Consider the following 57,671-nt stretch of genomic DNA (forward strand, 5'->3'; position numbering starts at 1 on the left):
AATGTGCCGGCTATTGAATTCATTTCCTCTTTTTTCAATGAGCTGGATCAAGTGAAAACCGAATTGAGATTCTACCGGCATTGAAATCTCTCCAGGCTTTAACGATAGGGCTCCGGCTTCATACGCCGGATCGAAAGTTCCTCTTGAGGCAAAGCCCAAATTACCGCCATTGCCGGCCGATGGTCCCTGTGAGTAAGTAGTGGCTAAAATTTCAAAGGATTGACCACTCAACGCATCCTCACGAATCTTAATGAGTTGCTGCCTGATTTTTTCTTTTTCTTCATCGTTCACTTCGGGTTCCTTCATGATCAATCCGATCTCGTATTCCACGGAGTAAAGAGGCAAACTGTCTTCAGGAATCTGCTTGAAAAATTTTCTGACCTCATTCGGCGTAACGGTTAGATCAGACAGTACATTTTGTTCTTGCTCCTGGATGAGCAATTGTTCTTCCACCTGAGGCCGAAGTTCTTCCATGAATTGATCAACAGACTTACCGTAGGCTTCTTGAATTGCTTTTTCTGAGCCAAATCGTTGAATGATCCGCTGCATTCTGCCTTGTAGTTCATAATCAACTCGACTAGGGTCTAATTGCACGGAGTCAATATCACTCATGACCAGCATGACCTTATTCTCGATGAAGTTATTCAGAATTAGGCAGCGGGCATCTCCTTGATACTCTCGTGCTTGAGGGCTTTGTAGAAAGCTGACATAGGCAGCTTCCAATTCGCTTTTCAGCACAATTTTATCATCTACTTTGGCAATGATCTTATCAACGACTTGTCCGCTTTGTGCCAACGCACTATTGGCAAATGCCCAAATGATGCCGATCAAACAGCTAGCGATAAATCTGGTAGTCCTCATTCTGCTTTGCTTCTTCAAAAATTTCATTTTCCAACTCCTTTACCAAGGCTATTTTTCGCTTATTGATAATAATATTTTTTATATCCTCTCGCACAAAGGCTAGGGGACTGATCTCCTCAGAAATTTTGTATTCGTTGATTTTGAGGAGGTAAAGATAGAGAGAATCCTCTTCTTCAACATATCGGTTCCTCTTCAAGAATTGAATTTTATTTGTGAGTGTGGTGAAAGGAGAGTTTTTAGTCAGTTCGTCAAATTTCAACCACGTGGAATCTTCCAAGTAATAGTTGTCGGCGAACTGGAAGGCATATTCCTTTAAGCTCTCTACATCTCTCTCTCGATCAGATTTTATCCAGCGCTTTACTGAGTTTAATTTTTGAGCTTCCTTGTTCACTTTCATGAATCGACCACGTAATATGTTCTGCCTTAGTACAAAACTATTTTTGTTGGCATTGTAATACTGAACGATTTCCTCTTCGTTCACCAAGGTATCGAGTTGCTCCTGAACGATGTACTTTTGATATTCATAAGAGATCAGCGCATAGCGATAGTCCTCAACCTTTTGTTCTATACTAGAGAAGTCAATGTTATAATTCTCATTGGCTCTTTTTATGAGGAGCTCTTTTTTTATCCAATTGTCAATAAACTTCTCAACAACTGCAGCACTATCCTTTTTCGGCACATTCAATCCTTCGATATCCGCTCGGCTCAGAACGTTGGTACCTACTCTTGCGACGATGAGTTCATTGGCCGTTGTATTACCTGCAGCGTTTTGACTGTCCTGTATCAGGTCACAGGATTGGCCAAGGATAATCAACAAGATCACTATGTAACGCTTACTGCAGTTCATTAACTAGTTCTTTGAGCGCTTGCTTATCCTTTTCAATTCGATGTTGACTTCTTAAAGCCCGTATAAATTCTTGATCTAGCTTTTCCTGATAATCTGCAATGACTAAACCTCTCACCTCTTCAAACGGCAGGAATTCGTTGTCCATTGCATCAATAACAATGAAAAGCTTATTGGCGGAGGAGAATATTGCGCCTCTCTTTCTGCTAAATCCCTCAAAACTAGCAAATTCACTTTGCTGAATGTCTCTTTTTACAAGATTTAACGCTTTTGGCATGGATAACCCGTTATTGAGTTGATTGATCAATTCTTCCTTATCCAGCCGTTCTAAGCTGTCTGCCAATGCTGCTATTTCTTCTTGAGTGGATAATTGAATCTCAACTACTGATACTTCCGCTGGAGCTGGATATTTCGTTCGGGTGGCTTCGTAATGGTTGCGCTGTCCAAGACTATCTTCTAAGGCTTTGTTCCAGACAGAGCGCTGCATGATCTCGAATAGCAGCAACCCCTCTTCGTACTCCTGTCGAAGGTAGCGATACTCTGGATATTGGATAGGGGCAATAGAGTCAGCATAAGCCGTGATCATATTCTGCTCAAAAAGGGCGATTTCTTCCCATGTTGGTCTTTTAGTGCCGGTCAATTCAATGAACTCTTTGACCAAATAACTCCTGTTTGTAAGTGAGAACAGCACTTCATTTTTATTCCTTTCGATGGGCGACAAGTCTTCTGCAGCCAATAGTTTCGAGTAGATTTTGTCGTTTTTCTTAAACCCATACTCAGCCTTAAGTTTTGCCAATAAAGTGCGATTTGATAATTCATTTCTCCCTGTTCGAACGATCTGTGCTTCAATTTCTTTTCTGATCTTGTTCAATTCAGGGACCCCTTGTTTCGCATCCAAACGAATGATATGGTAACCAAAATCAGTTTCAATGGGAGGTATGAATTCATTCACAGCCAGATCAAAGGCAGCTTCTAGGTAGTCATCAGGTAATTGCTTGAGGCCGGCAAAGGGCAAGCCGCCACCTTTCAATTTGGTTTGACCATCTTCTGAGTATTTTCTGCACATTTCGTCCCAGTTGGCTCCTGATTTTAGCGAGTCATAGACTTGGCTTGCCATTCGTTTGGCCTGCTCTTTCGAGCGCGATTGCTTAGAAAAGAAAATATGCGAAGTTCTTAATTTGCCTGGATTAGGGATTTTATCTTGGACGAAAATCAGATGGTAGCCAAACTCAGTTCGTACGACCGAAGAAACTTGCCCAAGGCCTGTTTCATATACAGCTGTCTCGAATGGATACACCATCATAAAGACACTAAACCAGCCCAAATTACCTCCATTTTTGGCTGAACCATCTTCAGAATACCTCTTAGCCATTGTTTGAAACTCCGATTCAGTTTTTATGGTATTTTTCAGGGAATCTAAAAAGGCATAAGCTCGAACTGTATCTTCTGCAGGAGCTTTTTTATCCATTTTTAGAAGTAAATGAGAGGCTTTTATATTGAACTGCAATCGTTCGTAGGCTTGCTCAACGAGCTGGTCAGTCAGGTCCGTCCCCTGTGTGTAAGGTTTTTTTAGAGCACTGAGGTAACTGTTCAACTCATTTTTGAAACTTTGGGTGGTGTCAATGCCTTGATTTCGAGCTTCTATTACTTTTAATTTAAAATTGAGATAGCGATCGAGGTAAAGGTCCAAAGAGTCGAATGTGATCGCCAAGGAGTCGGGTCTGTTTTTCTGAAAAGCATACAGTACTTCTCCTCCTGGAACGGGTTCACCATCTATTGTCGCTAAGACGATGTCCTGCGCAATGCTGGCATTAGCCAATAACATAAAGAGCAGCCAAAGCTTCTTCATTTTTATTTCTTAAGACTCAAAAGAGATCTTCTTGTACAGTTTAAGTCTGTTGTGATTTGACTGAGTTGAGAAGTGAATGTCATCCATGATTTTTTTAACGAGCATAATCCCTATGCCACCCTTGTGTTGATTCTTGATGAGTTCCTCAAGAGCAGGTGCCTCGTAGCTGACGATGTCGAAGGCATGCCCATAGTCAATGATCTCGAATTCAATTCCTTTGTCATCAAAATCAATGCTTAAGCTCACTTTCAGCTCCCCATTTTGGCGGTGTCCATGGATAATAATATTTGCACAAACCTCATCAATGGCCAAAACGATCATGTTGGTCTCAATTTCAGAAACATGATGTTCTTGGAGTACGTCAGAAACGTACTTGCGCATAAGCCTCAGCTTATTTTTACTGCTTGGTATGTCGAATTTATACCCCATCGATCAACGCTATCGCTTCTTCTTTTGTGTTTTTAATGGTCAACAATTGGTCTAGTCCCAGGATGCCAAATACTTTCATTACTTTTTCTGAAAGGCCAAAGATGATGAAGTGGATTGATTTGCGAGAGATCTCTTCGATGTAGGACATGAATACGCCAAGCCCTGCGGACGAGATATATTCTAGCTTCGTACAATCGATTAAGATGTTTGGTCCATTTTCATCCATCGCTTCCCTAATGGCTTTGTCCAAGTGTATGGAGGAGCTGGCATCTGCCTCACCACTTACGGAGATCAGGAGGTAATGGTTTTCTTGGGTTTTTATTATTTCTATCATCTTCTCTTTGTTTCAACGTAATTTATATGAATTTGATCACCACCATGGTGTAATCATCATCCAACGGATTTTCCTGACAGAACTCATAAAGTTTGCTAATGAATACTTTTTGAATCATCACAGGGTCGTAGTGTGCGTTTTGTTCCAGTAGCTTATTCATTCGATCAAAGCCGAACTCTTCATTCGCATTGTTTTTAGCTTCCGAAATACCATCGGTGTATAGGACCAAAATGTCGTCTCGCTCATAACGGAATTGACTTTCCTCGATGAAATTCTGATAGGTGTCGTTTCGCATAATGCCCAGTCCAAGTCCTTTGTTCTCCAGAAACGTTGAAGACTTCTTACTTCGGCTGTAAAATAACGTAGGACAGTGTCCGGCTCTGGCGAAGTCAATCACTTGGTTTTTCGTGTCAATGATGTAATATGTTAAGGTGATGAAGGAGGTCCTTTCAAGGCATTTGCTCAAGGCAGAGTTGGCATGAACCAAAAATTCCTTAGGGCTAAGGTCCATTTGAACAAGGCTCTGGAAAATGCCTTTCATTTGCGACATGTGGAATGCCGCAGAGGTTCCCTTGCCAGATACGTCACCGATTACGATCGCGAATCGATTCTCATCCAATTGAAAGGTATCATAATAATCGCCTCCTACCTCAGCTGCAGCCTCCGTAAAGGCATGGATTTGGAAAGATGAGTTGTGGTCTAGCACTTTCGGCAGAAGTTGCCGCTGGACATTTTTAGCAATGTTTAGCTCTTCTTGATAACGCTCGTTCTCAATCGCCTTTCCAATGAGCCTAAAGTTTTCAATGGCCACACTGGCTTGGCTTGCAAAAGTGTTGATGATGTTGATCATCTCCTTATTAAAGCTCTCAGCCACTTCATTAAGCAAATACATAAAGCCGATCACTTCACTCTGCAGGGTGATTGGTACAACAAAAGCTGATTTGTAATGATAACGTTTGAGGTTAACAATGACCCGATCACTCGTCCCCTCACTCGTGAATGGATTTTTTAAAACGGTTCGTGATTTTGCGCTTAGAACCAATTCTTTCACATGATTGATCTCCTCTCTACTGATCTGTTTGGTGATGAATTGATTATCTCCTTCGTTGTGGTTGATCTCTACCCAGCCGGCGTCTGCATATACCGCACTCATGGACGACATCAGTAGCACTTCGAAGATCTCTTCTTCGTTTTCACCCTGACTGACGGATTGGCTAAGTCGCTGGAAATTCAGCGCTTCTTCCATTTTCTTCTCAAAAACCGAGGAGGTCGGTAAATTGAAGAGAATCACCAAAAGCGAGAACAAGCTGTAAAAGAGAATGAAGGTGAAGAGGACTAGGACAAATAGGCTGTCGAAGTTTTCGAAAAAGTACTCAGATTCAGTCGGTGCAATGTAGAGTGAATTGAAAAAGTAAAAGATGTAGATCGTGATCAATAAGATCAGCAGAATACCTTTCCACTTTTGTTTAAAATTCAAATAGGCCACCCATTTTAGATTTCCAGATAATAGTATCGCCATAATGGCCACGGCAGCAAAAATGAACTCAAATAAGAGACTGTTTTGCAGTGTCAGTTCAGTTAAGGTGAAGAAGGTCGATAGAATGACCGTCACTTCGAATAAATTCCAATAATATATCAGGCGTTTACTTTTCTGGTATAGGATCAGCCTCTTCCAAACGGTAAAGGTGCTGATAAGGAAAACACTGATCAATCCTCGGTTTAAGTCCTGAAAGAAGGTGGTAACAAATGGGTTTTCAGCCAAAGGAGACCCCTCGATAGAAGTATAGAAGAGCACAATGATCAAAGAGATGATGGTGGTGATCAAACCTGTCGCGAATACTCTCCATAAAAGGTCGATGAAATTGCTACTCTCTACCGACTTTATGCGGTAGCGGAAATAGGCCATGACCAAGATGAGGAAGGCCGCCTCGATCAATTTATTGAGAAAAGGATCGATTCCAAGATCGACTTCGCTCCGTACAGCCAGCAGCTGTAAGATGTCGATGAGTGTACCTATGAGCCAAAGTAATACAGCCAGCACAAGGCTGAGACGCATGTAAAACTTCGGTGTTAAGGTAAATTTCATTGAGTTTTTGTTCCTCCGAAGTTACAAGATAGTTTTTAGTCCGATTCCTAAAAAGAGGACTTTGCCATCTTATACTTCTTTCAGGCGAATTCCAAGTTCGTCAAGTTGCTTGTTATCAATCGTAGCAGGAGAGTCTATCATGACATCCCTTCCTGAAGTGTTTTTTGGGAAGGCAATGTAATCTCTGATACTATCTGATCCGCCAAACATGGCACAAAGGCGATCGAATCCAAAGGCGATACCACCATGTGGTGGTGCACCATATTCGAATGCGTCCATCAAGAAACCGAACTGCGCCTTCGCCTCGTCATCTGAAAAGCCCAGATGTTTGAACATGAGGGATTGCATACTTTTGTCATGAATTCGAATAGAGCCCCCACCGATCTCAACACCATTGATCACCAAATCGTAGGCGTTGGCGCGTACCTCTGCAGGCGACGCATCCAATTTTTCCAAATCCTCTACCAACGGCGATGTGAATGGATGATGCATCGCATGGAACCGCTGTGTTTCTTCATCCCATTCCAATAAAGGGAAGTTGACTACCCAAAGGGGTTTGAATTCGTTTTTGTTTCTCAGGCTTAATTCATTACCAAGGTGCAAACGTAATTCGTTCATCTGCTTCCTTGTTTGTGCTTTTGCTCCTGACAGCACGAGCAACAGGTCACCAGCTTCTGCACCAGCTTTTGTGGCCCAAGCCTTGAGGTCCTCTTGATCATAGAACTTATCGACGGACGATTTAAATGTTCCGTCTTCGTTGCATTTGACATGCACCAATCCTTTGGCTCCGACTTGAGGTCTTTTCACAAAATCTGTCAACTCGTCGAGCTGCTTACGTGTATAGTTGGCACAGCCTTTGGCACAAATTGCAACTACCAATTCAGCTGAATTGAACACGTTAAATTCTTTGTGTTGAGCGACATCGTTCAATTCAACGAACTCCATGCCAAAGCGTACGTCAGGTTTGTCAGACCCATATTTTTCCATGGCTTCCGCATATTCCATTATAGGAAAATTTGGAAGCTCAACCCCTTTGATTGTGCTGAATAGATGCTTGGTCATGCCTTCAAACATATTGAGCACATCGTCGCGCTCAACAAATGACATCTCACAATCGATTTGAGTGAATTCAGGTTGGCGATCTGCTCTTAGGTCTTCATCCCTGAAACACTTCACAATTTGGAAATAGCGATCGAAACCGGAGACCATCAGCAACTGCTTGAAGGTTTGTGGAGATTGAGGGAGTGCATAGAATTCTCCTGGATTCATGCGCGATGGCACAACAAAATCTCTTGCTCCTTCCGGAGTGGATTTGATCAATACCGGCGTCTCTACTTCAATAAAATCTTGTTGCGCAAGGTAATTTCGTACGCCGATGGCCATTTTAGACCTCAACTCGAGTTTTTCGCGTACCTCGTTTCTCCTTAGGTCGAGGTAGCGATATTTCATCCGCAGCTCCTCGCCACCATCGGTGTCGTTGTCGATCACAAAAGGAGGGACTTTCGAAGCGTTTTGAATGGTCAATTCAGAGACAAATATTTCAATCTCACCGGTCGGGATCTTGTCATTTTTAGAATAGCGGTCAACAACTTTTCCCTTGGCAGTGATGACGAATTCTCGGCCAATTTTTTTAGCGATTTTCATCGCGACAGCATCACTTTTTCCTTCTTCAAAGGTGAGCTGTGTCACACCGTAGCGGTCTCTTAGATCAACCCAGAGCAAGCCGCCTTTGTCACGCACTTTTTGTACCCAACCCGAAAGGATTACTTCTTTTCCAACATCTCCAACTCTTAGTTCACCACAAGTATGCGTTCTTAACATGATCTCTACCCTTAAAAATGAGTGGCAAATTTAATAATTGTTTTAGCAATTGAGGTTTATATTGCCAAAAATGGAGCTTTCAATACATAAGGACGAGTACTTCATGGGTGAAGCCCTGAAACAAGCGCAAATGGCTTTTGATGCCGGTGAGATACCGGTAGGGGCAGTGGTTGTGGCTGAAAAGAGAATCATTGCAAGGGCACATAACATGACAGAGCAACTGAATGATGTTACCGCGCATGCCGAAATGCTGGCCATTACAGCCGCTGCCAACGCTATGGGCGGGAAGTATTTGAATGAGTGCACTTTATTTGTGACACTAGAGCCTTGTGTGATGTGCGCCGGGGCGAGCTACTGGGGTCAGCTGGGTAGATTGGTCTATGGCGCGGATGACGAGAAACGAGGCTTTGTCCGTTTTGGGAGAAAAATGCTTCACCCGCGAACAGAAGTGAAAGCTGGTTTGTTAAGTAAGGACAGCGAAGCGTTATTGAAGCGTTTTTTTGAAAAGCTGAGAAAATAGATTTTTAACATAAAACGATAGTTATGTCATTTGAATTACCAAATCTTCCATATGCATATGATGCGTTGGAGCCACATATTGATGTAAGAACCATGGAGATCCATCATGGAAAACACCATGCCGGTTATACGAGCAAGTTGAATGGAGCCATTGAGGGTACCGACATGGCAGGCAAGAGCATTGAAGATCTTTTAGAGAATCATAGCGACAACGGTGCTGTGCGCAATAATGGAGGCGGTTACTACAACCATAATCTTTTCTGGACAGTAATGGGTCCGAACGGAGGAGGGACTCCAAGTGGAGAACTTGCCGATGCCATCAACGAAGCATACGGATCATTCGAAGGATTTAAAGATGCATTTTCTAACGCAGCAGCCACTCGATTTGGTTCGGGATGGGCTTGGTTATGCGTTCATTCAGGTGGTAGAGTAGAGGTTTGTTCTTCTCCTAATCAAGACAATCCATTGATGCCAAATGTTGGCTGTGGAGGTACTCCAATTCTTGGCTTGGATGTGTGGGAACATGCATACTACTTGAATTATCAAAACAGAAGACCTGATTATATCAATGCATTCTTCAACGTGATCAACTGGGAAGAAGTAAGTAAAAGATATGCTGAAGGGAAATAATCCCTGAATGTCGAATACAATTAAAAAGCCCTGAAGAATTATCTTCAGGGCTTTTTTTATGATTGCGTGATTGTAATTATGAAGCCTTTTTCAAGCTTCCTTGAATTTCTCCTTCGATATCGTCCGTCACAATACTTTCATTGTGCTGGCTGATGTCGAGACCAAGTTCTTCCGCCTGTTCCGTCACCCGCATTGGGATGATCATGTCTGTAACCTTAAAGAGGAGGTAAGACAATCCAAAGGTAAATCCACCGACAAGGAAGACAGCCGCTAGGTGTCTTAAGAATGTTGTCGGATCGCCATAGATCAGACCTACGTCTTTAGCAAATACCCCGGTTAAGATCATACCGACTATTCCACCAACACCGTGGCAAGGGAAAACGTCCAGGGTATCATCGATTCCTGTTTTATTCTTATAGTACACTACGATGTTTGAGACGATGGCCGCTGCTACACCAATAAATACCGACTGGCCTATGGTGACGAAGCCTGCGGCAGGTGTAATCGCTACCAATCCGACAACCGCACCAATCGAGGCGCCCATGCCGGAGATTTTTCTACCCATCAGGGCATCATAGAACACCCAGGCGAGCATGGCAGCAGCTGAAGCTACAGTCGTTGTCGCGAAGGCAAGCGCTGCATCTGAATTAGCGCCAAGGGCGGAGCCTGCATTAAAGCCGAACCAACCGAACCAAAGCAGGCCCGTCCCGAGCAATACATAAGGTACATTGGCTGGTTGGTGGGCCACAGTACCATGATTTTTTCTTTTACCAAGGATAATAGCAGCGGCAATGGCGGCAAAACCCGCTGACATATGCACTACTGTTCCTCCTGCAAAGTCTAATACGCCCCATTGCCTCAAAAAGCCATCCGGGTGCCAGGTCATGTGCGCCAACGGGCTGTAAATGACCACGCTGAAGAGGATGATGAAGAGTAGAAAGCTTGAAAATCGAACGCGTTCAGCAAAGCTACCCGTAATCAAAGCCGGAGTGATGATGGCAAATTTCATCTGAAAGAGAGCAAAAAGGACAAATGGGATGGTCGGTGCAAGATCGGCTTGCGTAGCACCACTCACGCCTTTGAAAAAAGCAAAGGTTCTCGGATCGCCAATGATACCGCCAATGGAATCTCCAAAAGCAAGGCTAAATCCGCAAAGTACCCAAACAAGGGTGATGACTCCCATACAGATGAAACTTTGAAGCATGGTAGAAATCACACTTCGCTTATTGACCATCCCGCCATAGAAGAAGGAAAGGCCCGGGGTCATTAATAAAACTAGACCGGTTGCTGCGAGCATCCAAGCCGTATCGGCACCGTTGAGGTTCGGGTCAACGGTAACTTCTCCAGCAGCTGATACATCGAGGAGGCTAACCAAAGCCACGATGATCAGGAGGGAGAATCCTGGTATCCATTTTTTTCTCATTTCTTGTAATTTGGTTCGACTTAGGGTAATTCGTAAACCCAAAAAATTAATAATTACATAAAAATGAAGAAAATTAGTTTTAGAGCAACCCTGTTATTTGGAAAAAATAGTAAATCGATTGAAATGATTGATCATTTAGAAGCCAAAAGCTCTTTTAATTCATTCAATTCATCCCTCAACCTTGCGGCCTCGATAAAATCTAGCTCTTTGGCAGCCTTTTCCATCGATTTTTGCGTTTTCTGGATCATTTTCTCTAATGCTGGTTTTTCCATGTAGGCCACCACTGGATCTGCTGCTACTGAGGTTTGATCACTTTCTACGTAGTAGTTTTTAGCTCCTTTTTTAGAATCAGCCACCCCTGTTTGTCCCATAATTGCCTCTTTAGATTTTAGGATGGTTTTTGGCGTGATGCCGTGTTCCTGATTGTAGGCGAGCTGAATGGCTCTTCTTCTGTTGGTTTCGTCAATTGAGCGCTGCATAGATTCCGTGGTAATGTCAGCATACATGATCACACGTCCATTCTCATTTCTCGCTGCGCGCCCTATGGTTTGAATCAGAGAGCGTTGATTTCGTAAGAATCCTTCCTTATCAGCATCAAGAATGGCAACCAAGGAAACTTCAGGAAGGTCAAGTCCTTCTCTCAATAAGTTGACCCCCACCAACACATCGAAAACGCCCAACCTCAATTCTCTCAAGATCTCTACTCGATCAAGGGTGTTGACTTCGGAGTGAATGTAGCGCACCTTCACACCAGCTCTTTCCAGGAATTTGGTCAACTCCTCTGCCATTCGTTTGGTCAGTGTCGTGACTAACACGCGTTCTTCTTTCTTGACTCTGTCGTCTATTTCTTCCAACAGATCGTCGATCTGATTGGTGGAAGGACGCACGTCAATTTCAGGATCTAACAGGCCGGTAGGGCGTATGATCTGTTCCACAATTTCACCTCCCGTTTGGGTCAATTCGTAATCTGCCGGTGTGGCCGAAACATAAACCACCTGGTTGATGAGCGATTCGAATTCATCGAATTTCAGGGGTCGGTTGTCAAGGGCAGAAGGCAATCGAAAGCCATACTCCACCAAATTTTCTTTCCTTGAGCGGTCCCCACCCCACATGGCACGAACCTGTGGTAAGGTGACATGGCTTTCATCAATGACCATCAGGTAGTCTTCCGGAAAGTAATCCAATAGACAGAAAGGACGTTGTCCTTTTTGACGCCTATCGAAATAACGCGAGTAGTTCTCAACACCCGAACAGTAGCCCAACTCACGCATCATTTCCATGTCGAACTCTGTCCGTTCTTTCAAGCGCTTCGCTTCCAAGAACCTTCTGTCATCTTCAAATTGACCAAGTCGTTCGACGAGGTCATCTTGAATTTCGTGAATGGCCTGATGGAGTAAGTCCTTGCCAGTCACAAAAAGATTGGCAGGAAAGATGGTGATGATCTTTTCATCGGAGATTTTTTTGCCCGTGGCCGGGTCTATTCGTTGAATGGCTTCAATTTCATCTCCCCAAAAATAAATGCGGTAGGCAAAATCGCCGTAGGCAATGAAAATGTCTACTGTATCTCCCTTTACGCGGAAGGTACCTCGTTTGAATTCAGCCTCTGTTCTAGAGTAGAGAATGTCGACAAAGGCAAAAAGCAATTGGTTCCGACTCACTACATCCCCGACTTGGAGTCGAACCACGTTCTTGCCAAATTCTTCTGGATTTCCTATGCCATAAATACAAGAAACGGAGGCGATGACGATCACGTCCCTTCTGCCCGTGAGCAAGGAAGAAGTAGCACTCAAACGGAGTTTTTCGATCTCTTCGTTGATGGAAAGGTCTTTTTCGATGTAGAGACCTGAGGTTGGAATGAAGGCTTCGGGCTGGTAGTAATCGTAGTAAGAAATAAAGTATTCGACGGCATTCTCAGGAAAGAACTGCTTGAATTCACCATACAATTGAGCAGCTAAGGTTTTGTTGTGACTTAAGATGAGGGTGGGCTTCTGTACTTTTTCGATAAGGTTAGCGATGGTAAAGGTCTTCCCTGTACCTGTCGCACCGAGAAGTACTTGCCCTGATTCGCCAGCATCGACACCTTCCGCTAGTTGCTCAATTGCCTTGGGCTGATCACCCATAGGCTCAAATTCAGATGTGAGTTTGAATTCCATAATCCAAAGCTAACATCAATTGTGAGTTTTGACTTTATCATTTTAGATTTTACAAGTCTACTCTCTCAAAGTACAGATTAAGTCTAAAATGAATATCTGAGCTTAGGGGTAAGTGTCATGGTTTCGAACCAGCCTATACTAGTAGTATGATAAATCCTAGATTGAATGCCTACTTGGAAATTACCAGACTTGTAAAAATAATATTCTGCACCAATAAAGAATCCAGCATCTATCAAATTTGAGTTAGATCCATTTCTTTCTTTAATCAATACGAGTAAAGCAGTGGTCTGTGTGCTATGAATAAATGTGTTAAAGTATTCAATTTCTTGCATTTGTGGGTTTAGTATGAATACACCTCCTGTGAATAGTAATTTTTCACTTTGCCTTCTTTTATAGAAGATGCTGTACATCTCGTTGATCTGACGGAGTTTGAAATCGATAATCTCTAGATAAGTGTTATTACTAATTAACTCTCTAAAGTTTTTTTCACCAAAGTGCGATTCGCGATCATAGCTGATACCAATTGATGCCTTTGAATCCTTTATGTTCCATTGAAATTCAATTCCACCAATGGACCCGAAAAAATTCTTATTGTAGAAGGATGTAAAACCACTTGGAACGGCGCTTGGTGGCTGCTCATACTCCAACTGAAAGTTTCCTGCAATACCATAATTTATATTTAGCTCAAATGTATGTTGCGCATGCGTTGTGTTTAGAACAAAAAATGCTAGAGAGGTGAGAATAACTAACTTTTTCATGTGTGAATATTTAGAATGAAAAGTATAAATAAAAATGTAAAAAAACCAATTGGAAGAATCTAACCTTGCCAAATCTCCCAAGCCTTTTCAGCTTGGCCATGCAGCATCTCAAGACCGTTCTTTACCCAGGACTTGGCATCAATGCCCTTTTGCATAAAAGCGGTGATCAATGGGTTGTACACCAGGTCGAAAAGGAAGTGGTTGGGGGTGAGTTGACCATAAGGGAGGTCTGGTAGTTGCTCAGTGTTGGGGTGGGTACCCAGGGGAGTGGTGTTCACCACTAAGTGGTGAGTTTTGAGTGTTGAATTTTGAGTTAGGCTTTCGTAATTCAATTGATCCTTGCTAGGTTTTCTTGAAACGAATTGATAGTCAATACCCAAATCGTTGAGGACATGCATAACGGCTTTGGAGGCACCCCCTGTTCCAAGAATTAATGCTTTTTCGGGCATCGGATTGGGCCCAATAAATTTGATAAGAGAATCCTTGAAGCCATCATAATCTGTGTTGTAGCCAATGAGCTTGCCATTGTGAATCTTGATGGTGTTGACCGCACCGATCTCTTTCGCCTTTGGGTCTAATTCGTCTAAGAAAGGGATGACTTGTTCTTTGTAAGGAATGGTCACGTTCAATCCCATAAGATGAGGGTTTTCTTTCAGCAATTGAGGGAGTTGCTCTATCGATGCTATGGGATGTGCGCGATAGACGGCTTCTTTTATGCCTTCTTTCTCAAATTTTTGAGCGAAGTATTTTTCTGAAAAAGAATGGGATAATGGATAACCGATCAGGCCAAATGCTCTCATTTTTCAGGACTTAGATAGGCTGCTAATCTATCTATTCCAAGGACTAAAAGAAAACCGAATGCCGCAAAGATGATGGCTTCTAAAAAGAAAGGTTCGGCGCCACTTTTTGCTAAGTACTCATTCGGTAGAATGTTGACCTGGAAGAGTGGTTTGATCTCTCCGTGGCGGTCCGTATAGGTTTCTAGGGTTTCCTTCCAAGGCCAAACTTTATTCAGAGACCCGATCATAAAGCCCGAAAGCAAGCCGACCGTGAGGTTATGGAATTTTTTGAACAACCAACTGACCAATCGAGCAAAGCTTAGAATACCAACGATGCATCCCAGGCCTAGAAAGATCAAATCTGCAATTCTGAACTCCTTGATGGCAGTGATGACATACTCATACTTCCCAAATAGCAAGAGGATAAATGAACCGGAAATTCCGGGCAAGATCATGGCACAGATAGCAACGGCTCCGGCAATAAACATGAACCATGGAGCTTCAGGCGTTTCGGCCGGAGTTATCGCCGTAATGAAATAAGCGATTCCGATCCCTGCAAACATGGCGATCACCACTCCAATATTCCATTGATTGATCTCACGCAGAATGATCAAGGCTGATATCACGATGAGTCCAAAAAAGAAGGACCAAACCTGGATGGGGTGATTGTTGAGTAAATACGTGATGAGGTTTGCTAATGACAGTATGCTCGTAGCGATACCTGCGAATAGAACAAGTAAAAAGTTGCCATTTACGTGCGCCCAAAGCCCTTTGAGATCAAATGCTTTCAAAAGCCGAAGAGCCTCTAAATCAATGCTTCGTATGGCGTTCAGCAAGGTCTCGTAAATGCCCGTGATGAAGGCGATGGTTCCACCGGAAACTCCAGGGACCACATCAGCACCTCCCATGGCTATTCCTTTGAGGTATAGCAGCACATATTGCAGAAGCTTGTTCATCAATTATTTAGTCGTCAAGAAATGGTCGAAGGTATCCCCTCTAAGTCCGAGGCGAATCGTTTCAAGCGGAATGACCTCTTCCGGTGCAATGTTACCTAAGTTTACATTAGCACCCATCAATTTGATGAAAAAGACCTGTTGCGCTTTTTGGGGAGCTTCCCAAATGATCTTTTCAAACGGGATTTTAGTAAGGATCTCTTGAACAAGCCCTGAACGCACTTCGCCTGTCGATCTAAAAAGACCAACATTTCCTGCTTCTCTGGCTTCTCCGATCACTTTCCATGCGCCGGCATCAAGCTCCTTTTGCATGAGTTCGATCCACTTGTAGGGTGGAATGATCTTCTCCGCATCTTTTGAGCCCACCTCTGATAACACGGTCACTTGTCCCTTGAGCTTTTGGATGTACTCGCATTTTAAGTCGTGGTCTAATTCAATAGAACCATCCGATACCTCTGCGAAAGGCATGTTGTATTTGTCGAGTACCTTACGGTACGCATCAAACTGATTTCTTACAATAAACGCTTCAAACAAGGTACCTCCAAAATAGAAGGGGATTCCGGCTTCCCGGTAGACATTCAGTTTTTCGTCGAGATTAGGCGTGACATAAGAAGTAGCCCAGCCCAATTTCACGATGTCCACGTAATCTCCACAAACGCTGATAAAATCTTCGGCTTGTCTAACGCTAAGGCCTTTGTCCATGGCCATGGTGTATCCTTTTTCGCGCGGCTTTTGTGTGCGCTCAGGAATGTCAGTCAAAAAATAGTGCATCTAGTCGTTATTTCTGAATTGTTCGATGATCTTAAATAGTGCTTTCTGTGTTTCTAGTTTAGGAAAGAACTCGAACAGCACTTTGTGATTATCAAAATCCAAAATTAGTGCATTTTCTAAGAAAGTGAAGGCTTCCTTGTAATGACCTGCACTGATCTGATAGGCCACCATGCGATACAACAAATCAGAATCTTCTGGTTTTTCTTCTAATCCATTCTCTATGAGTTCAATGGCTCGAGCATACTCTCCCTGCTCAAAATAGATCATTGACCAGTCTAACCATATCTCTTTTTGTTCAGGCTCCAGCAAAGCGGCTTCTTGATAGGCTTCTTTTGCTGAGACGATGTTGCCTGTTTGAAACTCTGCATTGGCAATGGCCAACCAATAGTTGGTGTTTTCCGGATCAAGCTTTAGGGCTTTGTTCAAAAAATGAATGGCCTCGTAGAATTTTTCTTGAGCGATCAAACAGCAGCCAATACCATACCATGCATCTTCGTAAAACTGATCTACTTTAGCCGCTTTTCGGTAATACTTGATGCCATAATCGTACTGCTCCATTTTTTCATAGGCAGCTCCGATGCAACAAAAGACCTCAGCGGAGGGTCCTTCATTGCTTTGTGTATTCTTGTAGGCTTCCAAGGCATCTTGGTAGCGCTGCATGTTCATGTAACTATTGCCCAAGTTGAACCAAGCCGAGGCAAAGGTGTCGTCGATGACTAAAGCGTAGTCATAGGCTTTAATGGCTTCTTCGAACCGCTCCAGCTTATTGAGTACGATTCCTAAATTGTACCAAGCAAATGCAGAGTATGGATCTTGATCGATGAATTGTTGGTAATAGGCCACTGAGTCCTCCAGTTGTCCTGTTACGTCTAAGCAATAGGCCAACTCGTAGAGTGCGTTTTCGTGGTTGATGTTGGTTTCAATAGCGCGTTTATAGTAAGTAATTGCCTGCTTGTATTTAGCATTGGTCTGGTAGGTTAGACCAATATTGTAATACACTTCATCCCGCTCTTCTACCATGTCCAATGTGCTTTTGAGCAGTTCTACGGCTTTCTCATACTCCCCAATGATGGAATAGATGTTTCCTTTAATGGTGATGAGGTCTGTATCTGAAGGATTTACCTGCTGGGCGTCATCGATGACCTTCAATGCCTTAGGATATTCCTCCTTACCGATGAAACACTGGGCGACTAAAATACTGATGTCGGTACTGAAAGGGTATTGGGTCAAGGCCAATTTACCGGCTTTTAAGCCCTTGGCATAATTGAAATGATCGATGTAATGCTGGATAATGGTTTCATATTCCGACACATCGAAAAAGTTGAAACTGTTATTCTTGAGTTGTTCTTCGAATCTCTTGACCAGACCGCGCTCTTCTTCCCTACTAGGATAATCTTCGTGCATTGGCAATAATAGGTTTATTCAAATTAATGAAATCCCATTTCAAAACCACTTCTGTGGAAATAAAATTTCTGTTATCCGTTTTCAGATGGGCGGCAAATGTAGGTATTCTATTGATAAACAGAAACTTAAAGTGAATAAGCTTTTTTAAGTTCGCTTGTTGTCCACTCAATGGACTCGTCTAAACTTCTAAAATCAACATCTAAGGCATCTTTGACCTTGTCATTACGATAGAAAAATTTACTTTTTGAAAGCTTGGCCGTTTCCTTGGTGATGAGTGCTTCTTTTCCTGTTAACCGCGACCTTATCCATTCCGCACAAACGCCAATCCTTAACATCCAGGATGCTGGGGTCTTGTGCGGTGGCTTTTTGCCAAAAGAGGTGGCGATCTTTTCAAAAAAAGTTTCGTAGGGAATGCTTCCTGCACTCAGGATAAACCGCTCGTTTTGTAGGTCAGCAGTTAATAATTTTGAAGCAATTAGCGCGACATCTCGAACATCGACATAATTGACATCGCCCTTCGGGAAGTAGCCCTTTTCGTCATAGGCATATTTGAACACTGCCGTGCTACCGGTGTCCGTCCCGAGGCCTGGTCCTAGCACTACCGAAGGATTGATGATCTTTACGTTTAAGCCTTCTTCCGCACCACGCCAAACCTCCAGTTCTTGCAGGTATTTGGCTCTGGCATAAATCGAATCGAAAGCGGTGTCTTCCCATCTGTCGTTTTCAGTGATCTCGAGTTGCCCCGGAACTCTTCCGATGGCAGCCACCGAGCTCACGTGAAGAAAGGTGTCAACTTTGGCTTTTAATGCTGCATTCACTAAGTCGGCAGTCCCTTTGACATTGGTTTTGTACATGGTTTTCTCCCAACGTTTGTCGAAAGAAACAATCGCGGCAGTATGCACAATGGCATCAATGTCCATCATATGAGTATCCCAAAAGATGGCTTCAGATAAGTCTGTTTCAATCCATTCGATTTGATCTGAGATATCGCTGACGAGACTCAGGTTGGAATTCTCCCTTTTCGTTGCTCTAATTGTATGACCATCGGCCATGAGTTGCCGTGTCAGGAAACTGCCCACAAGACCCGTCGCACCGGTGATCAGCACTTTCATATTATAATTTGTTGTTCATAAGGTCCAGTCGAAGCAATTTGTTCCAGTACTTGCTTTTTCGTACTTCTTTCAACAGGTCAATATGTCCCATGTTGTGACAATCCGTACCCACCAGTTGAACGGCTTTCATGTCTATGAGTTTTTCAGCTAATTTTTGAATCGGTTTGGAGTAACAGCCGGTCAACGAAATGGCATTCAATTGAAAAATGATATTTCGATCAAGCAACTCTTCAATGAGTCGTTCATTGTCGAACAAGTACATGTAGCGTTCTGAGTGAGCATATACCATTTTATAACCGTGCAGATTCAATTGAAATGACGCGTCTTTGAGTTCAGGTGGTTCATTGATAAAACCGGTTTCCACCAGCACATATTCTTTTCCAAAGGTCAGTAATTCGTCCTTTCGCTTAATCCTTTCCATGAAGTGCTCATCGAGATAATATTCTGTGGCGGCCTCTATTTCCAGCTGAATGTTTGCTTCTTTTGCTGCCTTCTTCATGACAGACAATCCTTCGAGAATATTTTCAGGTCTATTGTTATAGGTGCCCCACATCGTGTGCGGCGTGGTAATGATCTTTTCATAGCCCAGTGCTTCGAATTCCCTGAGAATAGTCAAACCCTCTTCCACAGATTGAATGCCATCATCAATTCCCGGAATTAGATGTGAGTGAATGTCAACACGCAGTTCTTGGACCGGTAGGTCTGCCGTTTTCTTTTTGAAAAAGGAGAATAAACTCAAAATTTAGGTGACATTTTGTACGCCTCAAAGGTAGGTAAAACCTTGTCCTTTTCAGAAACGATCGGATCTTCAATGCCCCATTCGATGCCTAGCTTAGGATCATTCCACAGAATTCCACCTTCACTGGCTTTATTGTAGTAATTGGAACATTTGTAAAAAAAGACCGAATCTTCAAGTGCAACAAAACCATGAGCAAATCCTGCCGGTACCAGAAAAAGGTTCTTTCTCTCCGAATCGAGCAGCACTTTATGGTGTTTTCCGTAGGTGGGGGAATCTTTTCTAAGGTCGAGGGCTACATCGAGTACTTTGCCTTTTACTACGCGGACAAGCTTAGTTTGGGCATGTGGGTTCTCCTGATAATGGAGTCCTCTGAGGGTACCCTTTACGGAAAAAGATTCATTGTCTTGAATGAAATCGTCAGTTATGCCGAGCTCTTGATAAACCTCTTTTCTAAATGACTCGAAAAAATAGCCTCTTTCATCGCCGAATACATTTGGCTCTAGTTCATAGAGTCCTTGAAAGCCTGTTTCTATGATCTTCATGGTATTTGTCTTATGTCAAATCTAAGCAAAGATCGAAATAGGCGGTCATTATATACAGTAAATTCGTCAACTGACAGGTTCGGTCGCTTGGTTATTGAATTGGCTCGATTAATCGTAAATTTGCTGGCTATATGGGAGGATACGAAACGAAGAGTTCGACGCAAGATAAAGCCGTGATGGTTGCGGTGATCAATCAAGGGCAACCTGAAGAAAAGGTGATGGAGTATTTGGAAGAATTGGCCTTCTTGGCGAAGACCCTTGATCTAGATGTTGTTAAGTCCTTCACGCAACGCTTAGAAAAGCCTGATATCCGCTCTTTTGTGGGAAAAGGAAAACTAGAGGAGATCAAGACCTATCTAGTGGCCGAAGAGGTACAGGTGATCATTTTTGATGATGATCTCACGCCTTCACAATTAAGAAATTTAGAAAAGGAGCTTGGCGTCAAGATCTATGACCGCAGTTTGTTGATCCTAGACATCTTTTTGGCCAGAGCACAAACCGCTCAAGCCAAAACTCAAGTAGAGCTTGCGCGGTCTGAGTATTTGTTGCCACGCCTAACCCGCATGTGGACTCACCTAGAACGCCAGCGAGGTGGAACAGGAACCCGAGGAGGTGCGGGTGAGAAGGAAATTGAAACGGATAGGCGAATGATTCGTAACCAGATCACCGTACTGAAGAAAAAGCTTGAGAAGATAGAAAAGCAGAACGAAGTACAGCGGAAGTCCAGAAAAGATGTGGTGCGTGTTGCCCTAGTCGGCTACACCAACGTAGGGAAATCTACGCTGATGCGATTGCTCACCAAGGCCGATGTGCTGGCAGAGGACAAGCTTTTTGCGACCGTAGATTCTACTGTGCGGAAGGTAGTGTTCGGTCGTGTTCCGTTTTTATTGTCGGATACTGTTGGTTTTATTCGAAAACTTCCCACCAATTTGATCGAATCCTTTAAGAGCACCTTGGCCGAATCAATGGAAGCCGATATCCTCTTGCATGTGATCGACGTCTCTCACCCTTATTTTCAGGATCAGATGGAGACGGTGAATCAAACCTTACAAGACATTGGCGCAAATGACAAGCCGACAATACTTGTCTTCAACAAGGTGGATCAATACAAGCATTTGGATGAAGAGCTATTAGAGGAAATGGACAATCCGCCACCTACTTTGGAAGAACTCAAAAGGACTTATTTCAGTAAAGGAGAACATGACGCAGTATTTATATCTGCTACAGAAAAAGAGAATATGGAGGAGTTTCGAGAAGTCCTGATGGAAAAGGTAAAAAAGCGTCATTACCAGATCTTCCCGAATTATTTGAATGAATCTTTTTATTAGGCTCAATTCATTTGAATTTTAGGTCCAATTCATTTTTATTTTATCTCTTAAATTAGAAAGGAAAAGTGCCTGATTTCGAATGAATAGAAAACTTTATGTCTTTCTTACAGTATTCCTATTACTCTTGTCATATCAATTAATAGTCGGGACAGATAAAGCTGACCAGCTCAGGTCTCGTCTTGAAGATCTAGGAGGCAAGAATGGGTTAAATTTTTTTATACTTCCAGATGGTAAAGATCTTGGGAATATTCCTTTTGATCCTAAGAATCCCTTGACGGCAGCCAAGGTCAGATTAGGAGAGCAATTGTTTTATGACCCTATTCTTGGTTCTATACCGGTTTTACCAAATCGCCTTAAGTATTCTTATTCTTGTGCTACTTGCCACGCTCCCACTGCTGGGTTTCAAAATGGAGCTCGTCAAGCAATTGGTGATGGTGGTACTGGCTTTGGTCGAAAAGGTGAAGGAAGAAGAAGACATCCCGCTTATCGAGAAAGAGAGTTGGACGTTCAATTGAGAAAAACCCCTTCAATTCTTAATGTAGCCTACCAAGAATTGATGTTTTGGGATGGTCAATTTGGTGCCAATGCGCTAAACAAGAAGTACACCAAAGAATGGTTGGAAAATACGCCCAGTGAAGTGAATTTTCTTGGCTTTGAAGGAGTGGAGTCTCAAGCAATTGCTGCTTTTGGTGTACATCGTTTAAGTATGCCAGATTCATTAGTACTCTTTAATAAAGAAATTAAATCATTGTTTGATGAAGCATTTCCAGAAATCCCTGAATCAAGTCGCTATTCAGATACCACGGCTGCTCTTGCAATTGCAGCATATGAAAGAACATTATTGACAAGTAATGCACCTTTCCAAAGATGGTTAAAAGGTGAAAAAGAGGTGCTATCAGAGACTGAATTGAAAGGGGCCCTTCTATTCTTTGGAAAAGCCAAATGTTTTAATTGTCATACTGGTCCAGCACTTAATAGCAATGATTTTTATGCCCTTGGTATGGGTGAAATGAAGGGAGCTGGTACTTATAAAACGAGCGGTTATTCAAGTGAGAGATTGGGTAGAGGTGGTTTTACTAAAAGGGAAGAAGATCTTTACAGGTTTAAAGTTCCTCAACTTTACAATTTAAAAGATGCAGAATATTTTGGGCACGGTGCCACATTCAAATCAATTAGTGAAGTAATAGCATATTTTAACCTGGCCGAGTCGCAGAGTAAAGAAGTTCATAAAGAACAATTAAGCGACCTTTTTGTGCCCTTGGGCTTAAATCAGGAGGAAATTTCTCAATTGCATGTTTTCATTTCTGAAAGTTTGCGAGATACTAAGAAGTATGAGGAGGTTCCTCGGATGCTTGTATCTGGTTCGAAACCAGCATCCCTCAATTTGACTGTACTGGATTCTTTATCAAATGATTAAGAATTGTTTTTCTCCTGAATGATTGTTAATTTTTAACGATGAGACCATTTTTTTTAGGCATTCTTTATTTTTCAGCCATCCTTTCCATAAATGCACAGACGAACTGGATAAAAACAGGAGGACCTATAGGGGGGTTGGGCTATAATATTCGTATCAACCCCCAGAATCCAAATGTCATGTTCGTTACGGACGTCTTTAGTGGTGTAAATCGCACCGCTGATGGTGGAAGAAACTGGAATACTTCGAATAATGGTATCACGGTGCTTAATGGTCCAACCCAAGATGCAATTCCGGTTTTTGCATTGACAATAGATCCCTTTAATCCCAATGAGATTTGGGTCGGAACAGAAAGTGAAAAAGGCATTTTTTATTCTTCAGATGGTGGAGAATCATTTGTCTCTAGAAGTAATGGAATTGTAGAAGACCAAGGGTTGACAATAAGGAACTTCAAAATCACTCAACATGGAGATAAAAAGACAATTTACGTTAGTTGTGAATTTGACGAAGGAATTCAAGGAGATGAATTTACAAAGGTAAAGGGGCTATTGTATAAATCAGAAGATTTAGGGTTGACGTGGACGAAATTGTGGGAAGGTGGAAGTTTGGCTAGATGGCTGGAAGTTTTTCCAACTCAATCAGATAATTCTGAGGTTGTACCACGTCTTGTTTTGGCAACAGGTATTTTTGATAGAGAGGCTTTTAATACGACGGGTGAAGGTATTTTGATCAGTGAGGATGGAGGTGCTAATTGGTCTAATTCAAATAATAATTTAACCAATCTATTTGTCGGTGGTATGGATAGTCCTGATGGTAATGATGAGCTTATCGTCGCAGGAACTGGCAACAATGTAACCTCACAGAATAGGGTATGGGGAGGAATATATAAATCGACCGATGGAGGTATAACTTGGGTAGAGAAATTAGGCTTGAACAAAGGTGATCAGGTTGAGGATCAATTTACGGCCATTCAATTTAGCTCGTCTAACCCAGATGTTGTTTATGCGGCTAACGGATCATCTATTTATAGAAGCAATGATGCTGGTGAAAACTGGACGAAACAAACGCCTGGAAATTCGTCATGGGGACCTCCAGGAATTATTGCAGGCGTTCCGATTGAAATGACAATTGATGGAGAAAATGAGGATATTGTTTTCATTAATAATTATGGTGGAGGTGTTTTCAAAAGCGAAGATGCTGGAGTTAACTGGGTTTCATTAAGTAATGGCTACACAGGGGCGCAAATGCATTCAGTTGCTGTTAGTAAACAAAGTCATAGTAAGGTAGTGTCAATCGCTAGAAGCGGGCCTTTTTTGACAAATAATCGAGGGGAGGAATGGACAGGAATCGCTTTTGGAGAGGCGGATTTTCCAGAATGGTATGATATTGCTTTAAACCCAGATAAGGATTCAGAAATATTGCTTTCTGATGAGCATCAAGGGTGGATTTTAAAATCAACAGATAATGGAAAAAACTGGAATAAAATGTACAAACATCCTGATATCAAGGATCCATCAGAACAAAAAGTGGAAGACCGGCATGGTTTAAAATCAATCGCTTATGCTCCTTCAAACACCAATATTATTTATGCAGGTTACGCCAATCAGGGGATTAACTTTGGGCCTTTCTCTGAAGAAAGCAGTTCATCTATTCCGAATTCCGGGTCTGGATATGACGGTTTTGTAGGTACTTTCGAAAATAGTTTTGGAATGGTCAGGTCCAAAGAAGGAGGCGCTACGGGGACTTGGGAAGAAATAAATAATGGATTAGGTGGGAAGCTTAATGTCACTGATATTGTGGTTCATCCTACCGACGAGAATCAATTGTATATAACCCTTAGAGCGGGAGGTGTTTATAAATCTACTGATGGAGGCGACAACTGGACGGATATTACTAATAATCTTCCTGAGAGGAATGTTTACTCAATGGACATTTCAGTAGATGATTTCGACGTTTTATACGTAGGAACAAGATTTTATGGTGTTTATAAAAGTACCGACGGAGGTAATAATTGGTCTCGTATACTGGCTCCAGTTAAAACTGTACAAGAACATGGTCTCAATAGTCTATTTGGTGCGTTAGCAGTCAATCCAAACAACACAAATATGATAGCAGTCGCAGATTGGTGGACCGGTGTTTTCATAAGTGATGATGGTGGAGCATCATGGAGTTTATCTAACCAAGGCTTAACCATGAGAGATGTAAAGGATTTAGAGTTCAGCAATGATGGTAAGTTTTTATATGGTGCCTCCTTTGGAAAGGGGGTTTTTAGAATGCAAGTGACAAATGAGCCTTTGTTAGATTTTCCTCAAAATTCATTGCAATTTGAGCAAATAGAAATTCAGAAAGACCAAGTATTGAATTTGTCATTGGCTAACTATGGCAATACTCCTGCAATACTTGAGGAATTCAATTTTAGTAATCCTGATTTTTCAACCGAGACTAGCGTAAATCAAATTGCCGCAAATTCAACAGTTTCAATCCCTATCACGTTTACACCTTCGGTCGATGGAGACATCAATGGTCAATTGATCATAAAAACGAGTGCAGGAGATTATGAATTCAGTCTTGTAGGTTCTGGTGTTTACATGGATTGTTCCAGCAATATTGAGATTACAGGAGTAAATTCTATATGTGAAGGATCCAGTGTAGTGTTAAGCGCTAGTGATGGTTTCGGAGCTTATCAGTGGTATAAGGGAGATGACTTGTTGACCAATGAAACCAATCAAACATTAGAAGTTTCAGATGCTGGACTATACAAGGTAAGAGGTATAAACTCAGGAGATTGTGCTCGTTTTTCTGACGAGTTTGATTTTGTTGTCAATGAGTTACCTAGTAAGACAATAACGGTTGATGGTTACCGATTGATGGCACCTGATGGCACTTCTTTTCAATGGTTCCTTAACGATGAGCCCATTGAAGGTGCTACATCAAGCTCATATGAGGCGATAACAAGAGGAGTCTATACGGTTTTGGTGACCAATGCGGAAGGTTGTACTTCACTATCTGACCCCATTACCGCGACATCAATAGATTCAGTGAAGGCAGAGGATTCAAAACTTGCTTTTGTTTTTCCAAATCCTTCAAAAGGTAAATTTACCTTTCAATATCCAAATCCCGGATTTAATCCACACGATATAAGCATTGTGGATTCTTCTGGAAAGATAATTTGGAAAAGACCTGATTTTGAAGAGAATTCTATAGATATCGATATTTCAGATCAAATAAGATCTGGAATCTATTTGATCCGAGTTTTGGACAAAAAGGGAAAAGTCTTTAAGATCAAGATCTTGATCAAAGATTAAGTTGTTCGAAAAGTTCCTCCATATTAGATTTTTAATCAATTAACTTAGTGTTGTTTATTTCAGACGAAATAAATAGATGAGAACATTAACCCATAGTGATGTGATTGATGGCCTCGTAGTTCAATGGATAGAATAGGAGTTTCCTAAACTTTAGATCTAGGTTCGATTCCTAGCGAGGCCACAAATCGGGAGCTTGGACCTAATCATTCCTATTAGTTATGTTCGAAAGTCAAGAGTATCCAGCGTCTTTACCGGAAAGTTCCTTTGAGCAATGGCTGGAAGAGGGCCGGAATAGCAAAATGTCTTATGAATACTTGCTGATCCTTTGGGATGAATTGGATGGAAAGTACCGTCCGGAATATGTGCAAAACCGGAGTCAGATCACGCAATACCCTTCATGGGCTAAGGCCTCCGGACACGCCTCACTCATCGCCGCTTATGATCTTTATTCTGAGGCCAGAATAGCGACCGGCTGATCGCCTCAAATACCCTTTAAAGATTAATGACAATAAATGTAGGGAATAACATATCTTTGCGTGTAAACAGTATAAAAAAAGATGTGAACAATAGCTGACGAGCTATTTTTATACAAAAATGCACATCAATTACTGAAATCACCGAATTCGTTGAGCTTTAACAAAAGGTTGGATTTTCTATTGAAGAAAGTCTCTCGATTAATGTACAACTTTTGCTCCATTGGAAGAAACATTCGTTTTTCATCCGTATGGAATAGTTTTGACCTTTTGTCTGCTCTTTTCTTGCCGGGACATTTCGATCGAAATGTGTAACAGCAAGCCAAAGCCATATCTTGAAAAACTTCGTACCTACAAAAAAGTTTAAAAGTGCCTTTTCTGCTTTTCTACTTTTTGGTTCTCTGTCGCTAAGTCTTCAGGCGCAACAGGCGGATATTTTTTATTATGTCTCCGATGGTACGGATCAACCGTACACCATCAATAGAAGCACAGGAGCCAATGTATTGATTGGTGCTACAGCGACCAACATTGAGGCCTTGGCCTACTTCCCTATACCGGGTCAGCAAACACTCTATGCGGCCAACGGCGGAACTTTAGGGACGATAAATACAAGTACAGGTGCCTTCACAGCAATTGGTGAGATTGATGGCGGAGGCACGGCAAACGGTTCTGCGGGTCCGCAAACATTGAATCATGTCGATGGCTTAATGTTCGACGGCCAATCCTTAGTTTGGGGGCACGATGGAGCGGACCTTTACGATAACCAAAAGAACATTGACTACGATCCGAACCAAGTGAACAGTAGATTGAATAGAGAATGGCGAGCGCAAGAAACCGGAACGGTGGGCACGGTGACCATTAGGTTTGACGTGAGCAATCTATTAGGTCCTACAGGTGTTGGAACCAATGATGAGAGCCAAATCGTCTTGCTCGTTGACGATGACGGTGATTTTACGTCAGGGGCGAGTGAAATTCTACAGTCATTTGTGGTCGCTGATGACGGATTTGTGTCCTTTAAGGTCAATTTGACGGATGGGCAATACTTTACACTAGGGTCCTCTGAATTTGGTGCCTTGCCGATAGAGTTGATGTCCTTTGATGCACAAGCCAAGCAGAATCATGTAGAAGTCAATTGGACCACGCTAACAGAAACCAACAACGGTTTCTTCAGGCTGGAGCGATCAAGAGGGGGCGAGGAATTTAGCCCAATTGCAACGATCAAGGGAGCAGGAACAACAAGTAATGTACAGAACTATACAGACTTAGATTTGAACCCTCATATGGGGGTGAATTATTATCGTTTAGTGGATGTCAGTACTGCTGGAGATGAAACACATTCTCAAATTGTGGCGGTTGAGTTCAGTCAAGCGCTTCAACTAGGTAAGCCATATCCAAACCCGGTGAAACTAGGGCAATCCGTAACACTCGACCTGCCTGTAGGAGCGACCATTCAAGAGCTGGTGGTCTTTGACTCGAGAGGTATTCAAGTTCCCGCCACCTGGCAAAGAAAAGAGGGTAAGTTGGAGATAAACTTGGTCACTTCTACTCCGGGCATTTATTTGCTTAACCTAACGGTATTTGGTAAAAAAGAGCGCTTTAAGTTGCTTGTGAAGCACTAAGACGCTTTGTCTAAGCCAGTCAGATGTATGGAGAGCGTCTTTCATTTGAGATGAGCCAACGATACAAAACACTTCCCTCCGTACAACATTCCTTCGATATGAAATAAATGCATACCTTTGTGATGCCTCAAGGGTTCCATACCAACGTCGGTATGGATTAAAAGGGAATCAGGTGTGAATCCTGGACAGTCCCAGCTGCTGTAATCCCATTTTTTCATTCGCTGACAAATGCCACTGTCTAATTCGTGACGGGAAGGCTCAGTGAATCGGGAAAGTCAGAAGACCTGCCGTTGAACATGTGCACTAACATGCTTTCTGAGGAAAAGCCATTAGTTATGAAAGAACTGAACCCCAAATTCAGTCAGGGTAGGTGGATCATCCTATGCTGGCTATCTGTCTTTTGGCTGCTCGCTTGCCAGCCTCAAAATAAAACTGATGATACCCATCAGTCAAATCAGTCCTACTCCTCCAAAACTATTATCACCCATGCCATTGGTTTTGATATTATCGATTATCAAGACTGGAGAGAACTGTTGCTTTTTAGACATTACAATGATTTTGTCGATACGGTTCGTTTTGCATTGGTCACCGAAAAGGCACAGGCACCAACGACCTTCCAAGAGAATCAGGTCATTCAATTACCCGTCAAACGAATCGGAGCCCTTTCTACTACGCACTTGCCCATGTTCAATTTATTGGAGGCTACTGAAAATTTGGTGGCAGTTGAAACAAGGAGGTATATCTATAATGAAGAAATTAGAGCCCTAGTTGACAATGGATCGATCACAGAATTAGCTCCATCTGGGAAACTCAACCTCGAAACGACCTTAGCTTCCAATTTAGACTTACTCATGGGTGTGGGTTATCCCAATTCACAAAATGATGATTATCAAACCCTTCAGCGAACAGGGCTTTCGGTTGTAATGAATGCTGATTGGCAGGAAAAAACACTTTTGGGTAGAGCAGAGTGGATCAAACTACTGGGCGTGCTCTTGGGCAAAGAAGAGCAAGCTAATGTAGTGTTCGCCGAAATCGAAATGGCCTTTAATGAAACCTTAGCCCTAGTAGAGGAAAAGGTAAGTTCCGGGCCCTCGGTGGTGACAGGCTTAGCCGACGGAGATTCTTGGTATGTAGCAGGGGGGAACAGCTTTGCTAATCACATCTTACAGGTAGCTAAGACAAGCTACCCATGGGCTACTACCGAATCTACGGGAAGTGTTCGATTAGACTTTGAGATAGTGTACCAACAAGGGCTTACGGCAGATTATTGGTTGGTCCCGAGTACAGCGAAAACCATGGAGGAAATCATTCAAGCGGATGAACGCTATCAAGATTTTCGCTCTTTCAAGACCGGCCAGATCTATAACATCTATGGCCGCTATCGACCGAATGGAGGGAATGATTATTACGAATCTGCGGTCATGGCACCTCATGTGGTGTTGAAGGATGTGGTCAAGATCTTTCACCCGGAACTTTTGCCCGATCACGAATTGGTCTATTATAATCAATTGCGTTAGTGAGCGACGTTTTACATCACATAAGGCCTCAATTATCTGCTCGGCTGATCTTTTTGATTGCGCTCGTGTGCTTTCTTTTTGTCTTGGACCTCGCGCTCGGCTCTGTGCGTGTTCCTCTATCCGATGTGTTGAGCATCTTAGTTGGAGAGGGGTCGGACAGTACAGCTTGGGAGAATATTATCTTAAAGATTCGTCTGCCACGTTCGGTCACCGCCATTCTTGCCGGAGGTGCTTTGGCTTTAGCGGGCCTTCAAATGCAGACCTTGTTTCGAAATCCACTCGCCGGACCTTCCATTTTGGGAATCACTGCAGGGGCGAGTTTTGGGGTAGCCGCAGTGATGTTGGCCTCAGGTAGTGCGGCCACGGCTTTTGCCATAAAAGCCTTGGGCATAGGTGGCAGCTGGTTGATCATCTTAGCTTCGACATTAGGTGCATTGTTGGTGCTATTGGTGATTTTAGCCATTTCCTATAAGATCAGAGACAATATCATCATGCTCATCGTGGGGATCATGGTGGCCAATATTACGGTTGCCATCATCAGTATTTGGCAGTACTTCTCGAATCCAGAACAGATTCAAGAATACCTGCTCTGGACGTTTGGTAGCTTGGGCGGTGTGACGAATCACCAACTAGGGATTTTAGCCGTGGTGGTGCTGGCAGGCACAGCCGGAACGTTCTTCTTGTCCAAAACCCTCAATGTGCTGTTACTAGGAGAAGACTACGCCCAAAGCATGGGCTTGAATATTCGCAGGGCCAGGTTGCTGATCATTTTGATCACGAGCCTCTTGGCTGGAGCGATCACTGGGTTTTGTGGACCTATTGGCTTTATTGGAATTGCTGTCCCACACCTCACCAGGAGTTTATTGAATACATCAGACCACAAAATATTGGTGCCAAGCGCCCTACTTATGGGGGCAGCTTTGCTTCTTCTTTGTGATATCATCGCCCAGGTGCCAGGTAGCTCAACGGTTCTTCCCGTGAACGCCATTACCGCCTTGGTTGGCTCGCCCATCGTCATCTGGATCATTGTCAAACGCAGAAACCTCAAGGCTAGTTTTTGATGCAACAAACCGCGTTACATATTGATAATCTCTGCGTTGGTTACGGCAAGAAGCGCATTTTGAATAACCTGAACCTCAACCTTCTCGCAGGTGAATTAACATGCCTACTTGGACCAAATGGCTCAGGAAAGTCTACTCTCATCCGCTCGATATCAGGTGTACAGCAGGTTTTGGAAGGGCAGGTTTTACTAAAGCAGAAAGTACTCTCCTCCTTCAGCAAGAAGGATATCGCAAGAGAAATAGGCTTGGTGCTGACGGATAATCAAGCACCCGGGAATCTAACTGTTTTTGCCCTGGTCGCTTTGGGGCGATTTCCTTATACCTCATGGCTAGGCAATCTTAGTAATCAAGACAAGGAGGTGATCGAGCGCTCATTGGAGGCTGCCGGGGTGCTGGCCATGGCCGATCGTCATGTTGGCGAACTCAGTGACGGAGAAAAACAAAAGGTGATGATCGCTCGGGCCTTAGCACAAGAAACCGATGTGTTGATCCTGGATGAACCCACAGCACATCTTGATTCTCCGAATCGCATCGAGATCTTTCATCTGCTAAAGGACTTGGCTGTTCGTTCGAATAGAGCCATCCTCATTTCTACGCATGACATTGAAACAGCCTTAACCTATGCCGATATCCTTTGGTTGGTCAACCAAGGGAGTATAACCACTGGCATACCGGAGGACCTGGTGTTAAAAGGACACTTGGAAGAGGCATTCAAAACGGTCAACGTGCACTTCAGCTATGAAAGGGGAGGTTTTGTCAGATCAATTGCAGAGAAAAAGCGGCCTATTCGGCTCGAAGGGGATATGCCTATTGTTCATTGGGTGGAGAGAGCACTGCTTCGATCTGGGTATTTTGTCTCTCCTGAAGAAGGTCAAAAAATTACTGTTAGCGGTACAATGTCTACTCCCGAAATGAGGATTGAGGGGAGTGAAGACATATTCAAGAACATAGAACAACTACTTAGCAAACTAAAGAATGAAGAAAACTAGCATAGCAGGAGGACTTTCCGCCCTCTTGCTGATTTGTTCCTCTTTAAAGGCACAAGAAGAACAGGTACAAGATCTCGGTCGAGTGGTCGTAACGGGGAATCGATTGGAAACACCCATCGAGAAGTCGGGTAAGGTCATTTATAAAATCACCAAAAAAGAGATTGAACAGACGGCAGGAAGAACGGTCGCCGATCTGCTCAATACCCTTCCTGGAATAAGCATAGATGGTGTCTACGGCACACCGGGTACTAACTTGAGCTACACCATTCGGGGAGGTAGAAATAGACACACGCTGATCTTGATCGATGGCCTACCCGTAAATGACCCGTCCAGCATTGCCAACGACTACGACCTTAGGCTGATCAATGCTCATGAGATCGAGTACATTGAAGTGTTAAAAGGAGGCGCTAGCACACTGTATGGCACAAATGCGGCCGCTGGGGTCATCAACATTAAATTGAAAGAGCCAACGCAAGAATCAACATCGACAACCTTTGCTCAAGAGGTTGGCTCATTTCAATCCATGCAAACCAATGCTGAGGTCCAAGGGAAAACTGGAAAAGTCAATTACTTAGCCGGGGCTTCGTTTTCGATCAGTGAAGGCATATCGGCAGCAACAAGTTTAGATCCCACACAAGAATTTGAGAACGATGGTTTTCATCGTTATACGGGTCGTACAAAACTTGTCTACCGGCCGTCAGCAAGTGTGCATCTAGAAGGAAACCTTCGGTATGAGCACTTGGTCTCGGATTATGATGGTGGTGCTTTTCTTGATCAAAACAATCAATTCGATATTCGTCAGTTGAGTGTTGGCTTTAGTCCCAAATGGTCGTATACGAAAGGAGAGCTTCAGCTCAAGGCGAACTACAATCAGATCGAACGAACTTTTATTTCTTCATTTCCTGCAAATGAAAACGGTTATAATCTGCAATCTGATGTGAGCAATACCTATGTGATTTCTTCAAGGCTAAAAACAATCATGGGGGTACAGTTTCAGGAGTTTAGCTATGACCAAGAGGATGAACAACCGAAACAGCGCAATGTTGACCCCTATTTGCATCTTTCTTGGGATGTTGTGGCCGGACTTACGTTGAATGGAGGCCTTCGGGCCAATCACAATTCCGTTTATGGCACACAATTGGTTTATTCCATTAACCCTTCTTACTTGATCGAACTTGGAAATGATCAGCAGTTGAAGTTATTCTCCAGTTATTCCACTGCTTTTGTGACGCCGAGCTTGTTCCAGCTTTTTTCAAGCCTATATGGAAGTGATGACTTAGCACCGGAAGAAACAGCGTCAGTGGAAGGAGGCTTCTCTCTTTATTTATCGGAAGCGTTCACGTTGAATGTGGAATACTTTGAGAGGAAAGAGCAAAATGCCATTGATTTTGTTTCTCTTTTTGATGACCAAGGGAATTTTGTAGGAGGGGTATACCAGAACATTGAAGGAGAACGAGAGATTCAAGGATTAGAGGCTGACTTCTCGTACCAACTAAAGGATGGTTTGCGCTTTTCAGCCAATTATGCCAACTATCAATTCGGTGATCCTTCTCAATTTTTTCGAATTCCTGCTCAGAAGTACGGCGCGAGTCTTCAGTATCAATTGATGAAAAACACAAATGTTGGGCTCGTTTACACCCATTTTGGAGAAAGGCAGAGTCCCATTTTTACAGATCCTTTCTTGGTAACGCTGGAGCGCTTCAATGTCCTTGACCTGACTTTTTCTCACAGCTTGTCTAGTGGTGATCTGACCTTCAATGGGGCTGTTTATAACCTACTAAATGAAGACTTCATAGGCGTGTATGGTTTCAGCACGCGATCAGTGAATTTCAGTTTAGGACTCACCGCAAGGTTTTAATGAGGTCAACGATGATCCAAAAGACGGAGTTAATACGTAATCCTGCAACTCAAATGAATGAACCCGTGTTCACTATGCTATGCAACGATCAGTTCTTTTCTTCGCTTCTCTTTTAATTCTGTTCTCCTGTACCAAAGGGGCAAAGACTTTTGCTCAAGGATCTGCTGTACCGGATCATGAGGGCTGGACAGCACTTCTTGAACAATATGTCGCTGATGACGGGCTGGTAAATTACCAAGGTTTATTGGACGATAAAGATCGATTGAACGCTTACACGCAATTGCTCGCAGATAACCCACCAGCAGAGAATTGGACGAAGGAGGAACAACTCGCTTATTGGATCAACGCCTACAATGCGTTTACTGTGAAGTTGATCGTAGAAAACTATCCGCTGGAGAGCATTAAAGACCTTAATCCTACCATTGCCATACCCCTAGTCAGCACCATTTGGAATAAAGAATGGTTTGAGATCGGAGGAGAAGGGTTTAGTTTGGATAGAATTGAACATAAGATCTTGCGTAAAGACTTCAATGAACCGCGCATTCATTTCGCAGTGAATTGTGCTTCCATGTCTTGCCCCGTTCTGAGGGCTGAGGCCTTTGAACCTGACCGAATCGATGAGCAATTAGAGGAGCAGGCATCGTTGTTTTTAAATGATCCTAGTCGAAATGTGCTTGACCCCCTTGAGCCCAAGTTGTCAAAGATCTTCTCATGGTTTACAGGAGACTTTACTGAGGACCAATCACTTATCGAATTCGTGAACCGCTACGCAAAGGAAAAAATTGCACCAAAAGCCAAGATAAGGTACCTCGATTATGATTGGGCCTTGAACGATCAAAAACCTAAAAATTAACCGCTGATCCGTTTTAGCCGGTTGGATTAGAAGATCAGTACCTATTTTTTACTATACTTGTGGCTTCTAAATAAGGTCATTTCTATATGCGATTACGCGCTCTTGCGTTTTCTTTTCTGGCAATCCTGATCTTGGTCAATTCACTTGATGCAAACCACCGTTTTTTCCCCACAGACTCCACGGATAAGAAACCACATGTCGTTGCCCAATTAGCGCCTATTGACTCCATGATGAATCGGGTCATGACCAGCTTGCGTTTGGTTGGTGCTTCCGTTGCCATAGTTAAAGACGAAAAGCTGGTGTATGCCAAGGGATTTGGCTACGCCGATCTAGAAGAGAAAGAAAAGGTCACCAATGAAAGTAAATTTCGAATTGGTTCGGTTTCCAAACTCATCACGGCCATTGCGATCATGAAACTAGTGGAAGACGGTGAACTTGGACTCGACGATTTTGTATTTGGAGAGCAAGGAATTCTCAAGGGAGGTGTCTATGACAAGGTCAGCAATAAGAATGTCTATAAGATCAAGGTAAAGCACCTGCTCAATCACACAGCAGGTTGGAGCTTGCTCACTTATGGCGATCCCATGTTCATCCCACACAAAATTCACAAAATGGATAAAGCAAGCTATCCCATCGATTTTGATGACGTGATAGAGTTCGTCTTAGAGCGCCACCTTCCTTACAGACCAGGTACGCGCTTTAATTATTCCAATTTTGGTTACTGCCTTTTGGGTAGGGTGATTGAAGAAGTAACAGGAGACGATTACGAAGACTGGGTACAAGAGGAGATTCTTGAGCCTTTCGGAATTGAAAGCATGAGTATCGCCGGTAATTTTTTGGAAGACCGAAAAAAGAATGAGGTAAAATACTACGACCGAAGTGCTGATAATCAACAGTTAAGCTTTGATGGGTCAGGGAAAATGGCTTACAAACCCTATGGTGCGGATGACATTGAGATGCTTGGTCCGGCAGGCGGTTGGTTAGCAACCGCGACAGATCTGATGAGACTTGCGGTAATGGTTGATGGCTATGCGGCTCGGTACCCCGACATGCTAAGCAGCACCAGCATTGATCAAATGGTCAATGGTGTTGGAGGAGTCAATAGGCCACTGGGTTGGCGAACGACCAATGGAGAGCATTGGTGGAGAACCGGCACATTGTCTGGGACGTCAGCCCTCCTAACGCGAGATACAAATGGCTATTCGTGGGTGATCATTTCGAACACAACACCACGACGCGGAAGCTTTCCAAGCACGAGTCGTTGGGCGATTAGGGAAGGAATCAAACTGGTGAAGCAATGGCCCTCTACAGACCTCTTTGATACCCTTTATGAATAAAGAAAGCCGATCGAATCGACCGGCTTTTTGACCATATTAACCCTAATTAAAGACCAGCTAGACTGGCTTATTTCGTAAGTGCATAGTACTGCTGTCCACCAAGTTTGCTCATGAATTCAGCTTGATTGACCAACTTTCGAAGCTTTTCATTTTGACTTGGATTGCCTTCCATCAATAGATCACCATCTTGACTGAAGACCTTGTAATGGTCAGATTCCTCGAGGGCCTCTTCTAGCAAGCGTTCTTCACTAGTCATTTCCTCAATTGCAAACCAATCGTCTACTTCAGAAATGAGTGCTGTTTCCAGACTTGACAAGTTGCGCTCGGCCTTTTCAGATTTTGCCGTTCCGGCTTGGAAAAGAGTGATAACCGCCAGACCAATGGCGAGTAACGCACTTAAATTCTTAACCTTTGTTCTGTGTACTTGAGTTTTATTCTTTGGGCTTTTCATGACCGTGTTGTTTGAATTAATTGTTGTTTGACCTGCGTAATATATGTCAACACCTGTGCCATTACTTGTAAGTAATTGAAAAACAGAATATTAAATGAATAATTGAAAAAACCGAAGATAAAAGTGTACTGTTTGCGTACACCTTTTGGACGGTTTTTGAACACTTTTTACTCGTATCGTAGTGATTTGATAGGGTTCATCGTAACGGCTTTAAACGCTCGGTAACCAATAGATGCCATGGCAATAAGCGTCGTGACCACGAAGGCAATCAGAAAAACAGAAAACCCTATAGAGGTTCGATAAGCAAAGCTTTCCAACCACAAGTTGGCACCTAAATAACCTAAGGGCGCAGCCAAAAGTGTCGCCAATAGAATGAATAACACATACTTACCGGAAAGTAAGCGAACTAAGCTTAACGAATTCGCTCCAATGACCTTGCGAATCCCCAATTCCTTGGTCTTTTGCTGTACCACAAAAGAAACTAAACTATAGAGCCCCAAGCTTCCAATGAGTAATGCCAGAATAGCGGTAAAATTGATGAATCGAGAGATCACCTGGTCAATTTCGTATTCCTTGGCCAATTCATCCGTATACGATTGATAGTATGGGGTATAGTCGGGGTTGTAATCAACTGAGATTTTTTCGAAATGTGAGGTGGCTTCAGAATAGAATCCATCTTTTATCTTCATAAAGCCTTGATTATAACCTTCAAAGTCACCTTCAAAGACAGAAGGCTTAATTCCGGCTTTTAGATTTGTGGTATGAAAATCGGCAAGTACCCCAACGATTTGTGACTTGGCATCATTGACGACTATATAGGCGCCAACCGCGTTTTCGCCAGATTCAAAGCCAAGCTTATTGCTTAGCAAGTCCGTGATCACCACCTTCTGTATGGTATCTTTATACTGCGCTTGGCTAAACCATTGACCAGCAATGAGCTCGAGGTCAAACATGTTCAAGTAATCAATGTCTACATGTTTGTAATCACAATCTATGTCCTGTTGAGCACTCTCACCTAGGTTGCGCACAGTGGTATTCCATGAAAAATCAGTATTCGGACCACCCGTTCCGTAGGTCACTTCTTCAATGTAGGGACTTTCTTTAAGCATGCCCTTTACCGCGTTCAATTCAGTTGCATCCACCATATACCTTGATCTCATAAAATCTCTGAATTTGATGATGTTGTCAACCTGGAAGCCAAGGTCTTTTTGCTCGATGTAGTTGAATTGTGCATTGAAGACCACCACAATGATGATCAAAATTTGAGCAAATACGAATTGAGTAATGAGCAAGGAGTTACGCAAGGTGGCTTTGCTTCCTTTTTGCTGTGTGAATGTACTTCGGATAACCTCCATTGGCCGAAACTTCATTAATAAACTCACTGGATATAATCCGGCTAATAGCACGACCATCACGACAAGACCTAGTGCAAAGACAACAGAACTCATTTCTACTTTCAGGTCAATGCTTATGACAGATAACAATTGATTGATCTGGCTAAGCAGGATTTCTGCAAACCAAAGGGAGAAGAAGGCCGCCACTACCGAGAGCAGAGTGAGTTCAATAAAGAATTGTTTGGCCAATTGCATTTGAGTACTTCCCAGTATCTTTTTGATCCCCACTTCCTGATTTCTTTTCAAGGCTTGTGCAGTGGAAAGATTGACAAAATTGATCACACACGTCGCCAGTACAATGAAGGCAATGACAGAAAGACCGTAAATGGTTTCATTCGGAATGCTATAATTGACTCCATTCCCAAAACGATCGTCGGTATGAATGTTTTTGAGTGGACCGAGATCTAGTGTAATGGTTTCGGCAGCCTCCTGCCCTAAGTTGTTACCAATTATTTCTTGTAACTGACTTGTCAGTGTTTCAGGTTTAACGTTTTCAGGCAGTAGTACCCATGTGGTACCAATGCTCATGGCATACCAGTTGTCACGAACATAGAATTCTTGCACTTGTTTCACCATATCGACATGGGCGATGATCTGATAGGGTAGGTTGGTATTCAGCCGGGGATCTTTAACAATTCCTTTGACCACACCAAGGTCTCTTCTTTGAAAATCAATGGTACGGCCCATTGGGTCTTCTAGACCAAAGAGTTTTTCGGCTGTACTTTCAGTAAGTATCACCGCCTTTGGATCCTTAAAGGCTTCATTCTTGTCGCCACGAACCCATTCCTGGTCGAAGAGTTTAAAGAAATGTTCATCCGCGAAAAGGATTCCTCCTTGGTCAAATTTATTCTCTTCAATAAAAAGAGAAACCTCCATGGGTCCGATGGTCCGCGAGACGGCCTCGATTTGAGGGAAATCATTGCGCAAAACCTTGTGCAAAGGCTCTGGGGTTTGACTTCCATACTCACGACCCCAAGCTACCTCTTGAATGAAATTCACTCGATAAACACGGTCTGCCTTGGTATGAAAATGATCGAAGGAGTACTGATAGTCGATGATCGTGTAAATGACAATACTAATGGTTATGCCAATGATCAGACTGAGTAAGTTGATTATCGTACTCGTTCGGTTACGATCGATATTTCGGAGTGTCGTTTTTAAGTAGATCTTAAACATGAACGTAATAATTTAAAGGTTTCATTTGAATAAAGTATGGAAAAGGTGCTCTTTCATGTCGTCCGGATTAGCGACTTTGGGTCAAAGGTTTTTAGCATACTCCACTACGTGCCAATCATATGCCAGTTTTGTAAAGTATTGACTGTCAGAGTTGTAAAAGTATTCTGCAAAAAATTACTTAGATTAGTGTTCCACTCTGAAACACAATGATGTTTCGAACAGGAACATTTTTTAAACTCGCTTCATGAAGGTTAAGCAACCTGGACATGTGGTTATCATTGATGATGACGAAGATATTCGGCTGACGGGAGAGGTTGTACTCAAGCAACGCTTCACCAAGATCAGTACACTGGAGCACCCAAGTAATGCTGAAGGCTTTTTGACAGCTAACCCGGCAGATGTGGTGCTCCTAGACATGAATTATTCAAAAGGAACAAATGATGGAAAGGAGGGCATCGTTTGGCTGAAAAAACTCAGGGATGCGTTTCCACAAATTAAATTCATCATCATAACGGCATATGGAGAGTTGTCTTTAGCCGTTGAGGCCATGAAGTTGGGAGCAACGGATTTTGTGACAAAGCCTTGGGAATATGAGAAAATCCAAATTACAGTCGCTAATGCGTTAAAACTTGCCAGAGCAGAACAAGAAGTGGATGCTCTTAAACATCAAACGGCAGGCTTGAAGCAGCATCTTATTCCTTCCCATGGAGATATAATTGCCGAATCGCAAGAAATGCGAAGAACGTTGAGCGTAGCCGATAAGGTAAGTGGTACCGATGCCAATGTTCTCTTGATGGGGGAAAATGGTACCGGTAAAGGCCTTCTGGCAAAGTATATCCATCAATCCTCTCCTCGTGCCAAGGAGGTATTTATTCAGGTAGATCTTGGAGCTATATCCGAAAGCTTGTTTGAATCTGAACTTTTCGGACATAAGAAGGGAGCATTTACTGATGCGAAGGAGGATCGAATGGGGCGCTTTGAGGCGGCGGAGAAAGGAACACTGTTTTTGGACGAAATTGGCAATCTCTCGCTAGGGATGCAGGCCAAACTCTTAACAGTTATTCAAAGCCGCTCATTCAATCGGGTAGGTGAACACCGTGCGCGATCACTCGATGTCCGTATCATTGCAGCCACTAATGCGAACCTCGAGGAAAATATTCAACAAGGAACATTTCGAGAAGACCTCTATTACCGACTCAATACCATCGAGTTGAATTTGCCTCCACTGCGTGAGCGAAAAGCTGATATAAAACCCATGGTTGAGCTTTTTTTAGCACGTTTTTGTAAGCGTTACCATCAACCAATTCCCGTTGTTGTCTCTGCGGCTTACGACAAATTGGAGCAGTATTCATGGCCGGGTAATATTCGTGAACTAGAGCATTCCGTTGAACGTGCTGTCATCCTATCAACTACGAATGAACTAAGACCCGAAGACTTTTCATTGAAGAAAAATGATCAGTTCCTCGCCGATGCTCCTACTAATTTAGAGGCACTGGAGAAAATAACGGTCCAGCGTGTGATTCAAAAACATGAAGGAAACATGAGTAAAGTAGCGAAGGAATTGGGGATAGGCCGTACTACGCTTTACCGTAAACTGGAGAAGTATGGGCTCCAGTAGGTTCAACCTCCATATCGGTATGCGAATTTTAGTGATTTCGTTTAGCATGTATGGCGGGTTCTGGTCTTACTTTGAAACCAATTTTGTGATTTCCCCCATTGGCTTTGGTCTGATCAGTTTGCTGCAATTGCTCGAGCTTTTTCGCTTTGTATCACGAAGCCGTCGCGAAATGTTGAAGTTCTTTCGAGGTATTGATTTTCGAGATTTTACACAGAATTATCGCTACGAGGTTGGTATAGAAAAGGATGAGCTCAAAGTAGAGTTTAACAGAGTTATCCAAACATTCCGCACACTAACCCTTGAAAAAGAAGAGCAATATCAGTACCTGCAGATGGTAAACCAAGAGGCACCCGTTGGGATGATGAGTTTTGATGATTCAGGAAGACTTGATTTGTATAACCCGAGAATGTGCGCATTATTCAAAACACCAAAATTGGGCCAGCTCGATCAGTTAGCGAAGTATGAACCTGATTTTGTTGCCGACCTGAAACGCGAAAGCACAAGTCATTGGATCTTTGTTGCTCGGCAGGGAGAAAAAAGAATGCTTGTAAAGAAGAAGACATTTGAATTAATGGGAAGAGCCTTGGTTTTAGTGATGGTTCAGGACATTAGTTCGGAATTGGAGGATCAGGAAATAGACGCTTACCAAAAGTTGATTCGTGTCTTAACACATGAGATCATGAATTCTGTAACGCCGGTGGTGTCGTTAACTACGGCAATAAGAAAAATGGTTGAGCAGGACGATAGTTTAAGAACTGACGGACTGACAACCGAAGAACTTCAAGATTTATACAAGAGTATTCTGTCAATAGAGAAGAGAGGTGTTGGTCTTATGGCTTTTGTTAAGGCGTATAGAAGTTATATGCAGCCCATTATATTGGAAAAAAGCATTGTTGAAAGTAAGGTGTTGTTAGATCATGTCATTCAACTCTGCCAACCGGAACTTCAAGGCATTCACATAACAACTAGACTTGAGGCGAGTAGTCCATTGTTCATTGACGAGAAGCTCGTAGTGCAGGTGCTCATTAACATAATTAAAAATGCCAATGAGGCACTTGTCAGAACACAAAATCCAAGACTTGAACTAACGACGTCATTAGATCCTGAGCATTTCATCATAGCACTTTCTGATAATGGCCCTGGGATACCTAATGATATCCGCAAAGACATTTTTATTCCATTTTTTACGACAAAAAGTAATGGTACGGGAATTGGACTGAGTTTATCAAAACAAATCATCCAAGCGCACAAAGGAGCGATTGATTTTAGCTCTGATGAGGATGGGACTCGATTTGAACTTCGTCTACCTATTCATTCATAAGTTCAACTTGATAAACAAAGTACTTGGTATCGCCCCGCCAAGGTAGTTTGATGTACTTTTCTTTGTAATAAAGCTTGGCTCTAACGCCTTTTTCCATGGCACTTTCAATGCGCTTGAACGCATTTTCATTTGAGCTGGGCACAGTAAAATCCCATTGGGTAGGCATCACTCCCTGTTCTCCTGAGGTCAGTCCGCCAATATTCAATTGTCCTTCAAAGGTTTTGACCAGTACTCCTTTCTTACTGAGCTTCACCGGGACACCTACACGAAAACCACTACTAAAGTTGGCATAGTAGGCAAACAGAAAGAAGAGCAAGACAAGTACCCCCAGGGCAAGTAACAATTTTTTCAATCCGGCATTCATAGTTACAATAATTCGTTCGCTAGGTTTGCCAATTCTGATCTTTCCCCTTTTTCCAATGTGATATGCGCGTAGAGCGGATGATCCTTGACCCGATCGATGAGATACGAAAGCCCGTTAGATTGAGAGTCAAGATAAGGTGTATCGATTTGATGCACATCTCCTGTAAAGACGATCTTTGTATTCTCTCCGGCACGCGTAATGATGGTTTTGATCTCGTGTGGAGTTAAGTTCTGTGCTTCATCCACAATAAAGAAAATGTTCGACAGACTTCGGCCTCTGATGTAAGCCAGCGGTGTGATCAGCAACTTCTCCTTATTCACCATTTCGGTAATGGATTTGAATTCTTTGTCCGTTTCCTTGTACTGATTTTGAATGAATTTCAAATTATCCCACAAAGGTTCCATGTAGGGGTTCAGTTTCGATTTGATATCACCCGGTAGGTAACCGATGTCTTTATTACTTAGCGGCACGATGGGCCTCGCTAAATAGATCTGCTTGAATTCCCTGCGTTGTTCTAAGGCTCCGGCTAGAGTAAGTAAGGTTTTTCCTGTTCCTGCTACACCTTGGATGGTCACAAGTTTTACCTCCGGATTCATCACGGCATGGATAGCGAATGTCTGTTCGGCATTTCTGGGTTTAACACCTGAAACTGGTCGTTTGTCTACTTTTTCAATGGTATCATCTTGCGCATTGTAATAGGCAAGAATGGAGTTTTTGTCGCTCTTTAAGATGAAGTATTGATTCGGTTGTGCTTTCTTCCTTTTCAGCACTTCTTTGGGCTCAAGCGTGCCGTCTTCATAGAGGTGATTGATGATGTCAGAATCTACCTTCTCAATTTCAATTTTCCCTTTCCGGAGTGATTCGACATTCTTGATCTTGCCGGTTTCGTAGTCTTCGGCAGGTAAGCCCATGGACTTCGCTTTCATGCGAAGGTTAATGTCCTTCGAAACCAGGATGACATTGCGCTGAGGATTCTCATCTTTGAGCCGGAGCGCTGCATTGAGGATTCGATGGTCATTCTTGCGTTCACCAAATACTTTGTTGGCATCATGTTCATGATCACCTGAGCCCGCTTCCATTACTACTTTGAAGTTTCCTCTGGTCTTTCCATTCAGCGGTATCCAATCTTGTAGTGATTTGTCCTGAGCCAACTTATCAAGAAGCCGAGTGAATTCTCTGGCTTCAAAATTCTTGGTATCATTTCCTTTTTTGAATTGATCTAACTCTTCGAGCACTGTGATGGGTAGCCCAACATCATGTTCCTCAAAATTCATGATGGCGTTGTGTTCATAAAGAATTACAGAGGTATCAAGTACAAAAATTTTCCGGTCGGTCTTCTTCGCTCTCGGCATAGGATTGATCAATAAGTAACTAGAACTTGAATTAAGTTAAGAATTATTTGAGCGAAACAAGCGCTATGGATAGGCTTAATCATGAAAAAAATAAACAGTCTTCAGAGGGGATTGAATCACAGGGATTTATGACTTTCTCATGCAAGTAGTCAGCCATTTTTTTGGTTCACTTGACCCAAGGCGCGATTCAAAAACTCAATTTTTTCCAAAGATTTATCAAGGCAACCGTACAAGTAAGTGCAACGGCTAAAAAGATAAAGCCCTGGATGAGTTCACCATAGATGAATTGACCAATGGCGAAGAGAAGACCATACACAATGAAGATTCCTGCGAACATGGCCGTTAAGTCATAAGAAAAACGACCAACTGCTTTTTCAAGCACCAAATTCTCTTTTGTTGCGATCTTCTTGAAGCCGTTCCATCCGATTCCATAGGGCTTAACATTGTTAAAAAAGCCTTGAAGTGTCTTGTAGTCGGTCGGTCGAGTGAGCAATGTCACAAGTACCCAACTGAAAGTGGTGATACCCACACTGAGCAACAACTGATAATCTGATGGAATACTGGTCAGAAAAGTTGGTCCCCATTTGAAAAGTAGTGCCAGTACAAATGAAACGATCATCCCCGTGATTTCGGAATAGGCATTGATTCTCCACCAAAACCAGCGGAGGATAAAGATGGAACCCGTACCAGCACCAATCGATAGCAAGATCTGGAAGGCATCGAGTGCATTGGTCAAGGCCAGCGCAAAAAGTCCGGCAAGGATCATCAAGACCACTGTGCTAATGCGGCCAACATTCACCATTTGTTTCTCTGTTGCTTCATTATTGACAAATCGTTTGTAAAAGTCGTAGGCCACATAGGAAGAACCCCAATTCAGGTGTGTTGAAATAGTGGACATGTAGGCCGCGATCAATGAGGCCACAACGATGCCTAGAAGTCCTTTAGGAAGAGTAAGAAGCATGGCCGAATAACCCAAGTCGTTACCCAACTTACTTTCCGATATGCCTGGGAAAGCCGCTTGAATTGAAGCTAGGTCAGGATATACAACCAAGGATGCCAATGCAATAAGGATCCATGGCCAGGGTCTCAAGGCGTAGTGCGTAATGTTAAAAAGCAAGGTGGCAGAAACAGCATGTTTTTCGTTTTTAGCAGAGAGCATCCGCTGGGCAATGTAGCCGCCTCCTCCAGGCTCTGCCCCAGGATACCATACCGACCACCACTGAACGGCCAAAGGAATCACAAGTAAGGTGATGAGCATTTCTCTATTGGAGAGATCGGGTACAATGGCGAGTTTGGTCGATACCACCGGATGGTTCATCAATTCGGTCAATCCACCGACTTCGGGCAAGTTAACGACATAAATCGCTGCAGCCACAGATCCCACCATGGCCACAATGAACTGTAGGAAATCGGTCAACACCACGCCCCTTAAGCCTCCCAGGGAGCTGTAGGCTACGGTGATGACAGAGGCATAGATCACGGTTTTCCATGGCTCGAGCCCAAACATGATCTCCGCAATTTTGATAGCGGCCAATGAAACGGAAGCCATGATCATGACATTGAAGAATACACCAAGATAAATGGCCCTGAACCCTCTTAGGAATGCGGCCTCCTTTCCACTGTAGCGAGCTTCATAGAATTCAAGATCCGTCAAAACACCGGACTTTCTCCAGAGTTTCGCGTAGACGAAAACGGTCAGCATGCCGGTGATCAGAAATGCCCACCAGACCCAGTTCCCGGCAACACCGTTTTGACGTACTATGTCAGTGACCAGATTTGGGGTGTCCGCACTGAAGGTGGTGGCCACCATCGAAACGCCGATGAGCCACCATGGCATGTTTCTTCCGGAAAGGAAAAACTCGTTGGCACTAGAGCCAGCTTTTTTTGAAACTCTGATTCCTATGACCAGAAAAACCACAAAAAATAGGGCGATGATACCCCAGTCTAACGAAGATAGTTGCATACTCAGCGAAAAGTTAGAAGGACTTGTTAGAAGTTTTTTAACTTCGAATTGAAAAGATAGAAAAACTTTTTAAGAGTGAATTATGGATTTAACCTTAGTGATATTAGCAGCCGGAATGGGAAGCCGTTACGGCGGTAACAAACAGTTGGATGGTATTGGACCTAACGGTGAGATCATCATGGATTATTCTATTCATGATGCCATCAATGCTGGGTTTAACAAAGTGGTCTTTATCATCAGAACGGATTTAAAAGAAGCCTTTGATGCTCATTATGCAGAGCGGTTCAAAGGAAAAATAGAAATGGAGTATGCGTTCCAAGACCAATACACCGAGCATACCAAAGCCTATGAGGCCAACCGAAAGAAACCCTGGGGCACGACACATGCCATTCTTGCTGCAAAGCATTTGATCCATGAGCCTTTTTTGGTGATCAATGCGGATGATTATTATGGGCAGGAGTCCTTTGGTGAAGCCGTTGAAGCCATTAAGAAGCTTAAAGAGAATGAGTATTTGATCATGGGCTATGAATTGGTCAACACCCTTTCTGATCATGGTACTGTAAACAGAGGAGTTTGTCAAGTGGACGAGTCAATGAACTTGACCGGGATCAAGGAAACACTAGCCATTGGAAAAAATGGAAACGAGATTTTTTATGAAGAAAATGGAGAAAAGCAGACGCTCGCTCCAGACACCTATGTGTCGATGAATTTTTGGGGTTTCCCTCCATCGGTCTTATCTCTTTTTGAAGATAAATTCTTGACCTTTGTTGCGAATAACCACGAAGACCCTAAAGCCGAGTGTTTTATTCCCGTAGAAGTCGATAACCTGATGGACGAGGGAAAGGCTTCGGTAAAGGTAGTGCCGACAAGTGCATCTTGGTTGGGTGTGACCTATAAAGAAGACAAGCCTTTTGTAGTGGAAGGGATTAATGAAATGATCGCAGCGGGCAAGTACCCTCAAAAGATCGGCTAATGAAGCCAGAAGCGGCGATAGCGTTTTTCAACATAGAAGGAGCAGTCGAAGAGATTGCTCCTTTTGGTTTAGGCCACATCAATGATACGTTTTTGGTGAAGGCGGGTGGACGACAATACCTTCTACAACGAGTCAATCAAAAGGTCTTCAAGTATGCCGATATTCTTGAGCATAATGTGCAATTCGTCCTTCAGGCGAAGCCAGAGCTTTTCCCTTTCCATTTTATTTCGAAAGAGGGGAAAGTGCATGTGCTCTATAATGGGCAATGCTGGAGGCTACAGGAATTTCTTGAAGATGCATATTCCCCTGATCAGGTAGAATCCCCTTCCATCGTTCGTCATATTGGCGCTGGCTTTGCCACTTTTGCCAGTGCTTTTGCGCATATCTCTGCTGAGCAATTCAAAGAGACCATTCCGAACTTCCACGATTTAGGTTCACGACTTTTTCAACTTGAAACGGCAATCCAATTGAATCCTGTGAACAGAATGGAGATGGTGTCAGCATTGATTCTGGAAGCATTCTCTTTTCGGTGGATAGCCAAAAGATTTCAGCACTACGTTTTAGCGGGTTTACCCAAAAGGCTCTGTCATAACGATGCAAAGGCGGCCAATATCTTACTGCGGAGGCAAGATGACACCTTTGCTAAAATCATTGATTTGGATACGATAGGCCCAGGGTACCTTCTCTATGATTATGGTGACTTGATGCGTTCATTGTTCACCCCAGCTGCTGAAAATGAGTTGGACCCAACCAATTTGATCGTGAGGCCTGAATTATTTCAAACACTTAGAGAGGCATACCTCGGCCACTTAAGTTTTCCTTTGGATGATGTTGAAGTGGCATCGCTTGAATTTGGAGGCTTGTACATGACCTATCTTATGGGGGTCCGTTTCTTAACTGATTTTATTCAAGGCGATGTTTATTACAAGATCAAATTTGAAAATGAGAACTTCATTCGTGCAAGAAATCAATTCAGGTTACTTGCCTTGATGGAAGAAGCACTTGCACATAATTATCGGCTGGATGAGTAAAAACTTCTCAAGAAACGACTGAAGTACTGCCTTATTGAAGTCAAGAAGTAGAACTACTCAGTGAATTCTTACTATATTCATTCATTAGATAGACGATATGAAAAAACTTCTAAAGTACGCATTGAGTTTGCTGATGCTGGTTTCAATCCTTGAAGTCAGTGGACAAACTTGGAAAATAGATCCATCGCATTCGAGTGTTTTATTCAGTGCCAAGCACAATGGAATTTCGTTTGTTCATGGACGATTCGATCAATTCGAGGCAACAGTAGAAGGAGGGAGTGTTACTGATTTTAGTGGGGCAAAAGTTAGTTTCACTGCGCAAGTAGAAAGCATCAATACCAATGTGGCCCCAAGAGACAAACACTTGAGATCAGCCGATTTTTTCGACGTTGAAAATCATCCGACAGTCTCTTTTGAAAGCACATCTTTCAAGAAAACCGGAGACAAACAATACGAAGTGGTTGGCAACTTAACCATGAGAGGAAATACTAAGCAAGTGACATTACTGGCAACTCATATTGGTTCTACCAAAAATAGAGCGGACAAGGACTTGGTGGGCTTTCAATTGACAGGAGAAGTAGACCGAAATGTATTTGGGGTCACAGGAGCAAGTGGATCAGTTGCCCCAATTATAGGCATTGAATGCAATATTGAGATGTCTGTGCAATAAGCATCTGTTGTAGTTTAAGATTTAAAAAAGGCTGCTAATCTAATTAATCAGCCTTTTTTGATACTTGTACCCTTATGAAAAAGAACGCACAGTATTGGATTAATAAACTCAATCTTCAGGAGCATCCGGAGGGAGGATATTTCGTAGAAACCTACAGGTCTAACGAGCGCATACACGAGTCTAAACTTCCCGACAGATATAAAACGTCCAGGGTTTTCGGCACCTCCATTTATTTCTTACTGACCAGAGAATCGGTTTCTAATTTTCATCGTTTGAGTTCGGATGAGATATGGCATTTCCACACCGGTGGTAAAGCACGAATTCATATGATTAGTGAAACAGGAGACTATCAGCAAGCGCTCATTGGTGAGCCTTCCGATGCGGAGGTTAGTTTTCAAGCCATCATCTCCCAAAACACCTGGTTTGCCGCTGAGGTGATCGAAGGAGACTACATTTTAGTGGGCTGCACCGTAGCTCCGGGTTTCGAGTTTGAAGACTTCATATTAGCCGACCGCCAAAGCCTATTGTCCGCTTATCCAATGCACAAAAACCTTATTGAACGTTTTACGAAAAAGTAAGTATGCCATAAGGCTAAACTCAAAACGATTTAATTATATGCTATTAACAACTACGAATACCGTTGAAGGATTCACAATTACAGAATATAAAGGAGTGATCACAGGCGAAGCCATTATAGGAGCCAATTTATTCAAGGACATTTTTGCAAGCATTACCGATTTAGTAGGTGGCCGTTCGGGCTCTTATGAACGGGTACTCCGCGAAGCAAAAGAAGAGGCCATGCAAGAGCTTCAATTAAATGCACAACGATTGGGTGCCAATGCCGTTGTGGGCATCGATTTGGATTATGAGACGATCGGACAGAGCAGTAGCATGCTGATGGTAACAGCCAGTGGTACTGCCGTTATCTACAAATAGTTTGTCTACAGTAAGGTCAGCTTATTTGTGAATTTTAATGCCATTCTTCTTCAGAGGAATGGCTGTTTTTTAAATAGAATCGGTCTTCCTCTTCCATAGGCTCAACTTCCAGCACATTAGCCAAGACGAGTCGAATCAATGTTCTAGCAGCAATGTATTTTGAAATATTGGCGTCTTCTTTGAGGCGTTTGATGGTGGTAAAATCGTGCTTCTCACAAAGTCCAATAGCCTTTTGTACTTTTTCATCGTAGACGAATTGAATGTCTTTTTTCTTGTGTCTACGTTCTAAGATTTCGCATACCTCTTTGCTGGCTTGAATGCTCTTGTCTCTTCTACGGATATAGGCTTTTCCTTTCTTGCTTTCGTCTGTCGATCGGACGCGAAATACTTTTCCCTTGCTGGCTTGAACTTCAATAACAGCCAACCCTTTTTTTTCATTGACCTTAATGATCTCGCTGGTATAAAGGAGTTTTGGGCGAATAAGTTTTCGAATGCTTTCTTCTAAAAAGAAGAGTTCACCCTCAATGGAACGAACACCAGAGGCGGTTCCATCGTCATCGACACCGAGCAATAAGGTACCACCATCGGCATTCGCGAAAGCCACCAATTCTTTCACAATTTTTTCTGGATGATTGGCTTTTTTCTTGAATTCAAGTTGTTGACCTTCTCCTTTGCGGGTCAAACTCTTTATTGCATTCAATTCCATAAAAAATGACAACAGTGGCTAAAGACTTAATTCAAGTCGTCTTCATCAAGATCTCCCATATCTGGCATGCTGAACATACTGCTCAGGAGGTCTTTGAAGCGCGTTCCTGTATCTAGCGCGGTTTTGCTCAATTTACTATATTCTGCCAGTCCGTGTAATGCAAATTCCATCAAAAATAGCTTCGCATGCGCTTTGGCTTTGGGTTGATGCTTTTTCACCAAGGCTTCCAATCCGGGAATGATATGAAGTGCCTCCTCGTAGTCCTTGTTGGACAAATCGTTGTGCAGATCGATCGTATATCCTTCACCAAACCACTGGATGATCTCGGCATAAGGGTTTTCCTGATTGCCTTTGTTCTTGTCTTTATCATCCGGTTTCGGGAAATAATCCGTGAACATTGTTCGAATAGCTTTTCCCACTAATGAATGGGCAACAATACCGGCACCTTCCTGCTCACCTTCATATACCAGCTCCACTTTTCCGGTGATTGCCGGGATGGCGCCAACAAAGTCAGAAACCCGAATGTAGGTTTGTTTTTCACCGTTAAGCAGGCTTCTGCGCTCTGCAGCACTGATGATGTTTTCAAAGGCAGCAATGGTCAAGCGAGCGGATACGCCACTTTTTTCATCCACATATTCGCTCTCTCGTGCTTCAATGGCAATCTGCTCAACCAAGTCTTGGGAAATGGCATCCACCACAACGGCTTGTTTCTGTGCTTCTTTGATGTTCGCTTCTTGGGCAGTGATCTGTTTTCCGATCTCTCTCGTTTTCGGGTAATGCGTGATGATCTGGCTATCGATCCTGTCTTTCAATGGAGTCACAATGCTGCCTCGGTTGGTATAATCTTCCGGATTGGCTGTAAACACGAATTGAATATCTAAAGGCAAACGGAGCTTAAAACCTCTGATCTGAATATCTCCTTCTTGCAGAATATTGAACAGCGCTACCTGGATCCTCGCTTGGAGGTCGGGCAATTCGTTGATCACAAAAATGCCTCGATGGGCGTGTGGTACTAGTCCGTAATGAATGACGCGTTCGTCGGAGTAAGGGAGCTTTAATGAGGCCGCTTTGATGGGGTCAACATCTCCAATAAGGTCGGCGATGGAAACATCAGGGGTGGCTAACTTTTCTGAATATCGCTCATCTCTATGCAGCCATGCGATAGGGGTATGGTCGCCATGTTCGGTTACCTGCTCTTTCCCATAGCGAGAAATAGGATGTAAGGGATCATCATTCAATTCAGAGCCGGCAATAATTGGCACATATTCGTCCAATAAGGTAATCATTTGACGGGCAATACGCGTTTTTGCTTGTCCTCGTAAACCCAGCAGGTTGATGTTATGCATAGAAAGAATCGCTCGTTCCATATCGGGAATTACGGTGTCCTCATAGCCATAGATACCTTCAAAGGTGGGTAGCTTTTGTTGGTATTTTTGGATGAGGTTGTCGCGTAGCTCCTGCTTTACCGATTTGCTCTCGTAACCCGATGCTTTCAACTCACCTAATGTGTGTATTTTGATCAGTTGATCAGCCTTCAATTCGTTATAATTCATTGTCTAGAATCTTTTTCTTCTGTTTTTCTTATAGTCCTCAAAAATGAGGTGTCCCAGTCCTTTTAAGCTGCTGTAGTAAGCATTTCCATTATTGGCTCGGGTAAATTCTTCCACGAACTGCTTCAAGTAAGGGTCTGAAGCGATCATGAATGTAGTGACTGGAATCTGTAATCTTCTGCACTGTGTCGCAAGATTGAGCGTTTTGTTTAAGATCTTCGGGTCAAGGCCAAATGCATTTTTGTAGTATTTAATGCCCACTTTCATACAGGTTGGCTTTCCATCGGTGATCATGAAGATCTGTTTATTGGCGTTCTTTCTTCTTCTCAGAATGTCCATGGCCAACTCGAGTCCGGCAATGGTATTGGTATGGTAGGGGCCCACTTGTAAAAAGGGCAGGTCTTTGATCTCAATTTGCCAGGCGTCATTTCCAAACACGATCACATCAAGTGTGTCTTTTGGATACTTTGTCGTTACTAACTCGGCTAAAGCCATTGCAACTTTTTTGGCAGGGGTGATGCGGTCTTCTCCATAGAGGATCATCGAATGCGAAATATCGATCATCAGTACGGTCGAGGTCTGTGTTTTGTATTCCGTTTCCACCACTTCAAGGTCGTCCTCTGTCATTTTGAAGTCGCCAAAGCCGTGATTGATCTGGGCATTCCGAATGGAATCCGTCATGGCGATCTGCTGTAGCGAATCGCCAAACTCAAAAGGTCGTCTATCTGTTCCAGTTTCATCACCGGTTCCTGTATGGCTGGTGCGATGTTGTCCCTTGCCTAATTTTTTCAGCTTGCCGAAGATTTCTTCCAAGGCCGAACGTCGGATTTCCTGACCGGTTTTACCCGTTACTTCAAACTTACCTTTCTGATTGTCCTCAGATAAGTAGCCTTGTTCCTTCAGCTCATCGATGAAATCACCAATTCCATATCCATCGGTTGTGATGTTATATTGTTGATCCAAGTTGGTTAGCCATGCCAAGGCTTCGGCAACATCTCCGCCCGTTATACTGACCAATTGTAGAAACAAATCAAGCAGGTTCTCAAAGCTTGAATCTCCCTTGTTTGGCTGTGGAATGTATTTAGAAAAACGGTATCCTTTCATGCGTCCTATCTCAACGGTTTTGCCTTGGAATTGGTTTAATAAAACAAGTCTTCTTTTGCGTTCAGATCAATTGTATTGATTTGGAAGGCAGCAATGGTTAATTTGTCCAACTCAATGGTGAAATACTCTATAAAAGATCTAGAAAGATATTCGGGTATCAAAGCACATACCATTCGAATATGGGAGCAGCGCTATGAATTACTGACGCCTCACCGCACGGACACCAATATCCGTTTTTACGATGAGGAGCAATTGAAGTATTTGCTGAATGTGACCTTGCTGCTTGACAATGGCTATAAGATATCTCAGGTCTACAAATTCAATGAGCAGGAGTTTATGGAGCAATTGCGTGAAGTCATTGATGCCAGCATAAGCTCAAAGAAGGATCAGCAATTGAGTTCTGCCGTCAATGAACTGGTCATTTCCATGCTAGACCTCGACGAACGTCGATTTGAAAAGATCTTGTCTGCCAGCTTATTGAGCAAAACCTTTGAAGAGGTCTTAAAAGACGTGATTTATCCATTTTTGAAACGAATTGGAGTGATGTGGAGAACAGGTGAGGTGTCTACAGCACAGGAGCATTTTATTTACCAATTGATACGGCAAAAGATCATCGTAGCCATTGACGGCTTAATGATGCCACAACGGAACGCCGAGAAGTATCTCCTGTTTCTGCCACAATCGGAATTCCATGATTTGTTGATCCTTTTGTTCACGTACATTCTGAAAAACCGAGGTAAGCAATGCATTTATTTGGGTGTTGATATTCCCTTCAAGGACCTAAAGCAGGTTACGTCCATCACGCAACCTGATACCTTGTTTACCTTCATCAAAGCTCCAGCATCGAAGCTCGACACGCAAGCCTATGTGTACGAACTGTCGGAAACTTTTGCCACAAAAAGTATTCTGATCACAGGTAACCCTTACTTCATGGAAGAGCTCGAATACCCGGATAACGTGCTCTTAATTCCAGAGATTGAAGACCTGATGCCCATTTTGGAAGAATAAATCTGTTAGAAATCACTATATTCTGTTGGGAATTGCGCTGACTCTTCATCGATTTTTCGTCAGCCAATCAATTTTTTTGATCAACTAAATCAGTTTTTATGGATTTTTCTTCTATCAATTGGTTAGCTGTGGTGGTAGCTGCTGTGGCTTTCTTTGTTCTAGGAGCCCTGTGGTATGGACCTTTTTTTGGTAAAATCTGGCAAAGAGGGGTTGGCCTTTCAGATGATGAGATGAAATCGGCCAACATGGGTAAACTCTTCGGATCGGCTTTCATTATGGCCATCCTCATTTCTGTGGGAATGGCCATTTTCTTCTTTGGTTTTGTTGCCGAGCCCGGTTGCGAAATGGAAATGACGGTTTCAGCAGGTGCCATGTACGGTCTAATGACGGGTATCTTCTTTTTGTTGCCTTCCATAAGCATGAATTATCTTTTTGCTCGAAAGGGAGTTGCCCTGATGCTGATCGATTCAGGATACCATGTGGTGGCTTACACGCTGGTTGGACTTATACTTGCTGCCTGGCAATAAGTTAGGGGTCTACATCGTCGCCTTTTGCTGGCCTAAGGAACTTCGAGCAGATTCTTCTGTCTTATCGCATGGAGGAACCAATTGGTTCATTTCTCGGTTTAGAGAATTATTCATTTAAACATATGATAAGAGTAAAAGGTCATGTCAGGTCATTGGACCCTACAGCCTACAAACTTGGCTGGGAAATTGCGCAAAAGGAATTTGAGGATTTCTTAAGGGATCAAAATAAGTCAAAAGCAAAACAAGCTCTTCAGCAATTGAAGAAAGGTCAACCGCTGGATCAAATCATTGACGCAGCTTAATAGGTCAACGGATCGATCAGTTGTCCAAGGTCATGGATACTGTTCACGATCTTGGTCGACTGGTGGTGAGGTTCCTCCCAAAGAGGGGCATCGAAGGCGTATTTCTTTGCCATGACAGTCATGATTTCTTCACGCGTGTAATGTGCCGGGTGAACAAGATTTTTGATGTTAGGCCAGGCCTTCGTTTGTAGAAGGCCTTTGATTTCACGAATCACATCGTCTCGATGAATGTAATTGGTTGGATTGAGTTTCCCGTTCGTTGCTTTTCCTGCAAAGTATCGACCGGGGATTCTGTCATCTCCCATCAAACCTCCGCAACGCAAAATGACCAGATCCTGTTGAATCTCACTAATTTCTTGTTCGGCCCATACTACGGCCTGATTCGAACCCTTTTCGATGTCGAAAGGAGTGTTTTCGTCAACAGAGTGGTCAACATTGGGGTAAAAAGAAGTCGAACTGATGAAGATCACTCGTTTTACTTCCTGATTTCCTTGGAGTAAGTATTTGAGGTACTTGATCTGCTCGCGATAGTATGCTGAAGGATTTTTGCGACTTGCTGGTGGAATATTGATGATGAGTGTTGCACTGCTAAAGAGTACTTGGAATGAATTCCCAGTCGGCATGGGCTCTAAACGAAAGAGAAAAGGGGTTATTCCCGCTTTCGCCAATGCTTCTGTTTTGCCTTCCGTGGTGGTACTCCCCAACACATCATATCCTTCTTTTAGAAGTGCCTGAGCTAAGTTAAAACCTAGCCATCCACATCCAATGATCGAGACTTTTTCCAACACAAGTACCTTTTAGTTTTTGGCCAAGATGGACTCAGAGACTTCGGTGTAAAAGGCCTCGTACAAGGGCAAAATCTTTTCGATGTCAAATTCTTTGGCTCTTTCGAGTGCACCTTTTTTGAATTTACTGAGGTTGTCTTCGCTCAAGATATGGAGTGCATTTTTTGTCATTTCTTCCACGTCCCCAATGGGCGAAGTAAAACCAGTTACTCCATCAATGTTTAGCTCAGGAATTCCTCCAGCGTTGGAGGAGATCACTGGCACTTCACAGGCCATTGCCTCTAGTGCTGCCAGTCCAAAACTCTCTTTTTCGGAGGGCATGATGAAGAGATCTGCGACAGAAAGCACCTCTTCTATGGCTTCTAGTTTTCCCAAAAACCGGACTTCATCGTGAATGCCTAAGTCACGGCAGAGGCTTTCAATGGGTCCTCGCTCTGGACCGTCTCCGACCAGGAGGAGTCTTGATGGCACAGTTTCTAGCACATTTTTAAAGATGCGCACAACATCATCCACACGCTTTACTTTTCTGAAGTTAGAGGTGTGCACCAATAATTTCTCTCCATTTGGACAAATGGCCGTTTTAAAGTGATCCTTGCGTTGCTTTTGAAATTTTTCCAAGTCAATGAAATTGGGGATCACCCGAATCTCATTAGTGATATTGAAATGTTTGTAGGTATCTTTTTTCAGGTCTTCAGAAACAGCCGTGACGCCGTCAGATTCATTGATGCTATAGGTCACAACAGGCTCATAGGAAGGATCTTTTCCAACCAATGTGATGTCGGTACCATGGAGAGTGGTGACGACAGGTATCTCAATGCCATGGGTTTTAAGGATGTTTTTTGCCAATACTGCGGCTGACGCATGCGGAATAGCATAATGTACATGCAGCACATCGAGTTTTTCGTATTTGACCACATCAACCATTTTACTGGCCAAGGCCAATTCATATGGTGGGTATTTGAACAACGGATAGGTTCGAATGTCCACTTCGTGGTAGAAAAGGTTGTTGTCGAAATAATCTAAACGGGTGGGTTGTGAATAAGTAATGAAGTGGATTTCATGCCCCTTTTTTGCCAAACCCTTGCCAAGTTCAGTAGCTACGACACCACTACCTCCAAAAGTGGGGTAACAAACGATTCCTATTTTCATCCTAAAAATTTCATCTATGTAGAGAGTTTAACCCGGGAACGGTCTTTAAGGTTCAACAATGGCACGATAAACAATGTCTTGAATACGGGTTCGGATGTTTTCTTCTAGTAATTTGAAGTTCTCACTATCAGGATAAGTCCTGTTGCACAAAAAAATGAAAATCAGTTCTTCTTGAGGATCTGTCCATACGGAGGCTCCTGTAAAACCAGTATGGCCGAAGGTGCTGGCCGAGGCAAATTGGCTGGTTGGACCTTCATCGGTACCTGTTATCGGCTTGTCCCAGCCCATGCCTCTTCGGTTATTGACCGATTGAGGCATTGTGAAAATGGGGATCGTCCATGACTCGAAAAAAGTGCGTTCTGCATATTTCCCCATGTTCAAGTTCATCTGCATCAAAATGGCCATGTCGTTGGCATTGCTAAAAAGACCCGCATGCCCAGAAATGCCACCCATCAAGGAGGCATTTTGATCGTGAACAACACCACAAACAATGTCATTTCTAAAGTAGGTGTCTACCTCAGTCGGTGCAATGTCGCTATAGAATCCCATGTCTATGGGCAGGTAAGTAGTACGGTGCATGCCTAGTGGCTTGTAAAACTCCCGTTTCAGATAAGTTTCGATGGGTTCTTTAATGATGGATTCAACCAATTTGAACATTAAGGTATACCCTAAGTCTGAATAGAGGTAGTCATGCTTCTTCTCACCTTTGGGAAGGTCCCTGAGGTCAGAAGCAACTGTCCATTGCCAAAGTGAATCTTCCAGCGCTATGGGTAAGGGCAAGTCTTGAATGGTGTAATTGTGATTTGGTCCAACCCCTTCTGAAAAGTATTCAGGCTTTAACTCCCCTTTATCGACGGTTTTTTCCCAAAAAGGAATGTATGGTTTGAGGCCGGCTTGGTGACTCAAGACATCACGTATGATCAATGATTCCTTATTCGTTCCCTTTAACTCGGGTAGATAATGCCCGAGCGATTTATTCACGTCAAGCTTCTTTTCATCGTAGAGCTTCATGATGATCTGAGTAGACGCAGCTATTTTGGTGACAGAGGCAATATCATAGAGGGTGTTGTCGTCAACCGGTTTCTTTTTGTCGTAGGTTTGATAGCCAAAATTCTGCTGATAGATCACTTTTCCTTTGCGTGCGATCAATACTTGAGCGCCAGGGGTGGCTTGATCTGCAATGGCTTGATTGACGATGGCTTCTATTTGACCTAAGCTGTCTGAATGCATACCGACTTCCTCCGGACTGCCATAGCTTAATCTTGAGGTAGTGAGTGTCTCAATGCCCGTTCCTTGTCTAAAGCTTTTTCCCGCACTGATCGGAAGTCGGCCCTCAGCTTTGAGGGCACCGAAAATGATCTGAGGGACTAGCTCTTGTACAATGGAATTGTCTTCATAGGTACAAATCACGTTGTTGACTCCTTCAAAATATTGCAGTGCATAGGCATTGCCAAGCACAACCGTGATGGTTTGAGTTTTCGCCTGTAGTTTCCTGATGAATTCGACTTTTTCGTTTGACACCCCGTGCTG

The 57,671-nt window shown here is 43.1% G+C and carries 51 protein-coding genes, 1 tRNA gene and 1 riboswitch (2 of these 53 cut by a window edge); of the genes, 24 read left to right on the top strand and 28 right to left on the bottom strand.

Annotation, left to right across the window (positions count from 1 at the left end; translation table 11 throughout):
* From AC2D6U_RS12585 to aspS, 7 genes are all read right to left on the bottom strand, one after another.
* Positions 1 to 861 carry the 5' portion of a peptidylprolyl isomerase gene (locus AC2D6U_RS12585; protein ID WP_484721340.1) on the bottom strand. It extends 486 nt beyond the left edge of the window, so 861 of the gene's 1,347 nt are visible here — the first part of the coding sequence; its start codon is at positions 859 to 861; its stop codon lies off the left edge, out of view.
* Positions 836 to 1,708 carry a peptidylprolyl isomerase gene (locus AC2D6U_RS12590; RefSeq protein WP_484721341.1) on the bottom strand — a complete coding sequence of 291 codons (873 nt, stop codon included), beginning with the start codon at positions 1,706 to 1,708 and terminating at the stop codon, positions 836 to 838. The genes AC2D6U_RS12585 and AC2D6U_RS12590 overlap by 26 nt, the downstream gene beginning before the upstream one ends.
* Positions 1,695 to 3,554 (bottom strand): peptidylprolyl isomerase, encoded by a 1,860-nt coding sequence (locus AC2D6U_RS12595; protein ID WP_484721342.1) that lies wholly within the window; start codon positions 3,552 to 3,554, stop codon positions 1,695 to 1,697. The genes AC2D6U_RS12590 and AC2D6U_RS12595 overlap by 14 nt, the downstream gene beginning before the upstream one ends.
* Positions 3,555 to 3,563: 9 nt before the next feature.
* Positions 3,564 to 3,983 (bottom strand): ATP-binding protein, encoded by a 420-nt coding sequence (locus AC2D6U_RS12600; RefSeq protein WP_484721343.1) that lies wholly within the window; start codon positions 3,981 to 3,983, stop codon positions 3,564 to 3,566.
* A complete protein-coding gene (locus AC2D6U_RS12605) occupies positions 3,973 to 4,317 on the bottom strand; it encodes an STAS domain-containing protein (protein WP_484721344.1) in 345 nt (114 codons plus the stop codon). Before AC2D6U_RS12605 ends, AC2D6U_RS12600 begins: the two co-directional genes overlap by 11 nt.
* A gap of 22 nt (positions 4,318 to 4,339) precedes the next feature.
* A complete protein-coding gene (locus tag AC2D6U_RS12610) occupies positions 4,340 to 6,403 on the bottom strand; it encodes a GAF domain-containing SpoIIE family protein phosphatase (RefSeq protein ID WP_484721345.1) in 2,064 nt (687 codons plus the stop codon).
* Between the two features lie 69 nt (positions 6,404 to 6,472).
* Positions 6,473 to 8,224: an aspartate--tRNA ligase gene (gene aspS / locus AC2D6U_RS12615; RefSeq protein WP_484721346.1), complete on the bottom strand. Its 1,752-nt coding sequence runs from the start codon at positions 8,222 to 8,224 to the stop codon at positions 6,473 to 6,475.
* Between the two features lie 70 nt (positions 8,225 to 8,294).
* On the opposite strand from aspS, the gene AC2D6U_RS12620 reads away from it, so the two are divergent.
* A complete protein-coding gene (locus AC2D6U_RS12620) occupies positions 8,295 to 8,744 on the top strand; it encodes a nucleoside deaminase (protein ID WP_484721347.1) in 450 nt (149 codons plus the stop codon).
* 23 nt (positions 8,745 to 8,767) lie between these two features.
* The gene (locus AC2D6U_RS12625; protein ID WP_484721348.1) at positions 8,768 to 9,373 is read left to right on the top strand and encodes a superoxide dismutase; all 606 of its coding nucleotides are present in this window, start codon (positions 8,768 to 8,770) and stop codon (positions 9,371 to 9,373) included.
* A gap of 76 nt (positions 9,374 to 9,449) precedes the next feature.
* Here the strand turns inward: AC2D6U_RS12625 and AC2D6U_RS12630 are convergent, their stop codons facing one another.
* From AC2D6U_RS12630 to rfbC, 10 genes are all read right to left on the bottom strand, one after another.
* Positions 9,450 to 10,796, bottom strand: coding sequence for an ammonium transporter (locus AC2D6U_RS12630; protein ID WP_484721349.1), 1,347 nt, complete (start codon positions 10,794 to 10,796; stop codon positions 9,450 to 9,452).
* A gap of 131 nt (positions 10,797 to 10,927) precedes the next feature.
* On the bottom strand, positions 10,928 to 12,949 hold the full coding sequence (uvrB, locus tag AC2D6U_RS12635) for an excinuclease ABC subunit UvrB (protein WP_484721350.1): 2,022 nt from the start codon (positions 12,947 to 12,949) through the stop codon (positions 10,928 to 10,930).
* Between the two features lie 83 nt (positions 12,950 to 13,032).
* The gene (locus AC2D6U_RS12640) at positions 13,033 to 13,707 is read right to left on the bottom strand and encodes a hypothetical protein (protein ID WP_484721351.1); all 675 of its coding nucleotides are present in this window, start codon (positions 13,705 to 13,707) and stop codon (positions 13,033 to 13,035) included.
* 59 nt (positions 13,708 to 13,766) lie between these two features.
* Positions 13,767 to 14,507, bottom strand: coding sequence for a shikimate dehydrogenase family protein (locus tag AC2D6U_RS12645; protein WP_484721352.1), 741 nt, complete (start codon positions 14,505 to 14,507; stop codon positions 13,767 to 13,769).
* Positions 14,504 to 15,442 (bottom strand): polyprenyl-phosphate transporter, encoded by a 939-nt coding sequence (locus AC2D6U_RS12650; protein WP_484721353.1) that lies wholly within the window; start codon positions 15,440 to 15,442, stop codon positions 14,504 to 14,506. The genes AC2D6U_RS12645 and AC2D6U_RS12650 overlap by 4 nt, the downstream gene beginning before the upstream one ends.
* A 3-nt stretch (positions 15,443 to 15,445) precedes the next feature.
* The gene (locus AC2D6U_RS12655) at positions 15,446 to 16,210 is read right to left on the bottom strand and encodes a phosphosulfolactate synthase (protein ID WP_484721354.1); all 765 of its coding nucleotides are present in this window, start codon (positions 16,208 to 16,210) and stop codon (positions 15,446 to 15,448) included.
* A complete protein-coding gene (locus AC2D6U_RS12660; RefSeq protein WP_484721355.1) occupies positions 16,211 to 17,614 on the bottom strand; it encodes a tetratricopeptide repeat protein in 1,404 nt (467 codons plus the stop codon).
* 125 nt (positions 17,615 to 17,739) lie between these two features.
* Entirely contained in the window at positions 17,740 to 18,726 is a 987-nt protein-coding gene (locus AC2D6U_RS12665) for an NAD-dependent epimerase/dehydratase family protein (RefSeq protein ID WP_484721356.1), read from the bottom strand.
* Position 18,727: 1 nt separating this feature from the next.
* Positions 18,728 to 19,465, bottom strand: a complete 738-nt coding sequence (locus AC2D6U_RS12670; protein WP_484721357.1) for a tyrosine-protein phosphatase — start codon at positions 19,463 to 19,465, stop codon at positions 18,728 to 18,730.
* Positions 19,462 to 20,007, bottom strand: coding sequence for a dTDP-4-dehydrorhamnose 3,5-epimerase (gene rfbC / locus AC2D6U_RS12675; protein WP_484721358.1), 546 nt, complete (start codon positions 20,005 to 20,007; stop codon positions 19,462 to 19,464). Before rfbC ends, AC2D6U_RS12670 begins: the two co-directional genes overlap by 4 nt.
* A gap of 131 nt (positions 20,008 to 20,138) precedes the next feature.
* Here rfbC and hflX point away from each other — a divergent pair, with 131 nt between their 5' ends.
* The 12 genes from hflX (at position 20,139) to AC2D6U_RS12735 (ending at position 35,761) form a co-directional block, all read left to right on the top strand.
* A complete protein-coding gene (gene hflX / locus AC2D6U_RS12680) occupies positions 20,139 to 21,335 on the top strand; it encodes a GTPase HflX (protein ID WP_484721359.1) in 1,197 nt (398 codons plus the stop codon).
* Between the two features lie 79 nt (positions 21,336 to 21,414).
* Positions 21,415 to 22,752: a cytochrome-c peroxidase gene (locus AC2D6U_RS12685; RefSeq protein ID WP_484721360.1), complete on the top strand. Its 1,338-nt coding sequence runs from the start codon at positions 21,415 to 21,417 to the stop codon at positions 22,750 to 22,752.
* A gap of 38 nt (positions 22,753 to 22,790) precedes the next feature.
* A complete protein-coding gene (locus AC2D6U_RS12690; RefSeq protein WP_484721361.1) occupies positions 22,791 to 26,054 on the top strand; it encodes a T9SS type A sorting domain-containing protein in 3,264 nt (1,087 codons plus the stop codon).
* 109 nt (positions 26,055 to 26,163) lie between these two features.
* A tRNA-Arg gene (locus AC2D6U_RS12695) sits at positions 26,164 to 26,235 on the top strand.
* 37 nt (positions 26,236 to 26,272) lie between these two features.
* Positions 26,273 to 26,530, top strand: coding sequence for a hypothetical protein (locus AC2D6U_RS12700; protein WP_484721362.1), 258 nt, complete (start codon positions 26,273 to 26,275; stop codon positions 26,528 to 26,530).
* 332 nt (positions 26,531 to 26,862) lie between these two features.
* Positions 26,863 to 28,146 carry a DUF8202 domain-containing protein gene (locus AC2D6U_RS12705; RefSeq protein ID WP_484721363.1) on the top strand — a complete coding sequence of 428 codons (1,284 nt, stop codon included), beginning with the start codon at positions 26,863 to 26,865 and terminating at the stop codon, positions 28,144 to 28,146.
* Positions 28,147 to 28,260: 114 nt separating this feature from the next.
* Positions 28,261 to 28,452, top strand: a riboswitch (cobalamin riboswitch).
* A gap of 29 nt (positions 28,453 to 28,481) precedes the next feature.
* Complete coding sequence (locus tag AC2D6U_RS12710; protein WP_484721364.1) at positions 28,482 to 29,663, top strand: ABC transporter substrate-binding protein; 1,182 nt, start codon at positions 28,482 to 28,484, stop codon at positions 29,661 to 29,663.
* Complete coding sequence (locus AC2D6U_RS12715) at positions 29,663 to 30,724, top strand: iron chelate uptake ABC transporter family permease subunit (protein WP_484721365.1); 1,062 nt, start codon at positions 29,663 to 29,665, stop codon at positions 30,722 to 30,724. The genes AC2D6U_RS12710 and AC2D6U_RS12715 overlap by 1 nt, the downstream gene beginning before the upstream one ends.
* Entirely contained in the window at positions 30,724 to 31,713 is a 990-nt protein-coding gene (locus tag AC2D6U_RS12720) for an ABC transporter ATP-binding protein (protein ID WP_484721366.1), read from the top strand. Before AC2D6U_RS12715 ends, AC2D6U_RS12720 begins: the two co-directional genes overlap by 1 nt.
* Entirely contained in the window at positions 31,700 to 33,571 is a 1,872-nt protein-coding gene (locus AC2D6U_RS12725) for a TonB-dependent receptor plug domain-containing protein (RefSeq protein WP_484721367.1), read from the top strand. The genes AC2D6U_RS12720 and AC2D6U_RS12725 overlap by 14 nt, the downstream gene beginning before the upstream one ends.
* A 79-nt stretch (positions 33,572 to 33,650) precedes the next feature.
* The gene (locus AC2D6U_RS12730) at positions 33,651 to 34,424 is read left to right on the top strand and encodes a DUF547 domain-containing protein (RefSeq protein WP_484721368.1); all 774 of its coding nucleotides are present in this window, start codon (positions 33,651 to 33,653) and stop codon (positions 34,422 to 34,424) included.
* Between the two features lie 86 nt (positions 34,425 to 34,510).
* Positions 34,511 to 35,761 (top strand): serine hydrolase domain-containing protein, encoded by a 1,251-nt coding sequence (locus AC2D6U_RS12735; RefSeq protein ID WP_484721369.1) that lies wholly within the window; start codon positions 34,511 to 34,513, stop codon positions 35,759 to 35,761.
* Positions 35,762 to 35,828: 67 nt separating this feature from the next.
* Here AC2D6U_RS12735 and AC2D6U_RS12740 read toward each other — a convergent pair whose 3' ends face one another.
* A complete protein-coding gene (locus AC2D6U_RS12740) occupies positions 35,829 to 36,212 on the bottom strand; it encodes a hypothetical protein (protein ID WP_484721370.1) in 384 nt (127 codons plus the stop codon).
* 167 nt (positions 36,213 to 36,379) lie between these two features.
* Positions 36,380 to 38,782: an ABC transporter permease gene (locus AC2D6U_RS12745; RefSeq protein WP_484721371.1), complete on the bottom strand. Its 2,403-nt coding sequence runs from the start codon at positions 38,780 to 38,782 to the stop codon at positions 36,380 to 36,382.
* Between the two features lie 244 nt (positions 38,783 to 39,026).
* On the opposite strand from AC2D6U_RS12745, the gene AC2D6U_RS12750 reads away from it, so the two are divergent.
* Together AC2D6U_RS12750 and AC2D6U_RS12755 are read left to right on the top strand one after the other, a co-directional pair.
* The gene (locus tag AC2D6U_RS12750; RefSeq protein WP_484721372.1) at positions 39,027 to 40,400 is read left to right on the top strand and encodes a sigma-54-dependent transcriptional regulator; all 1,374 of its coding nucleotides are present in this window, start codon (positions 39,027 to 39,029) and stop codon (positions 40,398 to 40,400) included.
* Positions 40,387 to 41,721, top strand: coding sequence for a sensor histidine kinase (locus AC2D6U_RS12755; RefSeq protein ID WP_484721373.1), 1,335 nt, complete (start codon positions 40,387 to 40,389; stop codon positions 41,719 to 41,721). The genes AC2D6U_RS12750 and AC2D6U_RS12755 overlap by 14 nt, the downstream gene beginning before the upstream one ends.
* On the opposite strand, the gene AC2D6U_RS12760 is transcribed toward AC2D6U_RS12755, so the two are convergent.
* From AC2D6U_RS12760 to AC2D6U_RS12770, 3 genes are all read right to left on the bottom strand, one after another.
* On the bottom strand, positions 41,708 to 42,073 hold the full coding sequence (locus AC2D6U_RS12760; protein ID WP_484721374.1) for a hypothetical protein: 366 nt from the start codon (positions 42,071 to 42,073) through the stop codon (positions 41,708 to 41,710). The two genes, AC2D6U_RS12755 and AC2D6U_RS12760, sit on opposite strands and share 14 nt — an antisense overlap.
* 14 nt (positions 42,074 to 42,087) lie before the next feature.
* Positions 42,088 to 43,437, bottom strand: coding sequence for a PhoH family protein (locus tag AC2D6U_RS12765; RefSeq protein WP_484721375.1), 1,350 nt, complete (start codon positions 43,435 to 43,437; stop codon positions 42,088 to 42,090).
* 187 nt (positions 43,438 to 43,624) lie between these two features.
* Positions 43,625 to 45,400, bottom strand: a complete 1,776-nt coding sequence (locus AC2D6U_RS12770; RefSeq protein ID WP_484721376.1) for a sodium:solute symporter family protein — start codon at positions 45,398 to 45,400, stop codon at positions 43,625 to 43,627.
* Positions 45,401 to 45,482: 82 nt separating this feature from the next.
* On the opposite strand from AC2D6U_RS12770, the gene AC2D6U_RS12775 reads away from it, so the two are divergent.
* The 5 genes from AC2D6U_RS12775 to AC2D6U_RS12795 all read left to right on the top strand — a co-directional run bounded on the left by AC2D6U_RS12775 (position 45,483) and on the right by AC2D6U_RS12795 (position 49,010).
* Positions 45,483 to 46,373 carry a nucleotidyltransferase family protein gene (locus tag AC2D6U_RS12775; RefSeq protein WP_484721377.1) on the top strand — a complete coding sequence of 297 codons (891 nt, stop codon included), beginning with the start codon at positions 45,483 to 45,485 and terminating at the stop codon, positions 46,371 to 46,373.
* Positions 46,373 to 47,404 carry a phosphotransferase enzyme family protein gene (locus AC2D6U_RS12780; protein WP_484721378.1) on the top strand — a complete coding sequence of 344 codons (1,032 nt, stop codon included), beginning with the start codon at positions 46,373 to 46,375 and terminating at the stop codon, positions 47,402 to 47,404. Before AC2D6U_RS12775 ends, AC2D6U_RS12780 begins: the two co-directional genes overlap by 1 nt.
* Before the next feature lie 97 nt (positions 47,405 to 47,501).
* Positions 47,502 to 48,074 (top strand): YceI family protein, encoded by a 573-nt coding sequence (locus AC2D6U_RS12785; protein WP_484721379.1) that lies wholly within the window; start codon positions 47,502 to 47,504, stop codon positions 48,072 to 48,074.
* A 74-nt stretch (positions 48,075 to 48,148) separates the two neighbouring features.
* Positions 48,149 to 48,652: a cupin domain-containing protein gene (locus tag AC2D6U_RS12790; protein ID WP_484721380.1), complete on the top strand. Its 504-nt coding sequence runs from the start codon at positions 48,149 to 48,151 to the stop codon at positions 48,650 to 48,652.
* A gap of 37 nt (positions 48,653 to 48,689) precedes the next feature.
* A complete protein-coding gene (locus AC2D6U_RS12795; RefSeq protein WP_484721381.1) occupies positions 48,690 to 49,010 on the top strand; it encodes a heavy metal-binding domain-containing protein in 321 nt (106 codons plus the stop codon).
* A gap of 34 nt (positions 49,011 to 49,044) precedes the next feature.
* Here AC2D6U_RS12795 and AC2D6U_RS12800 read toward each other — a convergent pair whose 3' ends face one another.
* The 3 genes from AC2D6U_RS12800 to AC2D6U_RS12810 are packed head-to-tail and all read right to left on the bottom strand — an operon-like array spanning position 49,045 to position 52,370.
* The gene (locus AC2D6U_RS12800; RefSeq protein ID WP_484721382.1) at positions 49,045 to 49,716 is read right to left on the bottom strand and encodes an AlbA family DNA-binding domain-containing protein; all 672 of its coding nucleotides are present in this window, start codon (positions 49,714 to 49,716) and stop codon (positions 49,045 to 49,047) included.
* A 26-nt stretch (positions 49,717 to 49,742) separates the two neighbouring features.
* Entirely contained in the window at positions 49,743 to 51,269 is a 1,527-nt protein-coding gene (locus AC2D6U_RS12805; protein WP_484721383.1) for a sigma 54-interacting transcriptional regulator, read from the bottom strand.
* A gap of 3 nt (positions 51,270 to 51,272) precedes the next feature.
* Positions 51,273 to 52,370 carry a vWA domain-containing protein gene (locus AC2D6U_RS12810; protein ID WP_484721384.1) on the bottom strand — a complete coding sequence of 366 codons (1,098 nt, stop codon included), beginning with the start codon at positions 52,368 to 52,370 and terminating at the stop codon, positions 51,273 to 51,275.
* 114 nt (positions 52,371 to 52,484) lie between these two features.
* On the opposite strand from AC2D6U_RS12810, the gene AC2D6U_RS12815 reads away from it, so the two are divergent.
* From AC2D6U_RS12815 to AC2D6U_RS12825, 3 genes are all read left to right on the top strand, one after another.
* Complete coding sequence (locus AC2D6U_RS12815; RefSeq protein WP_484721385.1) at positions 52,485 to 53,378, top strand: MerR family transcriptional regulator; 894 nt, start codon at positions 52,485 to 52,487, stop codon at positions 53,376 to 53,378.
* Positions 53,379 to 53,476: 98 nt separating this feature from the next.
* A complete protein-coding gene (locus AC2D6U_RS12820) occupies positions 53,477 to 53,905 on the top strand; it encodes a DUF1761 domain-containing protein (RefSeq protein ID WP_484721386.1) in 429 nt (142 codons plus the stop codon).
* A gap of 122 nt (positions 53,906 to 54,027) precedes the next feature.
* On the top strand, positions 54,028 to 54,207 hold the full coding sequence (locus tag AC2D6U_RS12825; protein WP_484721387.1) for a hypothetical protein: 180 nt from the start codon (positions 54,028 to 54,030) through the stop codon (positions 54,205 to 54,207).
* Here AC2D6U_RS12825 and AC2D6U_RS12830 read toward each other — a convergent pair.
* The 3 genes in view from AC2D6U_RS12830 to AC2D6U_RS12840 are tightly spaced (at most 45 nt apart) and all read right to left on the bottom strand, a layout consistent with a single transcriptional unit that may run on beyond the window.
* Entirely contained in the window at positions 54,204 to 54,995 is a 792-nt protein-coding gene (locus AC2D6U_RS12830; protein ID WP_484721388.1) for an NAD-dependent epimerase/dehydratase family protein, read from the bottom strand. The genes AC2D6U_RS12825 and AC2D6U_RS12830 overlap by 4 nt on opposite strands.
* Before the next feature lie 9 nt (positions 54,996 to 55,004).
* Positions 55,005 to 56,141, bottom strand: a complete 1,137-nt coding sequence (gene bshA, locus AC2D6U_RS12835; RefSeq protein WP_484721389.1) for an N-acetyl-alpha-D-glucosaminyl L-malate synthase BshA — start codon at positions 56,139 to 56,141, stop codon at positions 55,005 to 55,007.
* Positions 56,142 to 56,186: 45 nt separating this feature from the next.
* A protein-coding gene (locus AC2D6U_RS12840; protein ID WP_484721390.1) for a serine hydrolase domain-containing protein crosses the window boundary here: on the bottom strand, positions 56,187 to 57,671 show its 3' portion. 1,431 nt of this gene lie beyond the right edge of the window; only the last 1,485 of its 2,916 coding nucleotides appear in the window; its start codon lies beyond the right edge, outside the window; the stop codon is at positions 56,187 to 56,189.

This window comes from Roseivirga sp. YIW32 (genome assembly GCF_057219245.1).

Bases quoted from the DNA above. Each gene is read 5' to 3' on its own strand.
- AC2D6U_RS12780 (WP_484721378.1), top strand. From the start codon at position 46,373: ATGAAGCCAGAAGCGGCGATAGCGTTTTTCAACATAGAAGGAGCAGTC.
- AC2D6U_RS12660 (WP_484721355.1), bottom strand. From the start codon at position 17,614: ATGCACGAAGATTATCCTAGTAGGGAAGAAGAGCGCGGTCTGGTCAAG.
- AC2D6U_RS12810 (WP_484721384.1), bottom strand. From the start codon at position 52,370: ATGAAAGGATACCGTTTTTCTAAATACATTCCACAGCCAAACAAGGGA.
- AC2D6U_RS12820 (WP_484721386.1), top strand. From the start codon at position 53,477: ATGGATTTTTCTTCTATCAATTGGTTAGCTGTGGTGGTAGCTGCTGTG.
- AC2D6U_RS12590 (WP_484721341.1), bottom strand. From the start codon at position 1,708: ATGAACTGCAGTAAGCGTTACATAGTGATCTTGTTGATTATCCTTGGC.
- AC2D6U_RS12595 (WP_484721342.1), bottom strand. From the start codon at position 3,554: ATGAAGAAGCTTTGGCTGCTCTTTATGTTATTGGCTAATGCCAGCATT.
- AC2D6U_RS12625 (WP_484721348.1), top strand. From the start codon at position 8,768: ATGTCATTTGAATTACCAAATCTTCCATATGCATATGATGCGTTGGAG.
- AC2D6U_RS12740 (WP_484721370.1), bottom strand. From the start codon at position 36,212: ATGAAAAGCCCAAAGAATAAAACTCAAGTACACAGAACAAAGGTTAAG.
- AC2D6U_RS12825 (WP_484721387.1), top strand. From the start codon at position 54,028: ATGATAAGAGTAAAAGGTCATGTCAGGTCATTGGACCCTACAGCCTAC.
- AC2D6U_RS12725 (WP_484721367.1), top strand. From the start codon at position 31,700: ATGAAGAAAACTAGCATAGCAGGAGGACTTTCCGCCCTCTTGCTGATT.
- AC2D6U_RS12750 (WP_484721372.1), top strand. From the start codon at position 39,027: ATGAAGGTTAAGCAACCTGGACATGTGGTTATCATTGATGATGACGAA.
- AC2D6U_RS12775 (WP_484721377.1), top strand. From the start codon at position 45,483: ATGGATTTAACCTTAGTGATATTAGCAGCCGGAATGGGAAGCCGTTAC.
- AC2D6U_RS12665 (WP_484721356.1), bottom strand. From the start codon at position 18,726: ATGAAAGTGCTGATCACCGGTGCGACGGGTCTTGTGGGCAGTTTCCTG.
- AC2D6U_RS12650 (WP_484721353.1), bottom strand. From the start codon at position 15,442: ATGAACAAGCTTCTGCAATATGTGCTGCTATACCTCAAAGGAATAGCC.
- AC2D6U_RS12765 (WP_484721375.1), bottom strand. From the start codon at position 43,437: ATGCCGAGAGCGAAGAAGACCGACCGGAAAATTTTTGTACTTGATACC.
- rfbC (WP_484721358.1), bottom strand. From the start codon at position 20,007: ATGAAGATCATAGAAACAGGCTTTCAAGGACTCTATGAACTAGAGCCA.
- AC2D6U_RS12620 (WP_484721347.1), top strand. From the start codon at position 8,295: ATGGAGCTTTCAATACATAAGGACGAGTACTTCATGGGTGAAGCCCTG.
- AC2D6U_RS12690 (WP_484721361.1), top strand. From the start codon at position 22,791: ATGAGACCATTTTTTTTAGGCATTCTTTATTTTTCAGCCATCCTTTCC.
- uvrB (WP_484721350.1), bottom strand. From the start codon at position 12,949: ATGGAATTCAAACTCACATCTGAATTTGAGCCTATGGGTGATCAGCCC.
- AC2D6U_RS12655 (WP_484721354.1), bottom strand. From the start codon at position 16,210: ATGCACTATTTTTTGACTGACATTCCTGAGCGCACACAAAAGCCGCGC.
- AC2D6U_RS12730 (WP_484721368.1), top strand. From the start codon at position 33,651: ATGCAACGATCAGTTCTTTTCTTCGCTTCTCTTTTAATTCTGTTCTCC.
- AC2D6U_RS12605 (WP_484721344.1), bottom strand. From the start codon at position 4,317: ATGATAGAAATAATAAAAACCCAAGAAAACCATTACCTCCTGATCTCC.
- AC2D6U_RS12700 (WP_484721362.1), top strand. From the start codon at position 26,273: ATGTTCGAAAGTCAAGAGTATCCAGCGTCTTTACCGGAAAGTTCCTTT.
- AC2D6U_RS12745 (WP_484721371.1), bottom strand. From the start codon at position 38,782: ATGTTTAAGATCTACTTAAAAACGACACTCCGAAATATCGATCGTAAC.
- AC2D6U_RS12815 (WP_484721385.1), top strand. From the start codon at position 52,485: ATGGTGAAATACTCTATAAAAGATCTAGAAAGATATTCGGGTATCAAA.
- AC2D6U_RS12755 (WP_484721373.1), top strand. From the start codon at position 40,387: ATGGGCTCCAGTAGGTTCAACCTCCATATCGGTATGCGAATTTTAGTG.
- bshA (WP_484721389.1), bottom strand. From the start codon at position 56,141: ATGAAAATAGGAATCGTTTGTTACCCCACTTTTGGAGGTAGTGGTGTC.
- AC2D6U_RS12785 (WP_484721379.1), top strand. From the start codon at position 47,502: ATGAAAAAACTTCTAAAGTACGCATTGAGTTTGCTGATGCTGGTTTCA.
- aspS (WP_484721346.1), bottom strand. From the start codon at position 8,224: ATGTTAAGAACGCATACTTGTGGTGAACTAAGAGTTGGAGATGTTGGA.
- AC2D6U_RS12770 (WP_484721376.1), bottom strand. From the start codon at position 45,400: ATGCAACTATCTTCGTTAGACTGGGGTATCATCGCCCTATTTTTTGTG.
- AC2D6U_RS12685 (WP_484721360.1), top strand. From the start codon at position 21,415: ATGAATAGAAAACTTTATGTCTTTCTTACAGTATTCCTATTACTCTTG.
- AC2D6U_RS12800 (WP_484721382.1), bottom strand. From the start codon at position 49,716: ATGGAATTGAATGCAATAAAGAGTTTGACCCGCAAAGGAGAAGGTCAA.
- AC2D6U_RS12790 (WP_484721380.1), top strand. From the start codon at position 48,149: ATGAAAAAGAACGCACAGTATTGGATTAATAAACTCAATCTTCAGGAG.
- AC2D6U_RS12735 (WP_484721369.1), top strand. From the start codon at position 34,511: ATGCGATTACGCGCTCTTGCGTTTTCTTTTCTGGCAATCCTGATCTTG.
- AC2D6U_RS12720 (WP_484721366.1), top strand. From the start codon at position 30,724: ATGCAACAAACCGCGTTACATATTGATAATCTCTGCGTTGGTTACGGC.
- AC2D6U_RS12710 (WP_484721364.1), top strand. From the start codon at position 28,482: ATGAAAGAACTGAACCCCAAATTCAGTCAGGGTAGGTGGATCATCCTA.
- hflX (WP_484721359.1), top strand. From the start codon at position 20,139: ATGGGAGGATACGAAACGAAGAGTTCGACGCAAGATAAAGCCGTGATG.
- AC2D6U_RS12640 (WP_484721351.1), bottom strand. From the start codon at position 13,707: ATGAAAAAGTTAGTTATTCTCACCTCTCTAGCATTTTTTGTTCTAAAC.
- AC2D6U_RS12630 (WP_484721349.1), bottom strand. From the start codon at position 10,796: ATGAGAAAAAAATGGATACCAGGATTCTCCCTCCTGATCATCGTGGCT.
- AC2D6U_RS12610 (WP_484721345.1), bottom strand. From the start codon at position 6,403: ATGAAATTTACCTTAACACCGAAGTTTTACATGCGTCTCAGCCTTGTG.
- AC2D6U_RS12795 (WP_484721381.1), top strand. From the start codon at position 48,690: ATGCTATTAACAACTACGAATACCGTTGAAGGATTCACAATTACAGAA.
- AC2D6U_RS12645 (WP_484721352.1), bottom strand. From the start codon at position 14,507: ATGAGAGCATTTGGCCTGATCGGTTATCCATTATCCCATTCTTTTTCA.
- AC2D6U_RS12600 (WP_484721343.1), bottom strand. From the start codon at position 3,983: ATGGGGTATAAATTCGACATACCAAGCAGTAAAAATAAGCTGAGGCTT.
- AC2D6U_RS12805 (WP_484721383.1), bottom strand. From the start codon at position 51,269: ATGAATTATAACGAATTGAAGGCTGATCAACTGATCAAAATACACACA.